At 74.2% G+C, this 55,948-nt stretch carries 53 protein-coding genes, 3 tRNA genes and 1 pseudogene (1 of these 57 running past the window's edge); 19 read left to right on the forward strand and 38 right to left on the reverse strand.

Annotation, left to right across the window (positions count from 1 at the left end):
* Positions 1–129 precede the first annotated feature (129 nt).
* The 4 genes and pseudogenes from ACFY3U_RS01425 to ACFY3U_RS01440 all read right to left on the reverse strand — a co-directional run bounded on the left by ACFY3U_RS01425 (position 130) and on the right by ACFY3U_RS01440 (position 5,780).
* Positions 130–393 carry an HNH endonuclease signature motif containing protein gene (locus ACFY3U_RS01425; RefSeq protein ID WP_387194108.1) on the reverse strand — a complete coding sequence of 88 codons (264 nt, stop codon included), beginning with the start codon at positions 391–393 and terminating at the stop codon, positions 130–132.
* A gap of 48 nt (positions 394–441) precedes the next feature.
* Positions 442–1,379: pseudogene (locus ACFY3U_RS01430) on the reverse strand (DUF222 domain-containing protein); the annotation flags it as partial.
* 559 nt (positions 1,380–1,938) lie between these two features.
* On the reverse strand, positions 1,939–4,140 hold the full coding sequence (recG, locus tag ACFY3U_RS01435; RefSeq protein ID WP_387192996.1) for an ATP-dependent DNA helicase RecG: 2,202 nt from the start codon (positions 4,138–4,140) through the stop codon (positions 1,939–1,941).
* Complete coding sequence (locus tag ACFY3U_RS01440) at positions 4,137–5,780, reverse strand: DAK2 domain-containing protein (protein ID WP_387192999.1); 1,644 nt, start codon at positions 5,778–5,780, stop codon at positions 4,137–4,139. Before ACFY3U_RS01440 ends, recG begins: the two co-directional genes overlap by 4 nt.
* A 283-nt stretch (positions 5,781–6,063) precedes the next feature.
* Here ACFY3U_RS01440 and rpmB point away from each other — a divergent pair, with 283 nt between their 5' ends.
* A complete protein-coding gene (rpmB, locus tag ACFY3U_RS01445; protein ID WP_109942784.1) occupies positions 6,064–6,255 on the forward strand; it encodes a 50S ribosomal protein L28 in 192 nt (63 codons plus the stop codon).
* Between the two features lie 152 nt (positions 6,256–6,407).
* Here the strand turns inward: rpmB and ACFY3U_RS01450 are convergent, their stop codons facing one another.
* The gene (locus ACFY3U_RS01450; protein WP_387193003.1) at positions 6,408–6,869 is read right to left on the reverse strand and encodes a GNAT family N-acetyltransferase; all 462 of its coding nucleotides are present in this window, start codon (positions 6,867–6,869) and stop codon (positions 6,408–6,410) included.
* Between the two features lie 22 nt (positions 6,870–6,891).
* Positions 6,892–7,830 (reverse strand): thiamine-phosphate kinase, encoded by a 939-nt coding sequence (locus tag ACFY3U_RS01455; RefSeq protein WP_387193005.1) that lies wholly within the window; start codon positions 7,828–7,830, stop codon positions 6,892–6,894.
* Between the two features lie 122 nt (positions 7,831–7,952).
* Between ACFY3U_RS01455 and ACFY3U_RS01460 the strand changes: the two genes are divergently transcribed.
* Together ACFY3U_RS01460 and ACFY3U_RS01465 are read left to right on the forward strand one after the other, a co-directional pair.
* Positions 7,953–8,186, forward strand: coding sequence for an Lrp/AsnC ligand binding domain-containing protein (locus tag ACFY3U_RS01460; RefSeq protein ID WP_089001579.1), 234 nt, complete (start codon positions 7,953–7,955; stop codon positions 8,184–8,186).
* Entirely contained in the window at positions 8,187–8,831 is a 645-nt protein-coding gene (locus ACFY3U_RS01465; protein WP_387193008.1) for a DUF3515 family protein, read from the forward strand.
* Here ACFY3U_RS01465 and ACFY3U_RS01470 read toward each other — a convergent pair.
* On the reverse strand, positions 8,735–9,814 hold the full coding sequence (locus tag ACFY3U_RS01470) for a helix-turn-helix transcriptional regulator (protein ID WP_387193011.1): 1,080 nt from the start codon (positions 9,812–9,814) through the stop codon (positions 8,735–8,737). The two genes, ACFY3U_RS01465 and ACFY3U_RS01470, sit on opposite strands and share 97 nt — an antisense overlap.
* Before the next feature lie 62 nt (positions 9,815–9,876).
* On the opposite strand from ACFY3U_RS01470, the gene ACFY3U_RS01475 reads away from it, so the two are divergent.
* Positions 9,877–11,346, forward strand: a complete 1,470-nt coding sequence (locus tag ACFY3U_RS01475; protein WP_387193013.1) for an MFS transporter — start codon at positions 9,877–9,879, stop codon at positions 11,344–11,346.
* A gap of 53 nt (positions 11,347–11,399) precedes the next feature.
* A complete protein-coding gene (locus tag ACFY3U_RS01480) occupies positions 11,400–11,810 on the forward strand; it encodes a VOC family protein (protein ID WP_387193016.1) in 411 nt (136 codons plus the stop codon).
* A gap of 253 nt (positions 11,811–12,063) precedes the next feature.
* On the opposite strand, the gene ACFY3U_RS01485 is transcribed toward ACFY3U_RS01480, so the two are convergent.
* From ACFY3U_RS01485 to ACFY3U_RS01500, 4 genes are all read right to left on the reverse strand, one after another.
* On the reverse strand, positions 12,064–12,339 hold the full coding sequence (locus ACFY3U_RS01485; RefSeq protein ID WP_387193019.1) for a hypothetical protein: 276 nt from the start codon (positions 12,337–12,339) through the stop codon (positions 12,064–12,066).
* Positions 12,340–12,546: 207 nt separating this feature from the next.
* Entirely contained in the window at positions 12,547–14,388 is a 1,842-nt protein-coding gene (locus tag ACFY3U_RS01490; protein WP_387193022.1) for a DUF1996 domain-containing protein, read from the reverse strand.
* Positions 14,389–14,820: 432 nt separating this feature from the next.
* Positions 14,821–15,921 (reverse strand): D-alanine--D-alanine ligase family protein, encoded by a 1,101-nt coding sequence (locus ACFY3U_RS01495; RefSeq protein ID WP_387193025.1) that lies wholly within the window; start codon positions 15,919–15,921, stop codon positions 14,821–14,823.
* Positions 15,922–16,069: 148 nt separating this feature from the next.
* Positions 16,070–16,324: a hypothetical protein gene (locus ACFY3U_RS01500; RefSeq protein ID WP_387193028.1), complete on the reverse strand. Its 255-nt coding sequence runs from the start codon at positions 16,322–16,324 to the stop codon at positions 16,070–16,072.
* 237 nt (positions 16,325–16,561) lie between these two features.
* Between ACFY3U_RS01500 and ACFY3U_RS01505 the strand changes: the two genes are divergently transcribed.
* Together ACFY3U_RS01505 and ACFY3U_RS01510 are read left to right on the forward strand one after the other, a co-directional pair.
* The gene (locus ACFY3U_RS01505) at positions 16,562–17,407 is read left to right on the forward strand and encodes a helix-turn-helix domain-containing protein (protein WP_387193031.1); all 846 of its coding nucleotides are present in this window, start codon (positions 16,562–16,564) and stop codon (positions 17,405–17,407) included.
* 5 nt (positions 17,408–17,412) lie between these two features.
* Positions 17,413–17,613 carry a DUF397 domain-containing protein gene (locus ACFY3U_RS01510; RefSeq protein ID WP_387193034.1) on the forward strand — a complete coding sequence of 67 codons (201 nt, stop codon included), beginning with the start codon at positions 17,413–17,415 and terminating at the stop codon, positions 17,611–17,613.
* Between the two features lie 143 nt (positions 17,614–17,756).
* On the opposite strand, the gene ACFY3U_RS01515 is transcribed toward ACFY3U_RS01510, so the two are convergent.
* From ACFY3U_RS01515 to ACFY3U_RS01535, 5 genes are all read right to left on the reverse strand, one after another.
* On the reverse strand, positions 17,757–18,809 hold the full coding sequence (locus ACFY3U_RS01515) for an ROK family protein (RefSeq protein ID WP_387193037.1): 1,053 nt from the start codon (positions 18,807–18,809) through the stop codon (positions 17,757–17,759).
* A gap of 138 nt (positions 18,810–18,947) precedes the next feature.
* Positions 18,948–19,739: a putative protein N(5)-glutamine methyltransferase gene (locus tag ACFY3U_RS01520; RefSeq protein ID WP_387193041.1), complete on the reverse strand. Its 792-nt coding sequence runs from the start codon at positions 19,737–19,739 to the stop codon at positions 18,948–18,950.
* A 136-nt stretch (positions 19,740–19,875) separates the two neighbouring features.
* On the reverse strand, positions 19,876–21,012 hold the full coding sequence (locus ACFY3U_RS01525) for a cystathionine gamma-lyase (protein WP_387193044.1): 1,137 nt from the start codon (positions 21,010–21,012) through the stop codon (positions 19,876–19,878).
* A complete protein-coding gene (locus ACFY3U_RS01530; RefSeq protein ID WP_387193047.1) occupies positions 21,009–22,013 on the reverse strand; it encodes an NAD(P)H-dependent glycerol-3-phosphate dehydrogenase in 1,005 nt (334 codons plus the stop codon). The genes ACFY3U_RS01525 and ACFY3U_RS01530 overlap by 4 nt, the downstream gene beginning before the upstream one ends.
* Positions 22,014–22,050: 37 nt before the next feature.
* Positions 22,051–22,776: a lysophospholipid acyltransferase family protein gene (locus tag ACFY3U_RS01535; protein WP_387193050.1), complete on the reverse strand. Its 726-nt coding sequence runs from the start codon at positions 22,774–22,776 to the stop codon at positions 22,051–22,053.
* Positions 22,777–22,899: 123 nt separating this feature from the next.
* Between ACFY3U_RS01535 and cofC the strand changes: the two genes are divergently transcribed.
* From cofC to ACFY3U_RS01555, 4 genes are all read left to right on the forward strand, one after another.
* Entirely contained in the window at positions 22,900–23,556 is a 657-nt protein-coding gene (gene cofC / locus ACFY3U_RS01540) for a 2-phospho-L-lactate guanylyltransferase (RefSeq protein ID WP_387193053.1), read from the forward strand.
* Positions 23,557–23,578: 22 nt separating this feature from the next.
* Positions 23,579–23,776: a cold-shock protein gene (locus tag ACFY3U_RS01545; protein ID WP_387193056.1), complete on the forward strand. Its 198-nt coding sequence runs from the start codon at positions 23,579–23,581 to the stop codon at positions 23,774–23,776.
* A 54-nt stretch (positions 23,777–23,830) separates the two neighbouring features.
* Positions 23,831–26,143 carry an RNA degradosome polyphosphate kinase gene (locus tag ACFY3U_RS01550; protein WP_387193059.1) on the forward strand — a complete coding sequence of 771 codons (2,313 nt, stop codon included), beginning with the start codon at positions 23,831–23,833 and terminating at the stop codon, positions 26,141–26,143.
* A 255-nt stretch (positions 26,144–26,398) separates the two neighbouring features.
* Positions 26,399–27,280 carry an NUDIX domain-containing protein gene (locus tag ACFY3U_RS01555; protein ID WP_387193062.1) on the forward strand — a complete coding sequence of 294 codons (882 nt, stop codon included), beginning with the start codon at positions 26,399–26,401 and terminating at the stop codon, positions 27,278–27,280.
* 66 nt (positions 27,281–27,346) lie between these two features.
* On the opposite strand, the gene ACFY3U_RS01560 is transcribed toward ACFY3U_RS01555, so the two are convergent.
* The 3 genes from ACFY3U_RS01560 to leuC all read right to left on the reverse strand — a co-directional run bounded on the left by ACFY3U_RS01560 (position 27,347) and on the right by leuC (position 30,196).
* Positions 27,347–27,973 carry an HU family DNA-binding protein gene (locus ACFY3U_RS01560; RefSeq protein WP_387193065.1) on the reverse strand — a complete coding sequence of 209 codons (627 nt, stop codon included), beginning with the start codon at positions 27,971–27,973 and terminating at the stop codon, positions 27,347–27,349.
* Positions 27,974–28,145: 172 nt separating this feature from the next.
* Positions 28,146–28,733, reverse strand: coding sequence for a 3-isopropylmalate dehydratase small subunit (leuD, locus tag ACFY3U_RS01565; protein WP_387193068.1), 588 nt, complete (start codon positions 28,731–28,733; stop codon positions 28,146–28,148).
* Positions 28,734–28,744: 11 nt separating this feature from the next.
* Complete coding sequence (leuC, locus tag ACFY3U_RS01570; RefSeq protein WP_387193071.1) at positions 28,745–30,196, reverse strand: 3-isopropylmalate dehydratase large subunit; 1,452 nt, start codon at positions 30,194–30,196, stop codon at positions 28,745–28,747.
* A 49-nt stretch (positions 30,197–30,245) separates the two neighbouring features.
* Here leuC and ACFY3U_RS01575 point away from each other — a divergent pair, with 49 nt between their 5' ends.
* Entirely contained in the window at positions 30,246–30,932 is a 687-nt protein-coding gene (locus ACFY3U_RS01575; protein WP_387193074.1) for an IclR family transcriptional regulator, read from the forward strand.
* A gap of 187 nt (positions 30,933–31,119) precedes the next feature.
* Here ACFY3U_RS01575 and ACFY3U_RS01580 read toward each other — a convergent pair.
* The 4 genes from ACFY3U_RS01580 to ACFY3U_RS01595 all read right to left on the reverse strand — a co-directional run bounded on the left by ACFY3U_RS01580 (position 31,120) and on the right by ACFY3U_RS01595 (position 32,618).
* Positions 31,120–31,192 (reverse strand) — tRNA-Glu (locus ACFY3U_RS01580).
* 237 nt (positions 31,193–31,429) lie between these two features.
* Positions 31,430–31,502, reverse strand: a tRNA-Glu gene (locus ACFY3U_RS01585).
* A 135-nt stretch (positions 31,503–31,637) separates the two neighbouring features.
* Positions 31,638–31,709 (reverse strand) — tRNA-Gln (locus ACFY3U_RS01590).
* 105 nt (positions 31,710–31,814) lie between these two features.
* Positions 31,815–32,618, reverse strand: coding sequence for a fumarylacetoacetate hydrolase family protein (locus tag ACFY3U_RS01595; RefSeq protein ID WP_387193077.1), 804 nt, complete (start codon positions 32,616–32,618; stop codon positions 31,815–31,817).
* A gap of 168 nt (positions 32,619–32,786) precedes the next feature.
* On the opposite strand from ACFY3U_RS01595, the gene ACFY3U_RS01600 reads away from it, so the two are divergent.
* Entirely contained in the window at positions 32,787–34,412 is a 1,626-nt protein-coding gene (locus tag ACFY3U_RS01600; protein WP_387193080.1) for a hypothetical protein, read from the forward strand.
* 33 nt (positions 34,413–34,445) lie between these two features.
* Positions 34,446–35,324: a 3-methyladenine DNA glycosylase gene (locus tag ACFY3U_RS01605; protein WP_387193083.1), complete on the forward strand. Its 879-nt coding sequence runs from the start codon at positions 34,446–34,448 to the stop codon at positions 35,322–35,324.
* Between the two features lie 106 nt (positions 35,325–35,430).
* On the opposite strand, the gene arfB is transcribed toward ACFY3U_RS01605, so the two are convergent.
* From arfB to ACFY3U_RS01640, 7 genes are all read right to left on the reverse strand, one after another.
* Positions 35,431–35,856 carry an alternative ribosome rescue aminoacyl-tRNA hydrolase ArfB gene (gene arfB / locus ACFY3U_RS01610; protein ID WP_387193087.1) on the reverse strand — a complete coding sequence of 142 codons (426 nt, stop codon included), beginning with the start codon at positions 35,854–35,856 and terminating at the stop codon, positions 35,431–35,433.
* 9 nt (positions 35,857–35,865) lie between these two features.
* Entirely contained in the window at positions 35,866–36,174 is a 309-nt protein-coding gene (locus ACFY3U_RS01615; protein ID WP_387193090.1) for a hypothetical protein, read from the reverse strand.
* Positions 36,175–36,308: 134 nt separating this feature from the next.
* The gene (locus ACFY3U_RS01620) at positions 36,309–37,172 is read right to left on the reverse strand and encodes a S1C family serine protease (protein WP_387193093.1); all 864 of its coding nucleotides are present in this window, start codon (positions 37,170–37,172) and stop codon (positions 36,309–36,311) included.
* A 36-nt stretch (positions 37,173–37,208) separates the two neighbouring features.
* The gene (locus tag ACFY3U_RS01625) at positions 37,209–38,168 is read right to left on the reverse strand and encodes a VWA domain-containing protein (RefSeq protein ID WP_387193096.1); all 960 of its coding nucleotides are present in this window, start codon (positions 38,166–38,168) and stop codon (positions 37,209–37,211) included.
* Positions 38,165–39,163 carry a DUF58 domain-containing protein gene (locus tag ACFY3U_RS01630; RefSeq protein WP_387193099.1) on the reverse strand — a complete coding sequence of 333 codons (999 nt, stop codon included), beginning with the start codon at positions 39,161–39,163 and terminating at the stop codon, positions 38,165–38,167. The genes ACFY3U_RS01625 and ACFY3U_RS01630 overlap by 4 nt, the downstream gene beginning before the upstream one ends.
* Complete coding sequence (locus ACFY3U_RS01635; protein ID WP_387193102.1) at positions 39,160–40,209, reverse strand: AAA family ATPase; 1,050 nt, start codon at positions 40,207–40,209, stop codon at positions 39,160–39,162. The genes ACFY3U_RS01630 and ACFY3U_RS01635 overlap by 4 nt, the downstream gene beginning before the upstream one ends.
* A 177-nt stretch (positions 40,210–40,386) precedes the next feature.
* A complete protein-coding gene (locus ACFY3U_RS01640) occupies positions 40,387–40,902 on the reverse strand; it encodes a hypothetical protein (protein ID WP_387193105.1) in 516 nt (171 codons plus the stop codon).
* A gap of 405 nt (positions 40,903–41,307) precedes the next feature.
* Between ACFY3U_RS01640 and ACFY3U_RS01645 the strand changes: the two genes are divergently transcribed.
* The gene (locus tag ACFY3U_RS01645; RefSeq protein ID WP_387194111.1) at positions 41,308–42,246 is read left to right on the forward strand and encodes an endonuclease/exonuclease/phosphatase family protein; all 939 of its coding nucleotides are present in this window, start codon (positions 41,308–41,310) and stop codon (positions 42,244–42,246) included.
* A gap of 157 nt (positions 42,247–42,403) precedes the next feature.
* On the opposite strand, the gene cimA is transcribed toward ACFY3U_RS01645, so the two are convergent.
* On the reverse strand, positions 42,404–43,987 hold the full coding sequence (cimA, locus tag ACFY3U_RS01650) for a citramalate synthase (RefSeq protein WP_387193109.1): 1,584 nt from the start codon (positions 43,985–43,987) through the stop codon (positions 42,404–42,406).
* 362 nt (positions 43,988–44,349) lie between these two features.
* Here cimA and ACFY3U_RS01655 point away from each other — a divergent pair, with 362 nt between their 5' ends.
* Positions 44,350–44,808, forward strand: a complete 459-nt coding sequence (locus tag ACFY3U_RS01655) for a PRC-barrel domain-containing protein (protein ID WP_387193112.1) — start codon at positions 44,350–44,352, stop codon at positions 44,806–44,808.
* A 56-nt stretch (positions 44,809–44,864) separates the two neighbouring features.
* Entirely contained in the window at positions 44,865–45,605 is a 741-nt protein-coding gene (locus tag ACFY3U_RS01660) for a tyrosine-protein phosphatase (protein WP_387193114.1), read from the forward strand.
* A gap of 151 nt (positions 45,606–45,756) precedes the next feature.
* Here ACFY3U_RS01660 and ACFY3U_RS01665 read toward each other — a convergent pair whose 3' ends face one another.
* Both ACFY3U_RS01665 and ACFY3U_RS01670 read right to left on the reverse strand, forming a co-directional pair.
* Complete coding sequence (locus tag ACFY3U_RS01665) at positions 45,757–46,854, reverse strand: branched-chain amino acid aminotransferase (RefSeq protein WP_387193117.1); 1,098 nt, start codon at positions 46,852–46,854, stop codon at positions 45,757–45,759.
* Between the two features lie 289 nt (positions 46,855–47,143).
* Positions 47,144–48,175: a 3-isopropylmalate dehydrogenase gene (locus ACFY3U_RS01670; protein WP_387193120.1), complete on the reverse strand. Its 1,032-nt coding sequence runs from the start codon at positions 48,173–48,175 to the stop codon at positions 47,144–47,146.
* 221 nt (positions 48,176–48,396) lie between these two features.
* Between ACFY3U_RS01670 and ACFY3U_RS01675 the strand changes: the two genes are divergently transcribed.
* Positions 48,397–49,272: an FAD:protein FMN transferase gene (locus ACFY3U_RS01675; RefSeq protein ID WP_387193123.1), complete on the forward strand. Its 876-nt coding sequence runs from the start codon at positions 48,397–48,399 to the stop codon at positions 49,270–49,272.
* Between the two features lie 364 nt (positions 49,273–49,636).
* Entirely contained in the window at positions 49,637–49,993 is a 357-nt protein-coding gene (locus tag ACFY3U_RS01680; protein WP_387193125.1) for a hypothetical protein, read from the forward strand.
* Between the two features lie 113 nt (positions 49,994–50,106).
* Here ACFY3U_RS01680 and serA read toward each other — a convergent pair whose 3' ends face one another.
* The 5 genes from serA to ACFY3U_RS01705 all read right to left on the reverse strand — a co-directional run.
* Entirely contained in the window at positions 50,107–51,705 is a 1,599-nt protein-coding gene (gene serA / locus ACFY3U_RS01685; protein WP_387193128.1) for a phosphoglycerate dehydrogenase, read from the reverse strand.
* A 316-nt stretch (positions 51,706–52,021) separates the two neighbouring features.
* Positions 52,022–53,035 carry a ketol-acid reductoisomerase gene (gene ilvC, locus ACFY3U_RS01690; protein WP_387193131.1) on the reverse strand — a complete coding sequence of 338 codons (1,014 nt, stop codon included), beginning with the start codon at positions 53,033–53,035 and terminating at the stop codon, positions 52,022–52,024.
* A gap of 81 nt (positions 53,036–53,116) precedes the next feature.
* The gene (ilvN, locus tag ACFY3U_RS01695) at positions 53,117–53,632 is read right to left on the reverse strand and encodes an acetolactate synthase small subunit (protein WP_387193134.1); all 516 of its coding nucleotides are present in this window, start codon (positions 53,630–53,632) and stop codon (positions 53,117–53,119) included.
* 61 nt (positions 53,633–53,693) lie between these two features.
* On the reverse strand, positions 53,694–55,610 hold the full coding sequence (locus tag ACFY3U_RS01700; protein WP_387193136.1) for an acetolactate synthase large subunit: 1,917 nt from the start codon (positions 55,608–55,610) through the stop codon (positions 53,694–53,696).
* A 235-nt stretch (positions 55,611–55,845) separates the two neighbouring features.
* Positions 55,846–55,948 carry the 3' end of a putative bifunctional diguanylate cyclase/phosphodiesterase gene (locus tag ACFY3U_RS01705; protein ID WP_387193138.1) on the reverse strand. 2,306 nt of this gene lie beyond the right edge of the window, so the window shows 103 of its 2,409 coding nt (coding positions 2,307–2,409); its start codon lies beyond the right edge, outside the window; its stop codon occupies positions 55,846–55,848.

Raw genomic sequence — 55,948 nt, forward strand, 5'->3', positions numbered from 1 at the left:
GCGGCGGCGGGCGCGGCGGCGACCCGTCCCAGGGAGGAGTTGACCGACGCGGCTTGGCCCGGGGTCGGGGTTGGTGGCGTCGGCGGCTGTGGCGGCAGGCCGGTGGCGGGCGCCCGGGTTTTCGCCCGGTCAGGGTTTTCGGTGGAGGTGGTTGCGGCGGGGGTGTTGGTGGGGGTCGAGCCAGGCGGGTGGGAGGAATTCGGGCCGCCGGTCGGTGCCGATGCGGACGGTCCAGTCGCCCTGGTGGATGAGGCGGTGGTGGTGGCCGCAGAGCAGGACCGCGTTGTTCAGTGCCGTCTCGCCGCCGTCGGCCCAGTGTCGGACGTGGTGGCCGTCGCACCAGCGGGGTGGGCGGTCGCAGCCGGGAAACGCGCAGCCTGCGTCGCGCAGCACCAGGGCGCGGCGTAGCGGCCCGGTGAACAACCGCCGGCGGCGGCCCAGGTCGAGGACCTGACCGTCACCGCCGAGGACGGCGGGAAGCACGGCCGCGTCACACGCCAACCGGCGCACGGCCGACGGGGTGAGCCGCAGGCCGGTGTCCAGAGTCCCGGCCTGGAGCTGCCCGGTGAGCACGTCGTACCGGGTGGTGACCACCAACTGCGGGCGGTCACCGCCGTTGTCCGGCAACTGCCCAGCGTGCAGGGCGAGCCGGCACACCTCACCCAGCGCGTCGGCCCGACGCTGACCGGGACTGCGATCGTCGCCGTCACCGGCCGGCGCGGTGAGCGGATCGATCGCGGCGCGTAGCAGGGCCGCGGTCTCCGCGTCGAGGCTGCCGACCAGCCGCACCTGCCCATCGGCCTGCTCGGCGAGGGTGACATGCCGCCGATCCCACGCCCGCTGCGCCGTCCGGGCCAGGGCGGCCAGCTCCGCCCGCTCGGCGAGGTCGGGTGCTACGTGGGTGAGGACCCGCTCGCCGAGCCGCCGTAACACCGCCGGCTCGAACCGCCCGCCGCGTCAAGCAGCACCTTTACGGCCTTGTCAGCGACCTCCGGACCCGCCTCGACCGGCAGCGCCCGCACCGCCGCCACGATCGCCTCACCCTGCTCCACGGTGACCGCACCCGACACCACCGCCGCCCGCACCACCGGCGGACCCGCGTCCAACGCGGCGGCCACCCGCACCAACTCCCGGGCGCCATGCCCGGACAACCGCAACCGGTCACGCAGCCAAACGGCGGTGGACGACGCCCCCTGCGCGGTCGCGACACCACGACCGTCGACCTCCCGCACCAACGCCAACTTCACCGCCAGCAACCGCTGCTCCACGGCATGCACCGCATCCAACGACGCCACCAGCTCCGCCTCGCCCAACGGCCACGCCGGCGCGTCGACCAGGCCATCGAGCACCTCGTCGAGCACAGCCACCGCAGCCCTCATACACGGAGATTAGAACAGGCGTACGACACTTTTCGCGGTCGCCTGAACGCACCCAGCAACGCCACGAAAGGCCAACCGGCGACACCGCCAACGTGGTGGCCGAGCGCAGCAGACACCGGACAGGGCAAGATCACCGGTTGGCCCACGAAGAAGCCGGGGCGCCGGCCCCTCACGCCTCCAGCAATGTGGAGGATACGGACGGCGGCCCCGATCGCCGAGCCCACCGATCAGGGCCAACCGCAACCGCACGGAGCGCGGAGCAGCCGGCGGCGGAGCTCGCCGGCGGGCGCTGCTGCCGGCCACCGGCGCCCAGCCGGTGACCTTCGCCAGGCGCAGGGTCAACGCCCCGGCCGCCTCGCTCCTCTTCGAGGCTGCCGTACTGCCGCGATCAACGAGTGGCTCTGACCAGTCAGCCGTCGCCTCGTGCGAAGCGAACCCACGACCTCGCCATTGAGACCGACCACGGCCACATCGCCAAGGACCTCGTCATCTGGCTGGCCGGCCGCGGCCAGCCCACTCGGCCCGGCTGAGCCCCGGTGCCGGCCTTCTGAACGAGGCCCTAGCCCTTCTCGAGGTACTCCGCGCGTTCCTCGTCGACCAGCGCGGCGACCGAGGCGGCCAGCGCCGGGTGGCGTACCAGGTCGGGGTCGTCCTCGACCAGGGTGATCGCCTCGGCCCGGGCGTCCCGGATCAGGTCGGTGTCGCGCAGCAGGGACAGCAGGCGCAGGTGGGAGCGCCGGCCGGACTGGGTCGCCCCGAGCACGTCGCCCTCGCGGCGCTGCTCCAGATCCAGCTCGGCCAGCCTGAAGCCGTCCGTGGTGGAGGCGACCGCGTCCAGCCGCTCCCGGGCCGACGAGCCCTCGGCCGCCTCGGTCACCAGCAGGCAGAGCCCGGGGGCCGAGCCCCGGCCGACCCGGCCGCGCAGCTGGTGCAGCTGGGAGACGCCGAACCGGTCGGCGTCCAGCACGATCATCACGGTGGCGTTGGGCACGTTGACGCCGACCTCGACCACGGTGGTGGCGACCAGCACGTCGATGTCACCGGCCGCGTACGCGCGCATCACCGCGTCCTTCTCGTCGGCGGGCAGCCGGCCGTGCAGCACCTCGATCCGCAGCCCGTGCAGCGGCCCCTCGGCGAGCAGCGGGGCCACCTCGGTCACCGCCAACGGCGGGCGCCGGCCGTTGTCGTCCTCCCGGGGCGGCTCCTCCTCGGTGGCCGGCCCCTCGCCGATCCGCGGACACACCACGTACGCCTGGTGCCCGGCGGCCACCTCCTCGCGCAGCCGGCGCCAGGCCCGGTCCAGGAAGGCCGGCTTCTCCGCCGCCGGCACCACGTGCGAGGCGATCGGCGAGCGCCCCTGCGGCAGCTGGGACAGGGTGGACGTCTCCAGGTCGCCGTAGACGGTCATGGCCACCGTGCGCGGGATCGGGGTGGCGGTCATCACCAGCACGTGCGGCGGCTGGTCGGCCTTGGCGCGCAGCGCGTCCCGCTGCTCCACGCCGAACCGGTGCTGCTCGTCCACCACCACCAGCCCCAGGTCGGCGAAGTCGACCCCCTCGTACAGCAGGGCGTGGGTGCCCAGCACGATGCCGGCGCGGCCGGCGGCCACCTCGGCCAGCGCCCGGCGCCGGGCCGCCGCGCCCAGCGAGCCGGTGACCAGCTCGACCCGGGTCGCGCCGTCGGCGGCGCCCAGCTCGCCGGCCTGCGCGAGCGGGCCGAGCAGGTCGAGCATCCCCCGGTGGTGCTGGGCGGCGAGCACCTCGGTCGGGGCCAGCAGCGCCGCCTGGCCGCCCGCGTCGACCACCTGGAGCATCGCCCGCAGCGCCACCACCGTCTTGCCGGAGCCGACCTCGCCCTGCAGCAGCCGGTGCATCGGGTGCGGGGTGGCCAGGTCGGCGGCGATCTCCACGCCGACGTCCCGCTGGCCGGTGGTCAGCTCGTACGGCAGCCGGGCGTCGAACGCGTCGAGCAGGCCGCCGGCCTTCGCCGGCCGCGGCCGCGCGGGCCAGGACGCCGCCCGGTGCTTGCGCTGCACCAGGGTGAGCTGCACCGCGAACGCCTCGTCCCACTTCAGCCGGTGGCGGGCCCGGTAGAGGGCCTCCTTGCTGGACGGGCGGTGGATCTCCCGCAGCGCGGTGCCGATGCCGACCAGGTTGCGGCCGGCCCGCACGGCGGCGGGCAGCGGGTCGTCCGGCGGGGTGAAGGTGTCCAGCACCACCCGGACGCAGCGGGCGATCACCCAGGTCGGCACGGCCGCCCCCGCCGGGTAGACCGGGATCAGCGCGCCGGCGAACTCCTCGATCTCCTCGGTGGCCGCCGCCTCGCCGTCGGTGTCGTCCCCGAGCAGCTGGTACTCCGGGCCGTTGAGCTGCCGCTTGCCGCGGAACTCGGTGACCTTGCCGGCGAACAGCCCCCACCGGCCCGGGCGCAGCTCGCGCTCGCGCCAGGCCTGGCCGAAGAAGGTCAGGGTGAGCACCCCGCCGGAGCCGTCGCCGACGGTGACCTCCAGCAGGTTGCCCCGGCGCTGGCGCATCGGCCGGACGGCGGTGCGCTGCACCTGGGCCAGCACGGTCACCTGCTCGCCGACGTCCAGCGAGCGGATGTCGGTGTGCTCGCCGCGCTCGTCGTAGCGGCGCGGGAAGTGGTAGATCAGGTCACCGGCGGTGTGCAGGTCGAGGGCGCCGGCCAGGGCCTTAGCGGTCTTCTCCCCGACCAGCTTCTTCAGCGGGGTGTCCACGGTGGCCGGCTCGGACGTGCTCACTCGACCCCCACCAGGAGCGGATAGTGCGGTTGCCCGCCCGGATAGGCCTGCACCTCGACGAACGGCCAGCGCCGGGCGAGGTGGGCCCGGACGGCGTCGGCGAGGCCGGCCGGGGCGTCCGCGCCGGTGAGCAGGGTGACCAGCTCGCCGCCGCCGCCGAGCATCCGGTCGACCACCGCGGCGCAGGTGTCGGTCAGGTCGGCGCCGATCAGGTGCACCTCCCCCTCGACCAGCGCCAGCACGTCACCCGGGCGGCAGGGGCCGGCCACGGTGAGCGCCTCCCGGCCGGCGAGGCAGACCTCGGCGTACCGGCAGGCGCCCGCGGCCTCGGCCATCGCGATCACGTCGTCCTCGAAGCGGCGCCGGGGATCGCGGACGGCGAGCGCGGCGAGCGCCTGCACTGGCGACCGGGTGGGCACCACGCTCACCTTGACCCCGGCGTGGTGCGCCTCCCGGGCGGCGGCGCTGGCCACCGCCTGGGTGTTCGGGTCGTTGGGCAGCACCACCACCCGGGCCGCGCCGGCGGCCCGGACGGCGTCGAGCAGCTCACCGATGGACGGGTTGCCCGGCACCACCGTCGCGCCCTCGCCGGCGAACAGCTCGGCGATGCCGGCGCCGGCCGCCACCACCACCACGGCGGCCCGCCCGTCGACCGTCCGGCCGGCGGCGGGCGGGTGGTCGGCCCGGTCGTGGTCGACCTGGTCGGCGAAGCGGGTCACCGAGATCCGGTACGGCCGGCCGGCGGCCACCCCGGCCTCGACCGCCGCCCCCACGTCGTTGACGTGCACGTGCACGTTCCAGGTGGTGGAGGCCGCGGGCGAGGCGCCGTCGCCCACCACCACCAGCGAGTCGCCCAGCCGCGCCAGCTCGGCCCGCATCCGGGCGACCGCATCGGCCTCGGCGTCGAGCAGGAACTGCACCTCGTACGCGTACTGTGCGGAGCCGCTCTCCCGGACGGCGGTGAGCGGCGGGCCGGCGGTGCGCGGCGCGGACGCCGGCCGGGCCGGGCTCTCCCCGGTGATCACCTCGACCAGCGCGTCGAGCAGCACGCACAGGCCCCGGCCACCGGCGTCGACGACCCCGGCGCGGGCCAGCTCGGGCAGCTGCTCCGGGGTGCGGGCCAGCGCCCGGGCGGCCGCTCCCGCGGCGGCCCGGGCCACCGTGCGCAGGTCGTCGGTGTCGGCCTGCTCGGCCGCGGCCGCGGCGGCGGCCACCACGCTGAGCAGGGTGCCCTCGACCGGGCGGGCGACCGCCGCGTAGGCGGCCGCGGTCGCGTCGCGCAGCCCGGCCGCCAGCTCCCGACCGCGCACGGCCGGCGCGGCGGCGAACGCGTCGGCCAGCCCGCGCAGGATCTGCGACAGGATCACCCCGGAGTTGCCGCGCGCGCCGAGCAGCGCGCCGCGCGCCATCAGCCGCACCGCGTGGCCGTGCGGGGTGTGCCCGTCCTCCGGCAGGGTGCCCAGATCCATCGCCAGCGCCTGCTGGGCGGAGGTGAGGGTGAGCACCAGGTTGGTGCCGGTGTCGCCGTCGGGGACCGGGTAGACGTTCAGGTCGTCGATCTCGCCCTGGTGCCGGCGCAGCGCGCTCAGCCCGCTCGCGCACCACCGGCGGACCGCGGCGGCGTCGAGGGTCTCCAGCACGGCAAGAAGCCTACTGGCGCGCACCGACACCCGCCGGGGCCGGCCGCTCTCCCCCGGCGTGTCCATCGGCCCACCGGGGACCGCCGACGGTGGCCCGACCGGGCCGATCGCCGGCCGGTACGGTGGTGGGCGTACCGGCCGCCGCGACGGTGACCGGCCGCACAGCGGGCTGGCCCGGACCGGGCCGGTTGGTCCGGCGGGCGGGTCATCGGGTAGCCTGGTCGGGTTGCCCGGGCAGCGCCTGCCGGCGACCTCATGAACGTTTCAATCCCAGGAGTATCCCGTGGCTAGCGTGTGCGACGTCTGTGGCAAGGGGCCGGGCTTCGGCCACAACGTGCCCTGGTCCAAGAAGAAGACCAACCGCCGCTGGAACCCGAACATCCAGTCGGTGCGTACCCCGGCCGGTGGCGGCAACACCAAGAAGCTGCAGGTCTGCACCTCGTGCATCAAGGCCGGCAAGGTCGCCCGCGCCTGACGCGGTAGCGCCTCCCGCTCGACAATTCGCCAGCACCGGCGGGCCGTGAACGGTCCGCCGGTGCTGTCGTGTCCGCTGGTGCCCTGTCCGCGCCGGCCACCGGTCCGGCCCGGCGGGACCCGGCACCGGCCGGGTCCGTCGCCAGCCGGCCGTCAGAGGGTACGGCCGAAGGAGAGGCAGCCCGGCTCGTCGGCGTAGAAGCCGAAGTTGGGGATCGGCTCGTAACCGGCCGAGGTGTACATGGCGATCGCCTCGGGCTGCTTGTCGCCGCACTCCAGGATCAGCCGCTTGCGCCCGTGCTCGCGGGCGGACTCCTCGACCCCGGCCAGCACCGCACGCGCCACCCCGCGCCCCCGGACGGCCGGGTCGGTGTACATCCGCTTCAGCTCGGCGGTGTCGTCGCCGTGGCTGCGCCAGCCGCCGCAGCCGACCGGCTCGCCGTCGAGGCGGGCGACCAGGAAGGCGCCCTGCGGGGGGACGAACTCGGCCGCGTCCACCGGTGTCTCGTCGCCGCTGCCGCCGTACCGCCGGCCCAGCTCCGCCAGCGCGGCGGTGATCAACCCCCGGGCCACGGGCGAGTCGAACGGTTCCACGCTGATCTCGATCTCACTCACGGGTGAAGGGTACGACCACCCCTTACCGGAAGTGGTCCCAGCCGGGCGGGCCGTCGTACGGATCACCGTCGACCGTGACCCCGGCGCCCTCGACCACCCGGCCGACCGGCCGCCACGGCGCGGGCAGGGCCACCGACGCCGGGAACGTCGCGGCCAGCGCGTGGTCGTCGCCACCACCCAGGACCCAGGTGTACGGGTCGACGCCGAGCGCCTGGGCGGCGTCGCGCATCTGCCGGGGCACCTCGAAGGCGTCCCGGCGCAGGTCCACCCGGACCCCGCTGGCCGTCGCCACGTGCCCCAGGTCGGCCACCAGCCCGTCCGAGACGTCGATCATGGCGGTGGCGCCGAGCCGGGCGGCCTGCGGCCCCGCCGGGTACGGCACCTCCGGTCGCCGGTACGCCTCGACCAGCACCCGGGGGGTGCGGAAGCCTCGGGAGAGCACGGTCAGCCCGGCCGCCGCCCAGCCGGAGCGCCCGGCCAGCGCCACCACGTCCCCGGGCCGGGCGCCGGAGCGGACCACCGGGGCCACCCCGGCCAGGTCGCCCAGGGCGGTCACCGCGATGGTCAGCGTCGGGCTGGCGGACATGTCCCCGCCGACCACGCCCGCCCCCACCAGCGCCGCCTCGGCGGCCAGCCCGTCGGCCAGCCCCTCGGCCCAGCTCGCCTCCAACTGCGGGGGCATGCAGAGCGCCACCAGCAGGGCGGTCGGGGTGGCGCCCATCGCCGCGACGTCGGCCAGGTTGGCCGCCGCGGCCCGGTGGCCGACGTCCACCGCGCTCGACCAGTCCCGCCGGAAGTGCCGCCCCTCGACCAGCACGTCGGTGGAGGCGACCACCCGCCGGTCCGGCGCGGCCACCACCGCGCCGTCGTCACCCGGCCCGAGCAGACAGGCCGATCCGTACGTCAGCCGGGCGGTCACCCGGTCGATCAGGCCGAACTCCCCGGCACCCGCGACAGTCATGTCATCCTTCCGACGCGCTCGCGCGCTGCTCTCCGCCCACCACCGATACGGATCACGCCTGGTCCGTAGGGTAGTTTCACCCTTCGGGCCGCCCCCGGGCGGCGACGGACGGAGGTCGAGTCGTGGTACAGGCGTACATCCTCATCCAGACCGAGGTGGGTCGGGCGCGTGACGTGGCCGGGCTGATCTCGGACCTTGCCGGCGTGGTACGGGTCGACGCCGTCACCGGGCCGTACGACGTGGTGGTGCTCACCGAGGCCAACACCGTCGACGAGCTCGGCAAACTCATCGTCAGCAAGGTGCAGATGGTGCCCGGGATCACCCGCACCCTCACGTGTTCGGTGGTGCGTCTGTAAGTGGACGAGAAGATTTCCTCCCCAGACTCCCCGACGGTCGCCGCACCCGCCACCGAGCCGGCCGCCGGCCGGCGGCCCGGTTGGGACCGGTCGACCCGCCGGGCGGCGCTGTTCGCCACCCTGATCGCGGTCCCGGTGACCGTGGCGGTGGCCGGCTTCACCTTCGCCAAGCTGTCGCCGGACACGCCGACCGCCGCGCCGAGCCCCTCCGCCACCTCGGCCCGCCCGCAGTCCACCGCCCCGGTCGAGATGGCCGCGCCGGCGCTTGCCGCCCGCCCCGCCGTGGTCTGCCGCGCGCTGGTCTCCCAGCTCCCGGACACCGTCCGCGACCTGAGGCAGCGGCCGGTCACCGCCGGCCCGGAGCAGAACGCCGCGTACGGCGACCCGGCGCTGACCGTCTCCTGCGGCGGCGCCCGGCCGGCGGTCGGCGCGACCGACGAGGTCTACGTCGTGAACAAGGTCTGCTGGCACCCTCGGGAGGAGGCCGACGCCACCGTGCTCACCGCGCTCGACCGGGAGGTGCCGGTCACCGTACGGGTGCCGCGCTCCTACGGCGCGGCGCTGCAGTGGGTGCCGCCGCTGTCCGACACGATCGTCGCCTCGGTCCCCTCGGGCGGTACCCCGCCGGCCGGCTGCCGCGGCTGACCCGACCGTAGGCGTTCGCCGATCTTCGCCAGGGCGGCCCGCAGCTGCGCGGGGCGCACGTCGGTCAGCCCGGTGTCGAAGGTGATGAACAGGCCGGCGATCCCGACCCACGACCAGCCGGCGATGGTCAGCCGGCAGCACCGGGGGCCGACGGGTTCGACGACGGACCCGCCGGGTGCCCAGCGGGCGACCACCGCCGCGGGCAGTTCGAGCGTGGCCGAGCCCACGCACTGCCACTGCCCGGGTGTGTCGCCGCGGTCGGGGTTCTGGACGACGAGGCGGGTGAGGTCGTCGTCGGTGAGCGGCCGGGGGGTGAACGACGCCCCGGCGGGCGTACGGGGGTGGATCCGGTCGACGCGGTAGGTGTGCCACGTCCGGTCCGGGCGGTCGCGGGCGATGAGGTACCAGCGACCGGCCCAGACGACCAGGTGGTGCGGTTCCACCTCTCGGGGCGGCCGGAAGCCGGGTTGGCCGGGCGCGGGGACGGCGCCGTCGGGGTCGCGGTAGTCGAAGCGCAGCACGCGGCTGGTGCGGATCGCGGCGCCGACGGCCCGCAGGGTGGCGACGTCGACGGGTGGGGCCGAGAACTCCCAGTAGTTGCGCAGGCTGGTGACCTCGAAGGCTTCGCTCGCGGCCCGCAGTCGGGCGGGCATGACCTGGCGCAGCGTGGTCAGGGCGCGGGTGACGGCGTCGTCGATGCCGGTCACCGTCGCCGGCGCGGTCTGCAGGGCCAGCGCGACGGCGACGGCCTGGTCGTCGTCGAGCACGAGCGGGGGTAGCCGTCCACCGCGCCCCAGCCGGTATCCGCCGCCGGGGCCCTTGACGGCGTCGACGGGGTAGCCGAGCTCGCGCAGGGTGTCCACGTCGCGCCGCAGGGTCCGGGCCGACACGTCGAGCCGGTCGGCCAGCTCGACCCCCGGCCACTCCACCCGCGCCTCCAGCAGGGACAGCAGACGCAGGATCCGTCCCGAGGTGTCAGCCACGAGATCCAGACTCGCAGAAGAGGCGGTCATCCGGTGGCCGCTACCGGTGTCACGGTGCGGTCATGACGACCATCACCCCACCTCCCGCCGCGCCCGACCAGTCGGCGCCGGTCGCGGGCCGACGCGCGTCGCTGGCGCTGCTCGTCGTGTTGTTCGCCTCGTTCATGGATCTGCTCGACGTCACGATCGTCACGGTCGCCGCCCCGGACATCGCCGCCGAGCTGCACGCCACCCCGGCGCAGCTGCAGTGGATGCTGGCCGCCTACACCCTGGCCCTGGGCTCGGGCCTGATCACCGGGGGGCGGCTCGGCGACGATCACGGCCGCCGTCGGGTCTTCCTCGCCTCCCTGGCATGCTTCGCCGTCGCGTCCGCGGCCTGCGCCCTCGCCCCGTCGGCCGGGGTGTTGATCGCGGTTCGGGTGGTGCAGGGCCTGGCGGGCGGATTCATGGTCCCGCAGGTGTTCGGGATCATCAGGTCCTCCTTCGCGCCGGCCGCGATGGCCAGGGCGTTCGGCGCGTACGGGGCCGTGCAGGGCCTGGCCGCGGTCGCCGGGCCGCTGCTCGGCGGCGCCCTCGTCGACGCGGACCTGTGGGGTCTGGGCTGGCGCACGATCTTCTGGATCAACGTCCCGGTCGCCGCCGTCGCCCTGCTGCTGGGGGCACGGGTGCTGCCGGAGTCCACCGCCGGGGCGCGGGCCCGCCCGGACCTCGTCGGTGCGGTCCTGGCCGCGGGCGCGGTCGGGCTGGTCCTGTTGCCGCTGGTGCAGGGCCGGGACTGGGGCTGGCCCTGGTGGGGGTGGGCGCTGCTGGCGACCGGGGTGGCGCTGCTCGCCGTCTTCGTCGCCTACGAGCGGCGCGTCTCGGCGCGCGGCGGGCAGCCGGTCCTGGACCCCGCGTTGCTGACCGTACGCCCGTTCACCGCCGGCCTCGCGGCGTCGGTGCTGTTCTTCGGCGGGCTGGCGCCCTTCTTCCTGGTCCTGTCGATCTATCTGCAGGCCGGGACCGGACGCTCGGCGTGGGACACCGGCCTGGTGCTCCTGCCGTACGCGATCGGGTCGATGATCACCTCAGGGGCGGGGGTGGCCCTCGCCGCCAGGGCGGGCAGGGCCCTGCTCGTGACCGGGGCCCTGACGCTGGCCGCCTCGCAGGGCCTGCTGTGGCTGCTGGTGCGGGACGACGGCACCCCCGGCTACTGGCCGCTGGCCGGAGTCATGTTCCTCGGCGGGCTCGGGCTGGGGCTGGGCGCCCCGATTCTGGTCAACGTCGTCCTCGCCGGGGTCCCCGGCCGGCACGCCGGCGCCGCCGCAGGGGTGCTGTCCACGGTCAACCAGATCGGCGGGGCGGTCGGCGTCGCCGTCCTGGGCACCGTCTTCTTCGACGCGCTCACCCCCGGCGCCTCGATCGCCGGGAACGGGCCGAGGGCCTTCGCGCACGCCCTGATCCAGGTCATGCCCTGGCAGGTCACCGGCTACGTCCTGGCTGCGCTGGCGATGCTCGCCCTGCCCAGGACCACCGCCACCGGCCAGCACTGATACACCCACCGGCGAGCCTCGCCGCTCGCCACGACCTCCTCAGGAGACCGACCATGATCGACCGTTCCGGATCCCAGATCGACCACCTCAACATCGCCGTTCCAGACCTCACCCGGGCACGCGCCTTCTACGAGCCGCTGCTGGCCAGCCTCGACATCCGTCCCCTGCTCGACATCCCCGCGAACGCGACGGACCCGGCGATGACCGGCTACGGCTGGCCCGACCGCAAGCCCTTCGTGTGGTTCGTCGACAGCGGCACCGTGGGCACCAACATGCACCTTGCGTTCACCGCCGACACCCGCGATCAGGTGCACGCCTTCTACGCCGCCGCCCAGCAGCTCGACGCTCAACTGCTCCATCCGCCGGCCCTGCACCCGGAGTATCACGAGCACTACTACGGCGCCTTCATCCTCGACCCCCACGGGATCAACCTCGAAGCGGTCTGCCACACCCCGACGACCTGAGGTCCTCGTCGTCACTCCGGCCGGCTCGGGCCGCACAGTCCCGGCGACCCTGACGAGGGCGCAGCCGCCCGGGCACGGGAGGAGGCCGGGGACCCGGCGGCGGCCACCGACGGTACGAGATCACGTCGGTGGCCACCGCCGTCGGGTGAGGCGCTGTCGGCGACGGGTCAGGGAAGCCGATGCAGACCTGTCGACAGGTGTAGGGCCGTGATCGGCGAACCGCTGGCGAGAATCGGTCCGTGCCCGCCAACCGTCACCCCTGGGCGAGTGCGGCCAGCCACTTCTTCGGGTACGACTTCTGCGTCGACAGCTTCCGTACCCACGTCGCGCGGGTCTCGGGGCGTCGACCGTGGGCGACCAGGGCGACAGCCTCCGCCACGGCGTAACGCACTGCGGTCCAGCCTGCGTGCTGCTGCCACCGGTGCGTCTTCGGGCTCGTCTCACCGCGGGAGTCCACCAGCTCTGCCGCGAACCACAGATCGGGGTGGCAGTCCCCGTCCCAGAGCGAGCCCAGTCGATCCGGTGTCACCAGGTTCCAGCGGACCGGAAGGTGGTTCTCACGTCGGCGGCCCACACGACGGACGATGGTGCCACAGTCGTGCCCTCCCGGCCGGTCGTCGGCGCCGACCGGGTTCGGCGGTGCCCCGCCGCTGTGGTTCAGCGCCGGGGCACCGCCTTGCGGGTGACCTGCGATCGGCGGTCTCGGCAGCGGGAACACTCCCCCTGCCGGGCACCTTCACCGGCAGTTCTTGCCCTTGTTGATGCAGGTGGCGATGCGTTGCATGGTCTGCTCGGAGTTGACGTTGATGAAGTCGTTGTGGTCGGAGAAGGGGTTGTGGTTCTCCTCGGGGAACGAGTCGAGGGCGTACTGGCCGTTGCTCTGCACGTCGCCCGGGATGTCGTAGGAGAGCGTGATCCGCAGCTGCGGGATGGCGACGAAGCCCTGCGGGCAGGCGCCGGTGGCCTTGTCGGCGAAGGCGACGTGGTTACGGTGGTTGGCGCTGTCGGTGTTCTTGCCGTCCCAGCAGCCGGGGAAGTCCTGAACCCGCTGGACCTTGCTGCCGCCCGGGCAGATCGGGTACTTGTCGGAGAGCCGGTCGGCGAATCCGGAGCAGGTCCAGGTGGCGCGGGCGTTGGCCGGGCCGCGGCTGGTGGGCTTGGCGTCACCGGTCAGCTCGCGCAGGAACCTGGGCATGGCGACCACCTTGCTCACCGGGTTGCCGCGGTACTCGATGAGCACGGACGCGGGACGCACGATGCCGCCGGTGTTGTTGGGCAGTTCCAGGTTGGCCCCCTGCGGATCGGGAAGCGCACTCGCGCTGCCGGTCGGCGCGGCCGACGGCTGACCGCCGCCGTTGTTCTGGCCGCCGTTGTTCTGCCCGGCGTTGTTCTGCCCGCCGTTGTTCTGCCCGCCGTTGTCCTGGCCGGCGTTGTTCTGGCCGGGGTTGTTGGGGTTGAGCGTGCAGGCGGCGAGGGTGTCGAGCCCCTGGATGCCGGCATCGGTGCGGCCGATGGCGGTGGCGATGCGGTTGAGAACGGCGGCGCGTTTGGCCTGGAGGGGGCCGAGGACGGCGTTGTCGACGCCGCCCTGCCCTTGGGCGGTGACCAGACGCTGGTTGGCCGCGGAGCTCAGCTGGTCGAGTTCGGCGAGGTTCCGGTCGACTTCCTTGAGGGCCTGCCGGGGCACACCGGGCAGCTTGTCCCGCACGGTGGGGCACTGCACCTGAGGTGTGGCGGACCTGGTTGCCGCGCCACCCTTGGTGTGGTTGGTGTGCAGGCTGGCGTGGATGCCGTCGTAGCTGATGTCGCAGTCGGTCAGCGAGACCATGCCGGCCGGGGGTTGACCGTCGGCGGCGCGGATCGTGTCGCTCATCCGGGTCAGCGTGGCGGTGCGGCGGGTCCGCAGCCACTCGAGCAGCCCGTTGTTGAGCCGGGTGTCCACTCCTCGGGTAGCGGCCATTCGGCGGTCGGCGGCGGCTTTGAGCTGGTCGAGGTCGGCCAGTTGCCGGTCGACCGCCGCCTTTGCCTGGGCGGGTACGGCGGGCAGCTTGGTGCGCACGGCCGGGCAGACGACGCTGCCCGAGGTGGCGGCGAGCGCCTGCTGGACCTGGTTGCCGGTGGCGCGTACCGAGCGATCGATCCGCACCACCGGCCAGAAGTACGACGACTTGTCGCCGTTCTTACAGGTGGTCCCGGACGCGTCGAGGTCGGCGTCGCTGGAGTTCGCGGTGATGGCGAGGTTGCCGACGAAGTCGTGCACGTGCTCGGCGCCGTTCTTGATGCCGGGCTGGGCAACCGGGTTGTCGGGGCTGAACTTGCCGTTGCCGTTGGTCCCGCAGTCCACGGTGAACCGACCGGTCGCCGCGTCCGGGCCGGCTTGCGGCTGCGCCACGTTGGGCTTCACCTGCTCGATCTGCACGAAGTCGGACAGGCTGGTGGCCGCATCCGCCGTGCCCTTGCCGCCGCTGGAGACGAACGTGACCGTCAGTGCTCCCGTCGCCGCCAGCACCGCCGCCACCAGCGCCAGCCTCGCCGGCTTCACACCGGGTGACGTCGAGCCTCTGTAACGAGTTCTCATCCGGGTTCACTCCTCGTCCGGGTTCGCGTACCGGCCACCGAGCGCGGCCGACACACTCAGGTACGGCGGCAGCGCGGCGCGAGGATCGGGGCGCACCCCGGACGTCATGAACTGGTAAGGACTTGCCGGGCGGACGGAGATAGGCCTTGCCGGGCGGCGGTAAGGGCGTGCGTGGAGCGTGAGCTGCGGTTTGTGTGCCGGCGAGGCAGCGGCATCACCAAGAGTAGTGACTCCCGAGGTGAATGCGGGGATGGGCAGTATGACTCTCAGGCATAATCATGCCTGAGAGTCATACTGCTTTCGGTCGGACGGCCACCCCTCAACACCACGTTGCGTAACGGATCGCGCCTTCAGGCGGCCACGGATCGCCCGTAACACCCGCCCGGAACACCGCACCCAGCGCGGCCTGCGGCGGGCCGCCGGTGAGCGAGGTCAGCGCGGGCCGGAGTCGCGGTGCAGGGCGGTGCGGATGAGCCGGTTGACCAGCTTCGGGTACTCCAGGCCGGCGGCCGCCCACATCCGCGGGAACATCGACGTCGGGGTGAACCCGGGCATGGTGTTGATCTCGTTGAGGTAGATCTCCAGCTCCGGGGTGACGAAGAAGTCGACCCGGGCCAGGCCGGAGCAGTCCAGTGCGTCGAAGGCGCGGGTGGCGTACTCCCGGACCTGGCGGGTGACCTCGTCGGGCAGGCCGGCCGGGATGTCGTACTCGCAGGCGTCGTCGATGTACTTCGCCTCGAAGTCGTACCAGTCGTGGCCGGAGACCACCCGCACCTCGGCGAGCACGGACGCCTCCGGCGCGCCGCCGGCCTCGCCCTCCAGCACGCCGCACTCGATCTCCCGGCCGACGATGGCGCCCTCGACCAGGACCTTGGTGTCGATCTCGCGGGCGGTGGCCACGGCGGCATCGAGCTGGGCCCAGTCGTCGACCTTGGTGATGCCGAAGGACGAACCGGCCCGGGACGGCTTGACGAAGACCGGCAGGCCGAGCCGTTCCTTGTCCCGCTCGCTGAGGGTCATTCCGTTGCGCAGCACGGCGTACGGCCCGACCGGGATGCCCTCGGCGGCGCAGAGCTTCTTGGTGAACTCCTTGTCCATCGCGGCGGCGGAGGCGAAGACGTTCGCCCCGACGTACGGGATGTCGGCCATCTCGAGCATGCCCTGGATGGTGCCGTCCTCGCCGTACGCGCCGTGCAGCACCGGGAAGACCACGTCCACGTCGGCCAGCGCCCGGGGCCCGTCGGTAGGGTCGAGCACCATCAGCCCGTTCGCGGTGGGGTCGGCGCGGAGCACCACCTCGGCGCCGGAGCCCGCGGTGATCTCCGGCAGCTTGCGCGCCTGGATCGCCAACGCGCTCGGGTCGCCGCTGGTCAGCACCCACTGACCCTGGCGGGTGATGCCGACCGGCACCACCTCGAACTCGTCCGGGTCGAGGGCGCCGAGCACGCTGCCCGCGCTGACGCAGGAGATGCCGTGCTCGGGGCTGCGGCCGCCGAAGACGATCGCCACGCGGGTCTTGCCTGGGGTGGTCACTGGGTCACCTCTCGGTACGCGACTGCGGAGCCGCCGGCGGCTCACCCGGTTGACCTTACTGTGGGTGGCGGCGGGCCGATGCCGATACCCGAGGAGTACGGGAGACAGCCTCGCAAACGGTCAACCGCACCGATACGGAGCGTGAGGCTCAGTGCGGGACCGGCGTACCCGTGCCGTGCCGGCGGCCCACCGCGATCACCTTCACCCGCTGCCGGCCGGCCCGGACCATGCCCAGCGCCATGAACGCGCCGGCGATCCGGTCGGCGGCCACCCGGCTGCTCGCCCCGACCACCTGCCGGCGTCGTTCGGGGCAGTTGCGCTCGTCGCGGACTTCCCCCTCGACGGGCCGCACGTCGGTGAGCACCACCAGGAACCGGGTCGTCGTCGCCACACGCTCGGTCATCGGGTCACCCGCCTCTCGCCGCCGCCCGCCGCCGGGACGTGGCACGTGGCGATCGGGTGGGGGGAGAGACCCCGATCGCCACGCGCCCCATCCCCTCCGGTCACCCACCGAAACCGTCGCCACGACAACCCTCGGTGAGGACGCCACCACAGAGTGACATCTGTGCATGCGTGAATGCAACTCTCACCGATGTTCTCTCATGCGGGCATTCCCTCAGACATGTGCAACCATCGAAGTATGGCTCCCAAGACCGCCCGGGCGCGTCGACTCGGCATCGCCCTGCGGGCGCACCGCGAGGCCGCCGGTCTCACCCTGGAGGCCGCCGCCGACGAGATCAGCAGCACCCGCAGCACCCTGTCCCGGTACGAGAACGCCCAGACGCTGGTCAACCCGGCCACCGTCCGCTCGCTGCTCACGCTGTACGGGGTCGGGGCCGACGAGATCGCCGCGGCGGTGCAGCTGGCCCGGGACGCCCGCAAGCCCGGCTGGTGGGTGCCCTACTCGCACCTGCTCGACAAGCGCACCATCGACTTCATCGCGCTGGAGGCGGAGGCGACCGCGATCGCCAACTTCGAACCGTCGGTGGTGCCCGGCCTGCTGCAGACCGCGGACTACATCCGCGGGGTGATGCGGGGCGGCCCGCACACGCTCACCGACGAGCAGGTGGAGCAGCGGGTCCGGCTGCGCCTCGACCGGCAGCAGCGGCTCACCGCCGACGACCCGCCGATCTACGACGCGATCATCGACGAGGGCGCGCTGCTGCGGCCGGTCGGTGACGACGCGGTGATGGACGGTCAGCTGCGCCACCTGCTCACCATGGGCGAGCTGCCGAACGTCACCGTCCAGGTGATCCCGTTGGCGGCCGGCTACCACCGCGGCACCCGCGGCTCGCTGCACCTGCTGGAGTTCGCCGACCCCGCGGACCCGCCGATCGCGTCGGTGGAGACCGTCGCCGGGCAGATGGTCATCGACCGGCCGGTCGACCTGCGCACCTGCACCAAGATCATGGAGCACCTGCGGACCGTCGCGCTCAGCCCGGCGGACAGCCGCGACCTGCTGCGTCAGCTGATGAAGGGCCGGTAGCACCGATGACACCGATGATCCCCGCCGCGCTGGCCGCGGCCGCCTGGCGCCGCAGCAGCCACAGCGGCGACGAGGGCGCCTGCGTCGAGCTGGCCGCGCTGCCGGGCGGGGTCGCGGTACGCGACTCCAAGGACCCGGCCGGGCCGGTGCTGCTGTTCCGGCCCGGCAGCTGGTCGGCCTTCGTCGCCGGCCCACCCCGCCGCTGACCCGCGCCACAACGACGCGGGCGGGGTGCCGGGGGCCGACGATGGTGCACGGGTCGGCCCGCGGGACCGGGCCGACCACGGTGGACGGGTCGGCCGGAGGACCGGGGCGGGCGGGTCGGCCGGACGCGGTCCGGGGCGACGGATCAGGCGGTGACCACCGGCCGGCTGGGCGGCGCCGACCGTAGCGTCTCCAGCGCGGCGATCGCCACGCCCCGGGCACCGGCCATGTCCCGGTCCGGCACCAGGGCGAAGGTGGCCACCGCGGCCTGCTCGGCCCGCAGCACGGTGTGCGCCCGGACGGTCGCCAGGAACCAGTCCCGGAACTCCGGGGCCGCTTCCACCACCCCACCCCCGACGAAGTACGCGTGCGGGTCGGTGAAGTTGGCCGCCACGGTGAACAGCCGGCCCAACGCGGCCGCCTGCTGGGCGAAGACCTCGCGGGCCAGCGCGTCGCCGCGTTCGGCGTACCCGCGCAGCAGCTTCGCGGCCCGCTCCGGCGCCTCGGCGGCGAGCGGGTGGTCGGGGTGCCGGCCCAGCCAGTACGGCAGCAGGTTCCGCCCGATCCCGGTGAGCGAGGCGACGCTCTCCGCGTCCCCGGCGAAGCCGCAGGCGCAGGTCGGCACCGGTTGGTCCGGGGCGAGCAGGCCGGCCATCGGGATGTGCACGTGCCCGAACTCGCCGGCCATCCCGGCCGCACCGGTGACCACCCGGCCCTGCTCCACCACCCCGCCGCCCAGCCCGGTGCCGACGATCGCCGACACCGAGGAACGGGTCATCGCGTCCGCGCCGAAGTGCACGTGGTGGGCGTAGAGCGCGGCGGCGTTGCCGTCGTTGTGGTATACCACCGGCAGGCCCAGCCGCCGTTCCAGCGCCCCCCGGACGTCGAAGCCGTGCCAGGCCGGCTGGGCGAAGTTGGTCGACCCGCGGGACGAGATCACCCCGGTGGCGCTGGCCGGCCCGGGGGTGTCCAGCCCGACCGCCCGGACCAGCTCACGCGGCACCCCGGTGTGCGCCAGCACCCCGTCGAGCGCGCGGGCCAGCGCCTCGATCGCGGCGTCCGGGCCGGCGCCGACCTCGCTGGGGATCTCCAGCAGACCGTCGACCAGGAACCGCCCGTCGACGGTGAGCACGGTGGCGTTGTCGCTCGTACCGCCGTTGTCGAGGCCGACCACCACCGGAACGTCCGCGCCGCCCATCCGCCACCTCCGCCTGAGCCTGATGCGAGGCTAGTTCCCGTTCCCGGTGCCCGCCACGCCCCGCCACCGGCAACCACCCGAACTCGGGCCGGCGGGGCCGCGCGGCGGGAACCGGGCGGCGGGAACCGGGCGGCGGGCTCAGTCCGGCCGGCGGGCGACCACCCCGGTGGCGTCCCACTGTTCGGCGTGCCGAACGGTCGGCACCAGGCCCAGCCCGGACAGCGCGCCGCAGAGCGCCTCGGCCTGCTCGTCGCTCACCTCCACCACCAGGTGGCCGCCGGGCCGCAGCCAGTCCACCGCCCCGGCGGCCACCCGGCGCAGCACGGCCAGCCCGTCGATACCGCCGTCCAGCGCCACCGGCGCCTCGTGCAGCCGGGCCTCCGCCGGCATCAACCCCACCGCCCGGGTGGGCACGTACGGGGCGTTCGCCACCACCACGTCGAGCCGGCCCCGCCAGCTGCGCGGCAACGGGTCGTACAGGTCGCCCGCCAGGACGGTGGCATCCCGACCGGCCAGGTTACGACGGGCACAGGCGACGGCGGCCGGATCGACGTCGACGGCGGCGAGCCAGCGCGGGGCCAGCCGGTCGGTCAGGGCGACGCTGATCGCGCCCGAGCCGCAGCAGAGTTCGACCAGCGCCGGTGCCGGCCCGGCGACCGACGCGGCGGCCTCCACCAGCAGCGCGGTACGGGCCCGAGGGACGAACACCCCGGGGTCGACGACGATCCGGCGACCGCAGAACTCGGCCCAGCCGAGCAGGTGCTCCAGCGGTTCACCGGCGATCCGCCGGTCGGTGAGGACGGTCAGCGCCCGGGCCGAGTCGGCGGCGGCGACGAGCAGCGCGGCCTCGTCCTCGGCGTAGACACAACCGGCGGCGCGCAGCCGGGTGACCAGGTCGGGCAGGTCGTGGTGGAACAGCTTCGGTGCCATGGCGATGCCTTTCGGGAACGCTCGTCGGCGCTCCCGCCGTCGCTACCGGGGCGACGGGGACTCGGTGGGGAGCGCCGGTCCTGGTGTCTGGTGGATCGGACTCACCTCCTCCGGTCGGGGCCCAGGCGGGCCGACATCACGATAGCGGATCGGCCTGGCCGGCGGTGTCCAGCGCGGCGGTCAGGTCGGCGACCAGATCCGCGGTGTCCTCCACCCCGCAGGAGAGCCGCACGAAGCCCGGCGGGGTGTCGTCGCCCCACTGCGCCCGCCGGTCCGCGGTGGTGTGCAGGCCGCCGAACGAGGTCGCCGCGGCGACCAGCCGGGACGCGGAGACGAACCGGGCCACCCGGTCGGCGTCGCCCAGGTCGAAGGAGAGCACGCCGGGCACCCGCCGCATCTGCGCCGACGCCACCGGGTACGCCGGGTCGTCCGGCCGCCCCGGCCAACGCAGCCCGGTCACGTCGGCGCGCCCGGCGAGCAGCTCGGCGACGGCCGCCGCGTTGGCGGACTGCCGGCCCAGCCGCAGGTCCAGGGTGGCCAGCGAGCGGTGCGCCAGCCAGGCGTCGAACGCGCCGGGCACCCCGCCGGTGGCGGTCCGCCACCCGGTCAGCGTCTCCAGCAGCTCCGCCGAGCGGGTCGCGACGTAGCCGAGCAGCAGGTCGGAGTGGCCGGTCAGGGCCTTGGTACCGGACGCGACGGCCAGGTCCGCGCCGAGGTCCAGCGGGCGCTGGCCGAGCGGGGTGGCGGTGGTGTTGTCCACCGCGACCAGGGCGCCGGCGGCGTGCGCCGCCGCGGCGAGGGCGGCCACGTCGGCCACGTCCAGCCCGGGGTTCGCCGGGGTCTCCAGCAGCACCAGCCGCACCCCGTCGAACGACGGGTACGGCCCGGCGGTCGGCACCAGGACCACCCGTACCCCGATCCGCTCCAGGGTGGCGGCGGCGAACGCCCGCAGCGGGTAGTACCCGTCGGCGGGCAGCAGCACGGTGTCCCCGGGACGCAGCACGGCCAGCAGCAGCCCGGTGATGGCCGCCTGGCCGGTGGCGAAGACCCGGCAGTCCCCGCCCTCCAATTCGCCGATGGCGGCTTCCAGCAGCCGCCGGGTGGGGTTGTCCGACCGGCCGTAGCCGTTGGCCGCGGCGGCCGGCCCCTGCCAGGGGTCGAGGTGGTACGGCGCGGCGAAGACCGGCCCCGGCAGGAACGGCTCCCCCGGCGTCGGCTCGGGCAGCCCGGCGTGCACGCACCGGGTGCCGTCGTGCCACTCGCCGCCGCTCACTCGTACGACTCCGGCTTGGCGGTCCGGCTCATCAGCGCGTCCACCGCCAGCCTCGGGTCCATCCCCTCGTGGCAGATCCGCTCGATCTGCTCGGTGATCGGCATCTCCACCCCGTGCGCCCGGGCCAGGTCCCGGATGGCCAGGCAGCTCTTCACGCCCTCGGCGGTCTGCCGGGTGGCCGTCTGCGCCTGCTCCAGCGTCTCCCCCCGGCCCAGGTGCTCGCCGAAGGTCCGGTTGCGGGCCAGCGGCGACGAGCAGGACGCCACCAGGTCGCCCATGCCGGCCAGCCCGGCGAAGGTGATCGGGTCGGCGCCCAGCGCCACGCCCAGCCGGGCGGTCTCGGCCAGGCCGCGGGTCATCAGCATCGCCCGGGTGTTGTCGCCGAAGCCCATCGCGGTGGCGATCCCGTACGCCAGGGCGATCACGTTCTTCACCGCCCCGCCCAGCTCGCAGCCGATCACGTCGTCGTTGGTGTACGGCCGGAAGTAGGGCGTCCGGATCGACGCCTGGACCAGCGCGGCGCGGCGGGAGTCGGTGCCGGCGACCACGGTCGCGGCGGGCTGCTCGGCGGCGATCTCCGGCGCCAGGTTGGGGCCGGAGACCACCACCACCCGGTCCGGGGTGACCCCGGCGGTCTCCACGATGACCTCGCTCATCCGCCGGGTGGTGCCCAGCTCGATGCCCTTCATCAGGGAGACCAGGGTGGCGTCCGGGGCGAGGTGGCCGGCCCAGCCGGCGAGGTTGCCGCGCAGCGTCTGCGACGGCACCGAGAGCACCACCAGCTCGGCGCCGGAGATCGCCTTGGCGGCGTCCCCGGTCGCGGTGACCCGCTCGGGCAGCCGCAGGTCCGGCAGGTACTCCGGATTACGACGGTCGGCCCGGATCGCGTCGGCGACCGACTCCCGCCGGGCCCAGACGGTCACGTCCCGCCCGGCGTCCGCGAGGATCTTGGCGAACGCCGTCCCCCAGGAGCCGGCGCCCAGCACTGCCACGTGACTCATGCCGTCGCCCTCTCCTGGTAGCCGCCACCATGTTCGCTCATTCGGTCACCTCGGGAGAACGGGGACGGACGGGACGTTCCCAGAGCGGCGGCGGTGTGCCGCCACGGATCTCGGCGAGCATGTCCCGCAGGGTCAGCATGATCTGGTCGGTCATCTCCTCGAGGACGGCCCGGCTCGGGGTGGCGCCCGCCCACCGGGACAGGTCGACCGGCGGACCGGCCACCACCGTCACCGGGGTGCGGGGCCGCAGGCCGAACCGGGCGTCGCGCGGGTCGAACAGCCGCTCCGGCCCCCACATCGCCAGCGGGATCACCGGGGCGCCGGTGGCCAGCGCCAGCCGGGCCGCCCCGGTCTTGCCCTTCATCGGCCACAGCTCGGGGTGGCGGGTGGTGGTGCCCTCCGGGTAGATCACCACCGCGCCGCCGGCGGCCAGGGCGGCGACCAGCTTGTCCAGCGACTTGACCGCCTCGACGGTGCCGCGCTCCACCGGGATCTGCTTGCACCGGTGCAGGATCCAGCCGATCACCGGCACCCGGAACACGCTGGCCTTGCCGAGGAACTGCGGCCAGCGGCCGGCGTCGTGGATGAAGTGCGCCGACACCAGCGGGTCGGCGTGCGACAGGTGGTTGGGCACGATGATGATGCCGCCCTCGCGGCGCAGCTGCTCCGCGCCGTGCCAGGTGCGCCGGGTCCACGCCAGCATCACGGGCTTGACCAGCACCACGGCGAAACGTTGCCAGAACCCCAGCCTGCGCCGTGTCACCCTGCCTCCTCGTCGCCGGACCCCGCGCCGCACCGCCCGGGTTGCCCGCAGCGGAAATCATGCCTGCTCGTCCCGGGTACGGCCAGTGAGGGTACCGCCGGGGACGCTGGCAGGATTGTCGGCGTGCGTCAGCCGACCTGGACCGTGGTGGTGCCGGTGAAGCGCCTCGCCGCGGCTAAGAGCCGGCTGCGCGGGGCGCTTCCCGCCGTACCCCATGAGGAGCTGGCGCTGGCGCTGGCGGCCGACACGGTCCGCGCGGTGCTGGCATGCCCGGCGGTCGCCGGGGTGCTGGTGATCACCGACGACTCCCGGGTCGCGGCGGTGGCCGCCGCCGAGGGCGCGCGGGTGGTGCCGGACGCGCCGGGCGCCGGGCTGAACGCGGCGCTGCGGCACGGCGCGCGGGTCGCCGCCGCCGACGGCCCGGTCCGGGTGGCGGGGATCACCGCGGACCTGCCCGCGCTGCGGCCGGCCGAGCTGGCCGCGGCGCTGCACGCGGCCACCGCCGGGTCCGGGCCGGTACGCCGGTTCGTGGCCGACGCCCCGGGCACCGGCACGGTGCTGCTGGCCGCGCCGCCCGGCCTGCCGCTGGACCCCCGGTTCGGCGGCGGATCGGCGGCGGCCCACACCGACAGCGGGGCGGTGCCGCTGACCGGCGACTGGCCGAGCCTGCGGCGGGATGTGGACACCGCCGCCGACCTGGCCGCCGCGGCCCGGCTCGGGCTGGGCCCGCGCACCGCGCTGCTGGCCGGAACCGATCAGCCGGCCGGCCGCCCGGCCTGACCTCCCGGTGTACGGTGCTGGCATGCAGGGCACGGTCGCCACCTTCGACGCGCACACCCGCACCGGCGTGCTGCTCCTGGACGACGGCACCGAGCTGGCCTTCCCGGCCCGGGCCTTCGACGCGTCCGGGCTGCGACTGCTGCGCCTCGGGCAGCGGCTGCGGGTGCAGACCGATCCGGACGGCGAGGTCGTCCGAGTGACGTTGCCGACCATGCAGTGATCAACCTGGGCCGAGTTCATTTTGCGTTCACCGAATTAGGGTGATTATGAGCGGGTGAGCTCCCCTCGCGAACACCCCGACAGTCAGCCCCACGCCACCGACCCGCCCGGCCACCGCAACGGCACCCGCACCCGGGGCGCGGACGGCCGGTTCCGTCCCTCCTCGGCACCCGAAGAGGTGATCGTGTCGGCGCCGGACTCTCCCGACGCCAGCGCCGCGGGCGCCTCCGCCGGCCTGGACGAGGTGATGGACGTGGAAGAACTCGCGACCGACGACCCGGACGCGGCGCCGCCGTCGGCCGTGCCGCTGCCCGAGGACCGCTTCCTCAACCGCGAGCTGTCCTGGCTCGACTTCAACGCCCGGGTGCTGGCGCTGGCCGAGGACCAGCGCACCCCGCTGCTGGAGCGGGCCAAGTTCCTCGCCATCTTCGCCAGCAACCTGGACGAGTTCTACATGGTCCGGGTGGCCGGGCTGAAGCGTCGCCTCTCCGCCGGCCTGCCGGTCCGCGGCGGCGACCGGCTGCCGCTGCGCGCCCAGCTGGAGCTCATCTCGGAGCAGACGGCCGACCTGGTCGGCCGGCACGCCGCCTGCTTCGTCGACGACGTGCTGCCGAAGCTGGCCGCCGAGGACATCAGGGTGCTGCGCTGGGCCGACCTGGACGACCCGGAGCGGGAGCGGCTGCGCACCTACTTCCGGGAGCACATCTTCCCGGTGCTCACCCCGCTCGCGGTCGACCCGGCGCACCCGTTCCCGTACATCTCCGGCCGGTCGCTGAACCTGGCCGTGGCCGTCCGCGACCCGGACGGCGGCTCGGAGCTGTTCGCCCGGGTCAAGGTGCCGAACAACGTGCCCCGGTTCGTCCGGGTGCACCGCGACCAGCCGGGGCTGCGGATGCTGCCGGTCGAGGAGCTCATCTCGGTGCACCTCGGCCAGCTCTTCTCCGGCATGCAGGTGGTCGAGTGCCACCTGTTCCGGGTCACCCGCAACGCCGAGGTGGAGGTCGACGAGGACCGCGACGAGGACCTGCTCCAGGCCCTGGAGCGGGAGCTGGCCCGACGCCGCTTCGGCCCACCGGTACGCCTCGAGGTCGCCGCCAGCATCTCCGACCACATGCTGGAGCTGCTCGTCCGCGAGCTGGACATGGACGCGCAAGACGCGCTGCGGGTGCGCGGCCTGCTGGACCTCTCCGCGCTGTGGCAGCTCTACGGCGAGGCGGATCGCCCCGACCTGAAGGACCCGCCGTTCGTGCCGGCCACCCACCCGCGGCTGGCCGAGGGTGAGGTGCCGCGCAGCGTCTTCGCCACCCTGCGCGACGGCGACGTGCTGGTGCACCACCCGTACCACTCGTTCGCGACCAGCGTGCAGCGCTTCGTCGAGCAGGCCGCCGCCGACCCGCACGTGCTGGCCATCAAGCAGACCCTCTACCGCACCTCCGGCGACTCCCCGATCGTCGACGCGCTGGTCGACGCGGCCGCCGCCGGCAAGCAGGTGGTGGTGCTGGTGGAGCTGAAGGCGCGCTTCGACGAGGTGGCCAACATCGGCTGGGCGCGCACCCTGGAGCGGGCCGGCTGCCACGTGGTCTACGGCCTGGTCGGGCTCAAGACGCACTGCAAGACCGCGCTGGTGGTGCGCCAGGAGGGCAACCAGATCCGCCGCTACTGCCACATCGGCACCGGCAACTACCACCCCAAGACCGCCCGACTGTACGAGGACTTCGGGGTGCTGACCGCCGATCCGGAGATCGGCGCCGACCTGACCGACCTGTTCAACGTGCTCACCGGCTACAGCCGGCAGACCGCGTTCCGCCGGCTGCTGGTGGCCCCGCAGGGCATCCGCCGCGGGCTGATCGAGCGGATCGACCGGGAGATCGCGCACGTCCGGCTGGGCATGCCCGGGCTGGTGCAGTTCAAGGTGAACTCGCTGGTCGACGAGGAGATCACCGACGCGCTCTACCGGGCGTCCCGGGCCGGCGTGCACGTCGACCTGCTGATCCGTGGCATGTGCACGCTGCGGCCGGGGGTGCCCGGGCTGTCGGACAACATCCGGGTCCGCTCGATCCTGGGCCGGTTCCTGGAGCACTCCCGGATCTTCCGGTTCGGCAACAACGGCGACGCCGAGTTCTGGATGGGCTCGGCCGACCTGATGCACCGCAACCTGGACCGTCGGGTGGAGGCGCTGGTGCAGGTGAGCGACCCGGTCGCCCGGGCCGAACTGGACCACGTGCTGGCCGAGGCGTTCGGGCCGGACATCGACGCGTTCGAGCTGGCCCCGGACGGCACCTGGACCCGCCGTACCGGCACGCCGGACGAGCCGCTCACCCACCTGCAGGACCTGCTGCTGCGCCGGGTCGGCGGCGCCACCGCCTGACCGCCCCGCACCGGTCGCGGGGGGCCCCCCCCCCGGGGGGCCCCCCCGCCCGGGCGGGGGGGGGGGCGGGGGGGGGGCCGGGGGGGGGGCCCCCCGGCCCCGCGGGGGGGGGGGGGGGGGGGGGGGGGGGGCCCCCCGGCGCCCCGCCCCCCCGGGGGCGCCCCCCCCCCCCGCGGGGGGCCCCGCGCCGGGCGGGCGGCCGGGGAGACGGCGGAGCCGCCGGTGCGGCGCGCCGCCCGGAAGTAGGGTGATCGGATGCGGGACGAGGGACCGGTCGGAATCCGGGCGGCCGGGGGTGTGGTCTGGCGGCGAGAGGCCTACGGGGTACGGGTCTGCCTGGTGCACCGCCCCCGCTACGGCGACTGGTCGCTGCCCAAGGGCAAGCTGGAGGTCGGCGAGCACCCGCTGCTCGCCGCCGTCCGTGAGGTGGCCGAGGAGACCGACGTGGTGGCCGTGCCGCAGGTGCGGCTGCCCACCATCCGCTACCGCAGCGAGGGACGGCCCAAGGCGGTCGACTACTGGTCGATGCGGGCGGTCGGCACCGGCGGCTTCCAGCCGGGCACCGAGGTCGACGACGTGCGCTGGCTCGACGTGGACGCGGCGGCCCGGCTGGTCAGCTACCCGCACGACGCGGAGGTGCTGGCCGCGTTCGCGGCGCTGCCCGAGGTGACCGGAGTGCTGGCCCTGGTCCGGCACGCGCACGCCGGACAGCGGGCCACCTGGTCCGGCCCGGACACCGGCCGGCCGCTGTCCGCCCGGGGGCGCACCGAGGCGGAGGCGCTGGCCCCGCTGGTCGCCCTGGTGCGCCCGGCCCGGCTGCTGTCCGCCTCGCCCCGCCGGTGCGTACAGACCCTGGACCCGGCGGCCACGCTGCTGGACCTGCCGATCGAGGTGTGTGGGGAGCTGGACGAGCCCACCGGCGGGCAGCAGCGCGACGAGCGGGCGCTGGCCGCCGCCGCCCGGCTGGCCCAGCTGGGCGCGGCCGGCGAGCCGGTCGGGGTGTGCAGCCAGGGCAAGGTGATCCCGGGCGCGCTGCAGCGGCTGACCGGGCGGGCGGACGACTTCACCACCGCCAAGGGCGGCGGGTGGCTGCTGGCGTTCGCCGCGGACCGGCTGGTCGCCGCCGACCGGTTCTGACCACGGGTACGCCGAAGGGGCGCCCGCCAGCGGTGGCGGAGCGCCCCTTCGTCGTACCGTCGGGTCTCAGCGACGGGCGGCGGCCTTCTTGGCCGGCGCCTTCTTCGCGGGGGCCTTCTTGGCGGCGGTGCTCTTGGCCGCGGTGGTCTTCTTCGCGGCGGTGCTCTTCGCGGCGCTGGTCGCCTTGGTCGTGCCGACGGTCTTCTTCGCCGGGGCGGCCTTCTTGCTGGCGGCCTTCGCCGTGGCGCTGGTGCTCTTGGCCGCGGTGGTCTTCTTCGCGGTCGTGGTCTTGGTGGCGGTGGTGGCCTTGGCGGTGGTGGCCTTGGCGCCGGTCGCCTTCGTGCCGGCGGCCTTCGTGCCGGTGGTCCGGGCGGCCGCGTTGGCCGTCTTCTTCGCCGGGGCGGCGGCCTTCGGCACCTTGCCGCTGGCCACCATCTCCTTGAACCCGGCACCCGGACGGAAGGTCGGCACCGAGGTCTTCTTGACCTTCACCGCCTCGCCGGTACGCGGGTTGCGCGCTGTTCGGGCGGCCCGGACCCGCTTTTCGAACGATCCGAATCCGGTGATCGCCACCTTGTCGCCCTTGGTTACCGCCGCCTGGACCTCGGCGAGGACCGCGTCGAGCGCCGCCGTCGCCGCCTTCCGGTCTCCCAGACGGGCGGCGAGCGCCTCGATGAGCTCGGCCTTGTTCACGACTTCCTCCCGATTGTGCAACTGACTCGACGCGAGCCATTCTGCGCGCACCGTATGCCCTGTGCTGCCTGGACACAAACATTCGATGGAAAAAAGCCCTTGTGTCGCAACGGATTCGCCCCCACCGGGTGGTCCGGAGGGGGCGAAAACCGTGCGGCGGTCGGGCGTACGGCTATGCCACGGCCGGCTTGAACGACGGTCGGCCGGCCTCGTACGCGGCGATCTCGTCGGCGTGCCGGAGGGTGAGTCCAATGTCGTCCAGGCCCTCCAGCAGCCGCCAACGGCTGTGGTCGTCCAGCGGGAACGACCAGCTGGACTCCCCGACCCGGACCTCACGGGCGGTCAGGTCGACGGTGACCTGGGTGGTCGGCTCGGCCTCGATCCGGTCCCAGATCTCCGCGACCGCCGTCAATTCCAGCTCGACCGGAAGGAGGCCTTCCTTGAGGGCGTTGCCCCGGAAGATGTCCCCGAACCGGGGGGAGATCACCGCCCGGAAGCCCCAGTCGCGCAGGGCCCACACGGCGTGCTCCCGGGAGGAGCCGGTGCCGAACTCGGGGCCGGCCACGAGAATCGACGCACCGGAATGAGCCGGATCGTTGAGCACGAATGCGGGGTCCTCCCGCCAGGCGTTGAAGAGCCCGTCCGCGAAACCCGTCCGGGTCACCCGCTTGAGGTACACGGCGGGGATGATCTGATCGGTGTCCACGTTGGAGCGGCGCAGCGGCACGGCGGTGCCGGTGTGCGTGGTGAACCTGTCCATGCTGCCCTTCCCTAGAGGTCGGCGGGGGCGGCCAGCCGGCCGACGACGGCGGTGGCAGCGGCGACCGGCGGGGAGACCAGGTGGGTACGCCCGCCCCGGCCCTGCCGGCCCTCGAAGTTGCGGTTGGAGGTCGAGGCCGAGCGCTCGCCCGGCTTCAGCGTGTCGGGGTTCATCCCGAGGCACATGGAGCAGCCGGCGAAGCGCCACTCGGCGCCCGCGTCGACGAAGACCTTGTCCAGCCCCTCCGCCTCGGCGGCCTCCCGGACGGCGGCCGAGCCGGGAACGACGAGCATCCGGACCCCGTCCGCCACGCGCTGCCCGCGCAGCACGTCGGCGGCGGCCCGCAGGTCCTCCAGCCGGCCGTTGGTGCAGGAGCCGACGAAGACCACGTCGACCGCGAGGTCCCGCAGCGGGGTGCCGGGGGTGAGCGCCATGTACTCCAGCGCCCGGCGGGCGGCGGCCTGCTCGGCGTCGGTGCCGAACTCCTCCGGGGCCGGCACGGCGGCGGCCAGCGGCGCCCCCTGGCCGGGGTTGGTGCCCCAGGTGACGAACGGGGTGACCCGGCTCGCGTCCAGGGTCACCTCGGCGTCGAAGGTGGCGCCCTCGTCGGTGGGCAGCGTCCGCCAGTACGCCACCGCGGCGTCCCAGTTGGCGCCCTGCGGCGCGTTCGGCCGCCCGCGCAGGTAGCCGAAGGTGGTCTCGTCCGGCGCGATCAGGCCGGCCTTGGCGCCCCACTCGATGGACATGTTCGCCACCGTCATCCGGCCCTCCATGGACAGCGCCCGGATCGCCTCGCCGCGGTACTCCACCACGTGGCCGCGCCCGCCGCCGGTGCCCACCTGGGTGATCAGCGCGAGCACCAGATCCTTGGCGGTCACCCCGGGGGCCAACCGGCCGGTCACGTTGACCGCCATGGTGCGCGGCCGGGCCTGCGGCAGGGTCTGGGTGGCCAGCACGTGCTCGACCTCGCTGGTGCCGATGCCGAAGGCCAGCGCACCGAACGCGCCGTGGGTCGCGGTGTGCGAGTCGCCGCAGACGATGGTCATGCCGGGCTGGGTCACCCCGAGCTGCGGGCCGATCACGTGCACGATGCCCTGGTTCTCGTCGCCGAGCGGGTGCAGCCGGACGCCGAACTCGGCGCAGTTGCGGCGCAGCGTCTCGATCTGCGTACGCGAGGTCGGGTCCGCGATGGTGAGCAGGTCACCGCGACGGGACCGGAAGGCGGGGTCGTCGTACCCGGTCGGGGTGTTGTGGTCCTCGGTCGCGAGGGTGAGCTCGGGGCGACGGATCCGGCGGCCGGCCAGCCGCAGCCCGTCGAAGGCCTGCGGACTGGTCACCTCGTGCAGCAGGTGCAGGTCGATGTAGAGCAGATCAGGCTCGCCCTCGGCGGTCCGGACCACGTGCGCGTCCCAGACCTTCTCGGCCAGGGTCCTCGGCCTGGGCTCAGGAGTGACTCCCACCATCTGGACATCCTAAATTCTGGGAGGTAAGTTTCGGCTTGTGGGACACAGTATGAGCGGTGTCGGCGTCCTCGACAAGGCGGTGGTCATCCTGGCCGCCTGCGTGGACGGCGCCAGCCTGGCCGAACTCGTCGAACGCACCAAGCTGCCCCGGGCCACCGCGCACCGGCTGGCGCAGGCGCTGGAGATCCACCGGATGCTGGTCCGGGACACCCAGGGGCGCTGGCGTCCCGGGCCCCGGCTCGGTGAACTCGCCAACGCCGCGCCGGACGTGCTGCTCACCGCCGCCGAGCCGCTGCTGGCCGCGCTGCGCGACGCCACCGGGGAGAGCGCCCAGCTCTACCTGCGCCGCGCCGACGAGCGGGTCTGCGTGGCCGCCGCCGAGCGGGCCAGCGGGCTGCGGGACACCGTGCCGATCGGCTCGGTGCTGCCGATGACGGCCGGCTCCGCGGCGCAGATCCTGCTCGCCTGGGAGCCGCCCGAGGCGGTGATGCCGCTGCTGCCCCGGGCCAAGTTCACCGGGCGCACGCTGGCCGAGGTGCGCCGGCGGGGCTGGGCGCAGAGCGTCGCGGAGCGGGAGGCGGGTGTGGCGAGCGTCTCGGCCCCGATCCGGGACCGCACCGGCCGGGTGATCGCCTCGGTCAGCATCTCCGGCCCGATCGAACGCCTCGGCCGCCGCCCCGGCGAACGCCACGCGATGGCCGTGGTCCGCGCCGGCCAACGCCTCTCCGGCCTCTGACCCCACCCGCGCCCGCGCCGCCCCAGGCCGTTGATCAAGGAGTTTGCGTCAGAAAACGGCGTGATCCTGACGCAAACTCCTTGATCGACCTGGACGGTGGGCTGGAGCGGCCGCGGGCGGCGGGCGGCAGGGGACGCGCGGGAATGGCGAACGGCCCGTCTCGGGAGAGACGGGCCGTTCGGTGATGTAGCCCCGACCGGATTCGAACCGGCGCTACCGCCTTGAGAGGGCGGCGTCCTGGGCCACTAGACGACGGGGCCAGGCACTTTCCTGCTTCACCGCCCTGCCGGGCGGTGCGGGACTAGTCTAGCGGCATCGGTTCCCGGCCCGACGGCGGGGGCGACCGCCGTGCGCCCGCGGCCTGCCGCCGCGAGCCGGACCCGCCGGGCCGCGAGACCACGAACCGGGGTGCCACGAACCGGGGTGCCACGAGCCGGCGAGCGGGCCCGGACACGAAGAAGCCCGCTCCGCCGGAGCGGAACGGGCTGTCAGCGCTGTAGCCCCGACCGGATTCGAACCGGCGCTACCGCCTTGAGAGGGCGGCGTCCTGGGCCGCTAGACGACGGGGCCAGAACACTTCATGCTCCCCCACCCGGTGCGGGCGGAGAAGCTGCACTCTATCAAGAGATCAGCTCCACCCCCGATGGAGCGGAGTGACCTCCGTTAGAATCCAGCGACCCGGGCTCTCACGAACCCGAGGTTGCGCTGGGGTACCAGGACTCGAACCTAGACTAACTGAACCAGAATCAGTCGGGCTGCCAATTACCCCATACCCCATCGGCCCCTTGCGGCGCCGGGAATGAACTTTACCCTCCCGGCACCGACGGGCCAAATCCAACCCCCCGAACCGCCCCTGAACAGCGGAAACGGGCCGAGCGGAGATCAGGCGACCGGAACCACCGGGTTGGTGAGATCACCGATCCCCTCGATCCGCACGGTGACCGTATCCCCCTCGGCGAGCGGGCTAACCCCGGCCGGCGTGCCGGTCAGCACCACGTCGCCAGGGAGCAGCGTCATCACGTGCGAGATGTACGACACCAGGCCCACCACGTCGAAGACCATGTCGCTGGTGCGGCCGAGCTGGCGTACCTCCATCTCCTGCGGGTCGCGGCCGACCTCGCAGCGGATCTCCAGGTCCGAGACGTCCAACCCGGTGGTGATCCACGGCCCGATCGGGCAGAACGAGTCGAAGCCCTTGGCCCGGGTCCACTGCCCGTCGGAGCGCTGCAGGTCCCGCGCCGTGACGTCGTTCGCGCAGGTGTACCCGAAGATCGCCTTCTCGGCGGCTGCCCGGTCGGCCCGGCGCGCACCCGGCGCGCCGATCACCACGGCCAGCTCCGCCTCGTGCTCGACCTGCTTGGAGAAGATGGGCAGCCGGATGGCGTCCCGCGGGCCGATCACCGAGGTGGACGGCTTCAGGAACAGCAGCGGCTCCTTGGGCACCTCGCTGCCGTGCTCGGCGGCGTGCTCGGCGTAGTTGCGGCCGACGCAGACGACCTTGCTGGGCAGGATCGGGGAGAGCAGGCGGATGTCGGAGAGCGCCCAGCGGGCGCCGGAGTACTGGATCTGCCCGAACGGGTGGCCCTCGATCTCGGCGATGGTCAGGCCCTGCGGCCCGGCCTCCGGCTCGCCCTCGACGACCCCGAACGACATTCCCTTGGCATGAGCAAAACGAGCGATACGCACCCGGCCAATCTAGCCCGCGTCGCGGCCCGGGGCCGCCAGCGCCGGGGACCGGCCGGTGGCGGCGTCGGCGCAGCGTACGCCACCGGGCGCCGGGACGGGCGGGGTTCGGCGCTTCGTACCCGGGCGGAGGGTCCGCGCCCATAGTTTCGGCTCCGGAGGTTCGTTCGTATGCCTGCATCGAGACGACACCACAGAGCCCTCGCCGTCCTCGTGAACGGTCTGGGCGTCCTCGCCGCCCTGCCGGCGCTGCCCACGGCGGCTCCCGCGACCCCGGCCGCGGCCGTGACGCCGGCACCGCCGGCCACCGCCGCACCCGCCCCGACACCCACGGCGGATCGGCTCGGCCCACGGGACCGGACCGGCCCACGCGGCCAGGTCGGGCCACGGGACCAGGTCGGGCCACGGGACGAGGCCGGACCGCCGGGTCGGGCCCAGCCGGCGGAGGGGGCCGGGCGCAACGGTCAGGCCCCGGCACGCGGTCGGCCGGAACAGGCCGGCCCGGTCGGGCAGCCCGCCGCGCCGGCCCGGTCGGCGGTGCCCGGGGCGGCCGCGACCGGCGCGGTGATCCCGGTGACCCCGGCCGTGCCGGCGCCGGGAATGGCGACCACCGCCAACCCGGGCGCCGGCCGCCCCGAGCCGCCGCTGAAGGTCGCCGTGGCGCCGGCCGGCACGCCGGTGCCGGGGTACCGGATCCAGGTGCGCAACACCGGGAGCACGCCGATCGACACCATGGTCCGGCAGGAGTTGCCGCCGGGCTCGTCGGTCACCGCCGTCAGCGCGGGCGGCCTGGCCACCCGGCCGGGCGGGCAGAACGGCACCGGCGAGGTCACCTGGCGGCTGACCGTGCCGGCGGGGGCCACCCGGACGCTGGACACCGCGCTGGCCGCCACCCCGCCCGGCCAGTCGGTCACCGCGCCGGCCTGCGCGTACACCGGCGACGGCGACCGGCCGTACGACTGCGGGACGGCGACCTGGCAGGCTGCCGCGGCGGTGCCGCGGACCCAGGCCACCCCCGCCCCGGCGTGGCGTCGGCCACCGGTCCTGGCCGCCGCGCTGGTCGCCCTGCTGGTGCTGATCGCCGGCGGGATCTGGTGGGCGCTGCGGGCCCGGGCCCGGCGCGGCGGCGGCACGGGCCCGACCGACCAGGGCCAGGGCCAGAGCCCGATCCAGGGCCAGAGCCAGAGCCAACCGGCCTACGCCCGGCCGCCCGTCCGGGCCGACGCGGGCACCGTCTATCCCCGGCCGGCCGCGCCCGGCGTCACCGGCCGGCGCCGCAACCCGCCGATCTGGCTGGTGGTCGTGGTGGCCGCCGCGGTGCTGGCCGGCGTGGTCTTCGCCGCGGTCTGGACGGGCACCCAGAAGGTGGCCGCGATCGACACCAACAAGCAGCCGACCGCCGGCGCCTGGGCCGGTCAGGGCGCCACCGGCGCGGTGGGCACCCCGCTGCGGGAGAAGTCCTTCGAGTTCACCGTCTACCGGGTGACCTGCGCCACCGCCAAGGCGGCGAGCCAGCAGTGCCAGGCCACCGTCGGGGTGCGCAACCTCACCCCGGAACAGCAACCCTGGCACGGCCAACTGCAACGGGCCTACCTGCCGGGCGGGAACTTCGTCGGCGTGGACGAGAGCGCCACCCGGCAGGCGAACCTCGGTCGGGACGTCTTCGCCGACCCGGTGGCGGCCGGCAACCGGGTGGTGCTGCCGCTGGTCTTCACCATGCGCGGGATGCAGAAGCCGAAGCAGTTGGAGCTGCGCAGCGGGGTGTTCTCCGCCGGGGTGCGGGTGGACGTGCCCTGAGGCGGGACGGGCGGCGGTCGTACCCTTGGGGTCGTGACCGCCGCCCTCGCCCCCGCCGCCGCGGAAGTGGCCGACTGGCGGGCCCGGCGCGCGGCGCACGAGGCCCGGGTGGACGCCTGGCTGGCACCGCATCTGGCCCGCCGCCGCGCCGGCGGAAGGCACCCGGTGGAGGACTTCCTCTTCACCTACTACTCGCACCGGCCCGCCCAGCTCCGCCGCTGGCACCCCGGCGCCGGGGTGCCGCTGCGCGACGCCGACCCGGCCGATTTCGGCCGGGACTACCGCGCCACGCCCGCCGGGCTCACCCTCGACACCCCAGCGGTACGCGCCCGGCGGGCCGAGTCGATCACCTGGATCCGCGGCCTGCTCACCGCCACCGCCGGCCGGCCGGCGCAGTTCGGCTGCTTCGGCATGCACGAGTGGGCGATGGTCTACCGGCAGACCCAGGACGAGGTACGCCACAACGCCTGGCCGCTGCGGCTCAGCCCGGAGCGGACCGCCGCCGTGGTCGAGGAGCGCGGCGTGCGGTGCAGCCACTTCGACGCGTACCGGTTCTTCACCGCGCCGGCCCGGCCGCTGAACGTGCTCATCCCCAGCCGGGAGAGCCAGCACGCGCTGGAGCAGCCGGGCTGCCTGCACGCCAACATGGACCTCTACAAGTGGTCCTACAAGCTCTCCCCGCTGGTGCCCAGCGAGCTGGTCGCCGACGCCTTCGCGCTGGCCCGGGAGATCCGCACGCTGGACATGCGGGCCAGCCCGTACGACCTGGCCGCGCTGGGCTACCCGGCGGTGGCGGTGGAGACCCCGGAGGGCCGGGCCGAGTACGCCGCCGCGCAGCGGGACTTCGCCGAGCGGGCGGCTACGCTGCGCGGCCGGCTGCTGGCGGCCCTCAGCACCGCCATGGCGGACTGACCGGGCCGGGCGGCGACACTGACCCCGCGCCGACGCGCCCTGGGTACGGGCCGACGAAGGCCCCGGTGCGCCATCCCGGCGGCGGGAGCGGCCCGCCCCGGCTCGGTCAGTCGCCGTCGGCGCGGCGGTCGCGCTTGCGCTGCGACTGGCGCTTCTTGTCGGCGAGCCGGCGTTCCTTGGCGCCGCGGGACGGCCGGGTCGGCCGGCGGGGCGGCGGCGGTGGGGCGACCGCCTCGCGCAGCAGGGCGGCCAGCCGTTCCCGGGCCGCCTCCCGGTTGGCCAGCTGGGCGCGGTGCTCGCTGGCGGCGATGGTGAGCACCCCGTCGACCAGGCGGTTGGCCAGCCGGTCCAGCGCCCGGGCCCGCAGCGCGGGGGGCAGGCTGGCCGTGCCGGCGACGTCGAAGCTGAGCTCCACCCGCGAGTCGGTGGTGTTCACGCCCTGACCGCCCGGGCCGGAGGACCGGGAGAACCGCTCCCGCAACTCCGCGGCCGGCACCAGCCACCGGTCGGTCACCCGCAGTCCGTCGTCCACGCCCCGAGGCTAACGCCCCTTCAGCCGCGCCTGGGTGGCGGTGGCGCTCGGCGTCGGCGACGGCCCCGGCTCGGCCCGCTCGTGGTCGGGGCCGACGGCCGCGTACGCCACGGCGCCGATCAGCAGCAGCGCGATCACGCCGACCTTGGTGGTGACCGCGCGGACCAGCAGCCAGGCCGTCTTCCGGGCGGTCGGGACGGCCCGCTGGGCGGCGCGGTAGTCGGTCCAGCCGCGCCGGGCCCGGGCGTACTGAGCGCCGACCGCCCAACCGACGAAGAGTCCCACCGCCACCAGGACCGCAATCACAGGAAGCTCCACCCACGCCAGTATCCATACCGAGCGTGATATTTCTATGGCCCGATTGGTCCATTGCGGGGCATCCGACCACTTCCGGGAGCGCCCGCCGGGAGCGCCCGCCGGGCGGCGCCCCGGCCGGCCGTCGGGCGGGCGGGTCAGCCGCCCTTGCCGATGATCGTGTCGGCGGTCTGCTGCACCTGGTCGATCGGGATGGCGAAGCCGATGCCGATCGAGCCGCTGCCGTCGATGGTGGCGATCGCGGTGTTCACCCCCACCACCTCGCCCCGGGCGTTCACCAGCGGGCCGCCGGAGTTGCCCGGGTTGATCGAGGCGTCGGTCTGCACCGCGCTGCGCCGGTTGGTGCCCAGCCGGACCTGGCGGTCCAGCGCGCTGACGATGCCGGCGGTCACCGTGCCGGGCAGGCCCAGCGGTGAGCCGACCGCGAGCACCGGCTCGCCCACCTGCGTGGTACGCGGCTTGGCCAACGGCAGTGCCGCCAGGCCGGCCGAGGCCGGCACCCGGAGCACCGCCAGGTCGCTGGCGGGCTCCCGGCCGACCACCTCGGCGGCGAGCCGGCGGCCGTCGGGCAGCTCCACGGTCACCGCGCCCCCGCCACCCTTGCTCAGGATGTGGTCGTTGGTGATGATGTGCTGCTGGTCGTCGATGGCGAAGCCGGAGCCGGTCGCGCCCTGCCCGGACCCGCCGCCGACCAGCACCGACACCACTCCCGGCACGGTCTTGTGCGCGGCCGTGACCAGCTCCGCCGGCACCGGGGCGGCGGAGGCCGCCGTGCCGGCCGCCCCGCCCTGGTCGGCGACCCAGGCACCGGCCGCCGCGCCGGACACGGTGGACAGTGCCACCACGGCCGCCGCGGTCAGCAGCCGGCCCCGCCAGCCGCGGCGCCGGGACGGGTCCTCCCCCGCCCCGGGTACGTCCCACCGGTGCCGCCCGTCCGGCCCCAGCTCGGGCGAGACGAACCACGGTCCCCGGGGCTCGCCCAGTCCGGTCTGTACTGCCATATCGTCCGCTCCTCACTGCTCACTCGCTCGACGGGCTCAGGGCAGGCGGGAGAACCACCGCATCGACCCGGCCGCGGCGCCCATGGCGAACACCAGCCCGAGGCCGATGAACCGGGCGGAGATGTCCTGGCGTTCGGTGCGGTACCCCACCGAGGAACCGATGTCCTCGTACACGTCGCGAAGCTCCTTCGTGGAGCCGGCCTCGTGGAACCCGCCGCCGGTCTCCTCGGCAACCGCCTTGAGGGTCTGCCCGTCCACCGGCACCTGGATCGGCCGGCCACCCCGGTCGACGTAGCCGCCGGGGGTGCCGAAGGAGATGGTGTGCACCGGCACCTTCGCGCTGACCGCGGCCGCGGTGGCCTCCATCGGGTCCATCCCGGCGGTGTTCGCACCGTCGGAGAGCATGATGATCCGGGCCGGCGGTGGAGACTTGGCCGCCTGCTCGTCCAGCCCCTTGACCGCCCCCAGCGAGGTGCTGATCGCCTCGCCGATCGCGGTGCCCTGCACCCCGGTCATCCCCTCGGACAGCCGCCCGATCCCGGCGTGCAGTGCCTCCCGGTCGGTGCCCGGCGGCACCACCACCGCCGCACTGCCGGCGAACGCCACCAGCCCCACGTTGAACTCGTCGGGCAGCATGTCGACGAAGTGCCCGGCCGCCTCCTTGGCGGCGGTCAGCCGGTCGGGTTCGACGTCGGTGGCGAGCATCGAGGTGGAGACGTCCACCGCGACCACCACGGTGGCCCGTTCCCGGGGCACCTTCACCTGCGCGGTGGGCCGGGCGAAGCCCACCACCAGCAGCGCCAGCATGGCCAGGAACAGGCCGGCCGGCACGTGCCGGCGCCAGGCGGGGCGTACCGGCGCCACCCGGTCGAGCAGCCGCAGGTTGGTGAACCGGACGGCGTACGCGCTGCGCCGGCGCTGCACCAGCAGGTAGCCGACGGCCAGGGCGAGCACCCCGAGCAGCAGCAGCAGGCGGACGGGAGACTGCCAGGTCACGCGGTTCCTCCCCGGTTGGCGGCGGGCGCCGCGGCGAGCCGGCGCTGGGCGTGCACGTGCCGGACGATGTCGGCGGTCCAGTCCCGGTCGGTGCGCAGCGGCAGGTGGGTGGCGCCGGCCCGGCGCAGCGCACGGCGAACCTGCTCGCGCTGGGCGGCGGCGGCACTGGCGTACCGCCGGCGCAGCGCCGGGTCACCGGTCCACACCTCCCGCCGCCGGCCACTCTCCGGGTCGACCAGGGTGATCAGGCCGACGTCCGGCAGCTCCAGCTCGCGCGGGTCGGTGACCTCCACGGCGAGCACCTGGTGGCGGGCGGCGAGCCGGCGCAGCGCCGGCTCCCAGGGCGGCGGCTCGGCGTGGTCGTCGGGCAGCCCGTCGAGGAAGTCGGAGACCAGCACCACCAGGCCGCGCCGGACGGCGACCCGCTGCACCTCGGCGAGGCCGTCGGCCAGCTGCGGCGGCGGCGGACCGGCGCCGTCGTACCCGCCGGCGCGAGGCGCGTGCAGCAGGGCGCGCAGCACCCCCATCAGGTGGGTACGCCCACCGCGGGCCGGAAACCGGCGCAGTCCTCCCGCCCCGAGCACCTGCGCGCCGAGGCGGTTGCCGGTGCCGGCGGTGAGGAAGCCGATCGCCGCCACCGCCGCCACCGACAGCTCCCGCTTGTCCAGCTCGGCGGTGCCGAACTCCATGCTCGGGCTGGCGTCCACCAGCAGCCAGGTGGTCAGCTCCCGGTCGGCGTCGACCACCCGTACGTGCGGCACGGTGGTCCGGGCGGTCACCGCCCAGTCCATCCGGCGCACCTCGTCCTCGCCGGGCCGGTACTCCCGACTGCCGGCGATCTCGCTGCCCGGCCCGGGCAGCAGGCCGCGGTGCTGGCCCTGCAGCATCCCGTCCAGGCGCCGGCCGACGGTGAGCTCCAGCCGACGCAGCCGCTGGTCGGGGGTGAGATCGGCCAGCCCGGGCGCGGCCGGGACCGGCCGCGCGGCTCGCCTCATGCCGCCGCCAGGTCGGGCGCGTGTTCGGGGTGCCCGGTGGCCAGCACCGGCGGGGGCACCGCCTCGACCAGCCGGCGCACCACCGTCTCGGCGGTGACCCCGTCGGCGACCGCGTCGAAGGAGAGCACCAACCGGTGGGCCAGCACGTCCACCGCCAGCTCCCGGACGTCGTCGGGCAGCACGTACTCCCGGCCGCGCAGCAGCGCCTGGGCCCGGGCGGCGGCGACCAGGCCGAGGGTGGCCCGGGGGCTGGCCCCGTACGCCAACATCGGGGCAAGCTCGGCCAGCCCGAACCGACCCGGGTCGCGGGTGGCCAGGATCAGCCGGACCACGTACTCGGCGACCGCGTGGTGCACGAAGATGTGCGCGGCGCGCTGCTGGAAGGCGCGCAGCCGGTCCGGGTCGAGCAGTCGCCGCGACCGGGGCCGGTCGGCGCTCATCCGGTAGAGGATGGCCAGCTCGTCGGCGTCGCTCGGGTAGTCGACCACGACCTTCATCAGGAACCGGTCGCGTTGCGCCTCGGGGAGCTGGTAGACCCCCTCGGACTCGATCGGGTTCTGGGTGGCCAGCACCAGGAACGGCTCCGGCACCGGCCAGCTCCGCCCGCCGATGGTGACCTGGCGCTCCGCCATCGCCTCCAGCAGCGCCGACTGCACCTTGGCCGGCGCCCGGTTGATCTCGTCGGCGAGCACCAGGTTGGCCATGATCGGCCCGAGCTCGACGTCGAAGCTCTCGGTGGAGGCGCGGTAGATGCGGGTGCCGACGATGTCCGAGGGGACCAGGTCGGGGGTGAACTGGATCCGGGAGAAGGTGCCACCGACCACGGTGGCGAGGGTCTGTGCGGCCAGCGTCTTGGCGACGCCGGGCACTCCCTCCAGCAGGCAGTGGCCGTCCGCGATCAGCGCGGTGAGCAGGCGTTCGACGAGCCGGTCCTGCCCGACGATCACGCGTTTGACCTCGAAGAGGGTCTGCTCCAGCTCGGCGCCGACCGCGTCCGGATCGACCGGGCTGGGCAGGCTGGCCAGGGTGTCCGAGATGTCCGTCACGGTGCTTGCTTCCCGAGGGGAAGGGCGGACAAACGTCGGATTATCAGCGCCGGGGAGGGCCTTTCCATCCCGCAACGGGACGAGTCACCCGTCCGGCGCGCAACAGCCCGACCGGGTTCGTTCCACGCCGGACGGCGCCGGCCCGGGAGCGGGCCGGCGCCGTACCGGTCGATGTGCTCAGTTGGAGACGTGCAGGTGGAACGGCCGGTCGGCCGGGGTGTTACCGGCGGTCCAGGTCTGGATGAAGATCGCGTTGGGGGTCAGGTTCCGGGGCGCGACCGAGACCAGGCCGGACGGCGGGACGTTGAACTGGTCGGTGGTGCCGACGGTGGCGGTGTACCCCTTGAGGTGCACGTCGTAGTTGAGCAGCACCTGGTACTGCCCGGGCCCGTACTTGGTGGTCGAGACGACGTTGGCCGAGTGCTGCAGCAGCGTCCCGTTGCTGGCCACGACGGCCCACTCGACCGTGCCGGCGGTCGGCACGAGCGAGGCCCGCAGCGCGGCCCTGGCCTGCCGGGCCGCGGCCGGCGAGACGCCGGGCTGCGAGTTGCCGCGGGGCTGCGCCGCCGGCTGGGCCACCGGGGCCGGAGCCTTGGTGGTCGGCTGGGCGGCGGCGATGCCTCCGCCGGCAAGGGTGAGCGCCAGGACGCCGAGCGTCACCGCCGCCGCCTTGTGCCTGAAGAATGTGGCCATGACTTTCCCCTTTTTGTGTGCGTGGCGATACGGCCGGACCCGCAATTCGAACGGGCCGGATGCGTGCTGGTTTTCGCGGGCCGGCCAGGCGGCGGGAGCACTCTTCCGTCCGCCTGCGGAAACATTGTTGATTCAACCCTTCTTCACCGGCCCTGATCAGGTATTACTACGCTCTGTTGCGGCGCCTCAACCACGAGGAAGGTAGCACCGGGCAAAGCGGAGCGTCAATAGTCGATCAATGCGTTTTGCAATTTTGGAAACACCGGCAAGAATTGTGAGAGGCGAACGCAGGGCCACTCGCGAATTGCGCCCGGCACCCGGTCGGCGCGCGCGGGGGCTAGCCTGTTCCGCGTGATCGAGACCGCACCGGCACCCGCCCCACAGGCCCGCCGTCGGGGCGGCACCGTGCTCTGCTGGCTCGCCGTCGCGCCGGGCGTCGGCTGGGCGGCCGTCCGCCTCACCGGGTCCGAGCGGGGGCCGCTGGTGCAGGCGGTCGCCTTCACCCCGTACGTCGCGGTCGGGAGCCTGATCGCGCTGGTGCTGACGCTCGCCCTGCGGCGCCGTGGGCCGGCGCTGGTCGCGGCCGTGGCGGCGCTGGCGCTGGTCGGCGCGGTGGTGCCCCGGGCGCTGCCGTCCGCGCAGCCGGCGACGACCGGGCCCGCCCTGCGGCTGCTCACCGCCAACCTGCTCTTCGGCGGCGCCGACGCCCGGGCCCTGGTCGAGCTGGTCCGGCGGGAGCGGGTGGACGTGCTGACCGTGCAGGAGTTCACCCCGCAGGCGCAGGCGGCGCTGGACGCGGCGGGCCTGGCCGGGCTGCTCCCCCACCGGCAGGCCGGGGCCGCGGCGGACTCCACCGGCTCCGGGCTCTACAGCCGGCACCCGTTGACCGACGGGGGCGTCCGGCGCAATCCGGGGGTGTTCCACTTCGCCCAGGCGTACGCCACGGTGACCGTGCCCGGTGCGCCGCCGGTGCGGGTGGAGTCGGCGCACCCGTGCGCGCCGTTCTCGCTGCAGATGGTCGACGACTGGTTCGCCGACCAGCACGCCCAGCCCCGGGCCACCCCGGACGGGCCGCTGCGCGTGCTGGCCGGGGACTTCAACGCCACCCTCGACCACGCCCCGCTGCGGGCCCTGCTGCGCAGCGGGTACGTCGACGCGGCCGACGCCGCGGGCGGAGGGCTGGCCGGCACCTGGGGCCCGTACGACGGCGACCTGATCCCGCCGGTCACCATCGACCACGTGCTGGTCGACCGGCGGATCGCGGTGCGCGCCGTCGCCGTACGCCCGGTGCCGGGCAGCGACCACCGCGCCGTCCTCGTCGACCTGCGCCTCCCCGCCGCCTGACCCCGCCACCCCGCGCTCCCCTGCCCCTGCCCCGCCCCGCCCCGCCCAAGATCGCACTCAATCCAGGAAACAGTGGCCATCCAGTGCGAACGAGGCCACTACTTCCATGTTCGAGCGCGATCTTGCGGCAGGCGCGGGCGCGGCAGGCGGGAAGGGGTCAGACCCGGGCGCGGTCGAGGCCGTAGGTGAGCGCGTCGACCAGCGCGTGCCAGGACGCCTCGACCACGTTGGGGTGCACCCCGACGGTGGTCCAGTCCCGGCCGGCGCCGTCGGCGGTCTCCACCAGCACCCGGGTCACCGCCCCGGTGCCGTGGCTGCCCTCCAGGATGCGCACCTTGTAGTCGGCCAGCTCGAAGTCGCGCAGCTGCGGGTAGTGCTTCGACAGCCCGACCCGCAGCGCCTCGTCCAGGGCGTTGATCGGGCCGTTGCCCTCGGCGGTGGCGATCACCCGCTCGCCGCGTACCCGGATCTTCACGGTCGCCTCGGAGACCACCGCGCCGTCCTCGCGGTGCTCGACCAGCACCCGGTACGACTCCAGCGCGAACGGCCGGGGCGGCGCGGCATCCGGCAGCTCGGAGCGGACCAGCAGCTCGAACGACGCGTCCGCGGCCTCGAACGACCAGCCGCCGGCCTCCAGCTCCTTGACCCGTCCGGTGACCCGCGACAGCGCCTCCGGATGGCCGGTCAGGTCCAGGCCCAGCTCGCGGCTCTTCAGCTCGACGCTGGCCCGGCCGGCCATCTCGGTGATCAGGATGCGCTGGTCGTTGCCGACCACCGACGGGTCCACGTGGTTGTAGAGCAACGGGTCGACCTTGATCGCGCTCGCGTGCAGCCCGGCCTTGTGGGCGAAGGCGGCGGCCCCGGCGTACGCCTGGTGGGTGTCGGGGGCGATGTTGGCGATCTCGGCGACGGCGTGCGAGACCCGGACCATCTGGTCCAGGCAACCGTCGGGTAGCACCGGCAGCCCGAGCTTGAGCTGCAGGTTTGCCACCACGGCGAAGATGTCGGCGTTGCCGGGGCGCTCGCCGTACCCGTTGGCGGTGCCCTGCACGTGCCGGACGCCGGCCTCCACCGCGGCGATGGTGTTGGCCACCGCGCACGCGGTGTCGTTCTGCGCGTGCATGCCGAACAGCTCCGGCCCGACGCCGATCCGCGCGGACAGGTCGGCGATCGCGGCGGTCACCCGGGACGGCAGCATGCCGCCGTTGGTGTCGCAGAGCACCATCCGCTCGGCGCCCGCGGCGAGCGCGGTCTGGACCACCGAGGCGGTGTACGCCGGGTCGTGCCGGTAGCCGTCGAAGAAGTGCTCCCCGTCGACGAAGACCCGCCGCCCCTGCGCGACCAGGTGCGTCACCGTGTCGTGGATCATCGCCAGGTTCTCCGCACCGGTGGTGCGCAGGGCGCGCTCGACGTGCCGGATGTCGGCCTTGGCCACCAGCGCGACCGCCGGGGTCTGGGCGTCCAGCAGGCCGCGCACCTGCGGGTCGTCGGCGGCCGAGGAGCCGGCCCGGCGGGTCGCGCCGAAGGCCACCAGCACGGCGTGCCGCAGGCTCAGCTCGGTGCGCGCCCGGCGGAAGAACTCGGTGTCCTTCGGCACCGCGCCCGGCCAGCCGCCCTCGATGAAGCCCACCCCGAACTCGTCGAGCAGCCGGGCCACCGCCAGCTTGTCGACCACGGAGTAGCTGAGCCCCTCGCGCTGGGCACCGTCGCGCAGCGTGGTGTCGTAGACCTGGAACGTCATGATGGTCCCTTCGGTGGATGCGGCGGGGAACGGCTGCGGCGGGGAGCAACAAAAAGACCCCCCGCGGATGCGGGAGGTCTGCGCGCTCGGCGGAGGGGAGGCCGGCGCGCTAGCTGCCAATAATCGAGACGGTGCTGCTCACGCTCGACACTGTGCCACCCCGGCCTCGATCTGGGAACCCCAATCCACATTCCGGGACGGTGGAGGCGGTTCCCCGGCCGTCCGGGGCGCCGGCGCGGCGGTCTCCGTGAATGGTCATTTCCGGACACCTGGTGTGGATCGCGACAGCCCGGGGTACTTCGTCGCCGCACCAGAAGCCCCTCATCTCCGAGACGACTACGTCAGTCGAGGCAGGAGTCACCATGGACAGGCTCGATCCGCACAGCACGCACGCCGGCACCGACCCGCTGATCGACGACGGTCAGGGCACGGTCGCTGGCGGCGCTCCCGCCGGCGCGTTCAACCCGTGGAGCTACCGGGACGAGGCCGGCGTCGCCGACACCGATCTGGTTGGCTACAAGGTCGAGGCCACCGACGGCTCGATCGGCAAGATCGACAGCGCCAGCCACGAGGTGGGCGGCAGCTACCTGGTCGTCGACACCGGCCCGTGGATCTTCGGCAAGAAGGTCATGCTGCCGGCCGGCACGGTCAACCAGGTCGACCACGACGACAAGAAGGTCCACGTCGACCGCACCAAGGACCAGATCAAGGCCGCCCCCGAGTACGACGAGAACAGCCACAGCGACCCGGCGTACCGGGACACCCTGGGTGGCTACTACGACGACACGTACGGCAACGTGCCGCCCGGCACCGCCCGGTAGTCGGATCGACGCGACGGCCGGTGGAGCGACGCTCCACCGGCCGTTACCGTGTCACCGTGGACTCCATCGAGGTCAACCGCCGGATCCCCTTCTCCGCCATGTTCAACTTCCGAGACGTCGGGGGCTACCCCGGCCACGACGGGCGCACCGTGCGCTGGGGCCGGCTGTACCGCTCCGACTCGCCACACCGGCTCGACGGCGCCGACCTCGACGCGTTCACCGCCCTCGGCGTCCGCACCGTCATCGACCTGCGCCGACCGTCCGAGGTGGAGCGGGACGGCCGGGTGCCGGAGCGCGACGGGCTGGCGTACCGGCACGTCCACCCCGAGCACGCCGACTGGGGCCAGCACCGCTACCACCCCGAGATGGACCTGGCCCGCTGGCTGGCCGACCGGTACGCGGACCTGGCCGAGACCGGCACCGCCGGCCTGGCCGAGGCGGTCGGGTTGATCGCGGACAGCGCCAACGCCCCCGTGCTGGTGCACTGCCTGGCCGGCAAGGACCGCACCGGCATCGTCTGCGCGCTGACCCTGTCGGTGCTCGGCGTCAGCGACCCCGACATCGCCGAGGACTACGCGCTCAGCAGCGAGGCCGGCGAGCGGTTCAGCGCCTGGGTCGCGGAGACGATGCCGGAGGCCGAGCAGCCGCCGCAGCCGTTCCTCTCCGCGCCCGCCGAGGCGATGATCCTCTTCCTCGACGGGCTGCGCGAGCGGCACGGCTCGATCGAGGACTACCTGCGGCACACCGGCGTCACCGACGCCCAGCTCGACGCCCTGCGCGCCCACCTGCTGGAGTAGCCCCGCACCCGATCGCCGGCGGCCGGTCGTCGCCCGCCCCGGCCGACGACCACCGCGGCACGGGGTCGGCCCGACGCCCCGGCCCGCCGGTCGCCCTGCTCCGGCGGGCCAGGGCATTTCGCCTCGCGGGCGGCGGGCCAGGTCGCGGGAATCAGCCGAGCTGGCTGACCCAGCCGTGCGGGTCGGGAGCCTCGCCGCGCTGGATGGCCACCAGCTGCTCGCGCAGCGCGGTGGTGGTGCGCCCCGGCTCGCCGCCGCCGATCAGGAACTCGCCGTCGGGGAACTTCACCCGGCCGATCGGAGTGATCACCGCGGCGGTGCCGCAGGCGAAGGCCTCGCGCAGCCGTCCGCTCGCGGCGTCCGCCTGCCAGTCGGCGAAGCTGACCGGCCGCTCCTGCACCCGGTGGCCGGCCTCGGCGGCCAGGGTGAGGATCGCGTCCCGGGTGATGCCGGGCAGGATGGTGCCGGTCAGCGGCGGGGTGACCAGGGTGTTGTCGTCGTAGACGAAGAAGACGTTCATGCCGCCCAGCTCGTCGACGAAGCGGCGCTCCACCGCGTCCAGGAAGACCACCTGGTCGCAGCCGGCCTCGATCGCCTCAGCCTGGGCGGCCAGCGAGGTGGCGTAGTTGCCGCCGCACTTGGCCGCGCCGGTGCCGCCGGGCGCGGCCCGGGTGTAGTCGGGCGAGACCCACACGGTGACCGGCTTGACCCCGCCGGCGAAGTACGCCCCGGCGGGAGAGGCGATCACGCAGTAGAGGTACTCGTTGGCCGGGCGGACGCCGAGGAAGACCTCGCTGGCGAACATGAACGGCCGCAGGTAGAGGCTGGCGTCGGCGCCCTGCGGGATCCAGTCCCGGTCGATCGAGACCAGCTGGCGCAGCGACTCGACGAAGGTCTCCGGCGGCAGCTCCGGCATCGCCATCCGGCGGGCGGAGTCGACGAACCGGGCCGCGTTGGCCTCCGGCCGGAACATGGTGATCGACCCGTCGGCGGTGCGGTACGCCTTCAGCCCCTCGAAGATCTCCTGCGCGTAGTGCAGCACCGCGCTGGCCGGGTCCATCGGGATCGGCGCGCGGGCCTCGACCCGGGCGTCGTACCAGCCCTTGCCCTCGGCGTACCGGATGGTGACCATGTGGTCGGTGAAGACCCGGCCGAAGCCCGGGTTGGCCAGCAGGGCGGCCCGATCGGCGGCGGATACCGCAGCGGGATTAGGACGGATCTCGAAATCGAGCTTGTCACCACCGCTCATCGCGCTGACCTCCCTGCGGGTTGGCGGCGTGCGGGACCGCACACCGACTGGTGCCAGAAAACTTACCCCGAACGGTCGTTCAGCGGATAGCGCCACCTCCGCCGCACTGGCCCGCGTCCGCCCGGTACGGCTCGGAGCGCGGCCGGCGAACCGGGCCGCGCGGCCGGGGCCGGGGCCGGGGAGCGAATCCGCGCGGCCGGGGCCGGGGAACGGATCCGCGCGGCCGGGGCCGAGGAACGGATCCGCGCGGCCGGGGCCGGGGAACGGGCCGGGCGGCCCGGTCCGCCGGTCAGCCGGCGGCGTGCCCGGCCAGCCGGTCGCCCACCTCCGCCGTACGCAACGGCATCCCGGGGGTGCGCGCGGCCAGCTCGGCGGCGACCGCGGCGGAGACCCGGGCGGCGGCGTCGGCGTGCCCGAGCTGGTCGAGCAGCAGCGCGACGGAGAGCACCGCGGCCACCGGGTCGGCGACCCCCTTGCCGGCGATGTCCGGCGCGGAGCCGTGCACCGGCTCGAACATCGACGGGTACGCCCCGGTGGGGTTGATGCAGCCGCTGGCCGCCAGGCCGATGCCGCCGGTGACCGCGGCGGCGATGTCGGTGAGGATGTCGCCGAAGAGGTTGTCGGTGACCACCACGTCGTACCGCTGGGGCTGGGTGACCAGGAACATCGCCGCGGCGTCGACGTGCTGGTACTCGGTGGTCACGTCCGGGTGCTCGGCGGCGACGGCGGCGAAGGCGCGGGACCAGAGCGACCCGGCGTGGGTCAGCACGTTGGTCTTGTGCACCAGGGTGACCTTGCGCCGCTCGCGGCGGGCGGCCCGGGCGAACGCGTCCCGGATCACCCGCTCGACGCCGTGCCGGGTGTTCAGGCTCTCCTCGGTGGCCACCTCGGCCGGGGTGTCCCGGTGCAGCGAGCCGCCGGCGCCCGCGTACAGCCCCTCGGTGCCCTCGCGGACCACGACCAGGTCCACCTCGCCCGGCTTCACGGTGGCCAGCGGGCCGGTGACGCCGGGCCAGAGCCGGGACGGGCGCAGGTTGACGTACTGGTCGAAGGCGAAGCGCAGCTTGAGCAGCAGGCCGCGCTCGAGCACCCCGGGCGGCACGCTCGGGTCGCCCACCGCGCCGAGCAGGATCGCGTCGTGGCCGGCCAGCTCGGTCAGCACCGAGTCGGGCAGCACCTCGCCGGTGCGGTGGTAGCGGGCGGCGCCCAGGTCGTACCCGGTGGCCTCGACCCCGGGGAGCACGGCGTCGAGGACCTTGCGGGCCTGCGCGACCACCTCCGGCCCGATGCCGTCACCGGCCACCACCGCGATCCGTGCCACCTGGCGCTCCTCACCTCGTCCGTTCCGTGCACGGTACGCCGCCGTCCCGGCAACCGGTACGCGCCTTCCAGAATCCGGGAACTCGAATGCTCAGCAGCCTCCCAGGTGGCATTCATGGTGCGGTCATCTCCAGTGCCTAGGGTCGATCACGACACGGGTCACGGGGGCCCGGACGGTATTCGCCGCGGCGCTGCGGCGCCGTCGGTGAAGGAGCAGGCGTGATGCGGAGCGAGCAGCGGTCCGGAGCGGTCCGGTGGGACGAGCAGCCCCGCACGCGGTGGGTGGACCAGGCGGGATTCGTCCGCCGCCGGCCGGACCTGCGACTGGGCGCCCGCAGCCACCGGATCGACGTCGACGCCGAGCCGGCCGGTGACCGGATCGCCGCCCGGCACGCGGTGCGCACCAGCACCGCCGAGTACTCGATGCTGCTCAACGCCCCGCGCGCGCTCGGCCGCCGGGCGGTCGGTGACGCGCTGCGCGACGCGGTCGCCGAGCTGCGCGCCATCGACCTGACGTACGGCCCGAGCCGCCCGGAGAGCCTGGTCTCGCGGCTGCGCCGGGGCGAGATCGCCCCCGAGTCGTACCCACCGCTGGCCGACCTGGTCGACCGCTGCGCCGCCATGCGGGCGGCCACCGACGGCTGGTTCGACGCCTGGGCGGTGCCCGGCGGCTTCGACCCGGGCGGCCTGCTGAACGGGTGGGCGGTGGAGCGGGCGGCGGCCCGGCTGCGGGCGGCCGGGATCACCGACTACGCGGTGCTGTCCGGCGCGGACCTCACCGTGCGGGGCCATGCGGCGCACGGCGGGCCCTGGCGGGTGGCGGTGCACCACCCCACCGACGGGCGGCGCTCGCCGCTGGTGCTGGAGATGACCGCGGGCGCGGTGGGCACCTCCGGCGTGACCGGCCGGCAGGGCCACGTGGTGGACCCGCACACCGGCGAGGCGGCGCGGCACCTGGTCGCGGCCACCGTTGTCGGCCCGGACCTGGCGGTCGCCGACGCGTACGCCACCGCGCTGTACGCGGCCGGGCCGACCGGGCTGGCCTGGTTCCGCGGCGACTCCGGATATCGAGCTCTGTTCGCCCATCGTCGCCGCTGAGGCGGTGCGGCGGCAGTCAGTCGGCCGGCTCGCGCGGAGGGGGTCCGCGCGGGTCGCACGGTCGACGGGCCGGCGATCGGCCCCCACGGTCTCGGCAACGACCGTGGGGGCCGGTCAGCGACGAGTGCGCGTGGCTCGCGCATTCGAGGGGTGCGGAGCCGGTCGGCGCGGCGGCGGCCTCGTCACCCGAAGACGGGCCGACACAACGACTCACCGGTGGACCGCACCGGTACGCTAGCGAATCGACGCAACTCGACGCAAGAGTCTCCACTGCGGAGTGTCGCGGCGTACCGGTTCCGCGGCCGGCGCGGCGTCCGGCGGGTCAGTGTCGCCGGAGTGAACGGCGGATGGCACGCTGTCCGCCGTGAGTTTCGATCTGAGCGTGTGGGCCCTGCCCGACCGGGCCACGCCCGAGGACGTCCGGACGGCGGTGCGCCGGTGCCGCGACGGCGGCCACGAGGACCGGCACCCGGACCCGCGGGTGGTCCGCTTCTACCGGGCGGTCACCGCCGCGTACCCGGACCGGGCGACCGGCGCGGACAGCCCGTGGGAGGTCACGCCGCTGCACGCCGCCGCCGACCACGTGGAGCTCAACCTCGTGCCGACCTGCGCGGACCAGGTCCTGCTCGACATCGAACGGCTGGCCGCCGAGTGCGGTCTGATGCTCTACGACGCCCAGGACGGCTCCGTCTACCCGCCCCCGTACCCCGTCCCCCGCTGACCCACCCCCACCCCACCCCGCGATCTCGACCGGCGGGAGGGCGCGCGGGGGTGGGGCGCGCGGGATGCGAGGGGCCCGGCCGTGACGGCCGGGCCCCTCGACGCGTCAGGGTGTCACTCGTCGCGGAGGTCCGCGGCGCTGGCCGAGGTCGCGCCGATCGACTCGGCCGCCGAGGTGAGCAGGTCGGCGCCGAGCGCCTGGTCGACGGTGAGCGTCATCAGCGTCTCGCCACCGGCCTCGCGGCGGGCCACCTGCATCGCGGCGATGTTGACGCCGGCCTCGCCGAGCAGCGTGCCGACGGTGCCGACCACGCCCGGCCGGTCGACGTAGCGCAGGAAGAGCAGGATGCCCTCCGCGCCGATCTCCACGTCGAAGCCGTCCACCTCGGTCAGCTTGATGACGTCCCGGGCGCCGGTGTGGGTGACCGTGCCGGAGACGCTGACCGTACGCCCGTCCGGCAGCGCGCCGCGGACGGTGACCAGGTTGGGGTGCTCGACCGTCTCCGGCTGGGTCACCAGGGTCACCTCGACGCCCCGCTCGGCGGCCAGGTGCGGCGCGTTGACGTAGGTGACCTGGTCCTCCACCACGGAGCTGAACAGCCCCTTGGTGGCGGCGAGCTTGAGCACCGACACGTCGTGGTTGACGATCTCGCCGCGCACCTCGACGGTGACGCTGGCGGCGACCCCGCCGGCCACCGCGGTGAAGGCCCGACCGAGCTTCTCGGCCAGCGGCAGCAGCGGTCGGACGTCCTCGGCGACCACGCCGCCGGCCTGCACGTTCACCGCGTCCGGCACGAATTCGCCCTGCAGCGCCAGCTTGACGCTCTTGGCCACGGCCAGGCCGGCCTTGTCCTGCGCCTCGTGGGTGGAGGCGCCCAGGTGCGGGGTGGCCACCACGTTGTCGAAGGCGAACAGCGGCGACGAGGTGCACGGCTCCTTGGCGTACACGTCGACGCCGGCGCCGGCGACCCGGCCCTCGGCGATCGCGTCGGCCAGCGCCTGCTCGTCGACCAGGCCACCGCGGGCGGCGTTCACGATCCGCACCCCCGGCTTGACGATCGCCAGCTCCTTCTCACCGATCAGGCCCACGGTCTCCGGGGTCTTCGGCAGGTGGATGGAGATGAAGTCGGCCTCCCGCAGCAGCTCCTCCAGCCCGACCAGGCGGACGCCGAGCTGCGCGGCGCGGGCCGGCTGGATGTACGGGTCGTACGCGATCAGGCGGGTGCCGAACGCGGCGATCCGCTGGGCGAAGAGCACCCCGATCCGGCCGAGGCCGACCACGCCGACGGTCTTGCCCTGCAGCTCGACGCCGGTGTACTTGGACCGCTTCCACTCCCCCGCCTTGAGCGCGGCGCTGGCGCTGGCGGTGTTGCGGGCCACCGCGAGCAGCAGCGCGACGGCCTGCTCGGCGGCGGAGACGATGTTGGAGGTGGGGGCGTTGACGACCATGACGCCCCGCGCGGTGGCGGCCGGCACCTCGACGTTGTCCAGGCCGACGCCGGCGCGGGCGACCACCTTCAGCCGCGGCGCGGCGGCGACCGCCTCGGCGTCGATCTGGGTGGCGCTGCGGACGATCACCGCGTCGGCCTCGGCGAGCGCGGAGAGCAGGGCCGGGCGGTCGGTGCCGTCGACGTGGCGTACGTCGAAGTCGTGCGCGAGCACCTCGATGGCGGCGGGAGCGAGTTCTTCGGCGATCAGTACGACAGGATTCATCGGTCCTCGTAGATGTCGTCAGGGCGGTCGGCGGCTGCGGGGGGACGCCGCGCTGCGCCCTGCGGTGAGCCGTGCCATGGCCGTCGGTGCCGGCTACGCACCTATCTGGGATCGTAGGGCGCGGGCCGGTCGGCGTGTTCGGGACGGCGGGGTGAGTGCCCTCACAAACCCGACATGTCCCGGAGCTGAACGGAAGCGGAACGCCGCGAGCCGGCGACGGGGGCCGCGAGCGCGGCCCCCGTCGGCGAACCGGGGTACGGGCACCCGACGGTGACCCGGCGCCGGGGAGAGCGCCGGGTCACCGTCGGGCCCGCGGTCAGGCGGTCTCGGTGATCGGCCGGTCCACCCAGCTCATCATGGCGCGCAGCTTCTGCCCGGTCTCCTCGATCGGGTGCGCCGCGCCCTCGGCCCGCCACTTGGCGAAGTTCGGCCGGCCGGCCTCGTCCTCGGCCACCCACTCGCGGGCGAACTCGCCGGACTGGATCTCGCCGAGGATCTTGCGCATCTCCTCCTTGACCCGGGAGTCGATCACCCGCGGGCCGCGCGACAGGTCGCCGTACTCGGCGGTGTCCGAGACGCTGTACCGCATCCGGGCGATGCCGCCCTCGTACATCAGGTCGACGATCAGCTTCAGCTCGTGCAGGCACTCGAAGTAGGCCACCTCGGGCGCGTACCCGGCCTCGGTGAGCACCTCGAAACCGGTCTGCACCAGCGCCGCCGCGCCGCCGCAGAGCACCGCCTGCTCTCCGAACAGGTCGGTCTCGGTCTCCTCGGTGAAGGTGGTGCGGATCGCGCCGGCCCGGGTGCCGCCGATCGCCTTGCAGTACGACAGGGCCAGCGCGAACGCGCCACCGGAGGCGTCCTGCTCCACCGCGACCAGGCACGGCACGCCCTTGCCGTCGACGTACTGCCGGCGGACCAGGTGGCCGGGGCCCTTCGGGGCGACCATCGCGACGTCCACGTCGGCCGGCGGGGTGATCAGGTCGTACCGGATGTTGAAGCCGTGGCCGAAGAAGAGCGCCTTGCCCGGGGCGAGGTTGGGCTCGATCGCCTCGGTGTAGAGCGTCCGCTGCGCGGTATCCGGCGCCAGGATCATGATCACGTCCGCCGCGGCCGCCGCCTCGGCCGGGGAGAGCACCCGCAGGCCCTGCTCCTCCGCCTTGGGCCGGCTCTTCGAGCCGACCGGCAGGCCGATCACCACGTCCACGCCGGAGTCCCGCAGCGACAGCGCGTGCGCGTGCCCCTGGCTGCCGTACCCGATCACCGCGACCGTGCGCCCCTGGATCAGGCCCAGGTCGGCGTCGTCGTCGTAGAACACCTCAACGCTCATCGAATTCCCTTTCGTACGGCGGCCCGTGGTGGCCCGTCGTGGACTTGTGTGTAGGTCAGGCGCCGACGCCGGCGCACCGGGTCAGGCGGCCCGCAGCGACGGACCGGCGGTGATCGAGCGCGAGCCCCGGCCGATCGCCACCGTGCCGGACTGGACCATCTCCTTGATGCCGAACGGCTCGAGGTCGCGCAGCAGCGCGTCGAGCTTGTCCTTGGTGCCGGTGGCCTCGATCGTCAACGTGTCCGGGGCGACGTCGACCACCCGGGCCCGGAACAGGTTCACCGTCTCCAGCACCTGCGCCCGGGCCGCGCGGTCCGCGCGCACCTTCACCAGCAGCAGCTCGCGGGCGACCGAAACCTGCGGGTCCAGCTCCACGATCTTGAGTACGTTCACCAGCTTGTTGAGCTGCTTGGTGACCTGCTCCAGCGGGGAGGACTCGGCGTTGACCACGATGGTGATCCGGGAGACGTCCGGGTTCTCGGTCTCGCCGACGGCGAGACTGTCGATGTTGAACCCGCGCCGGGAGAACAGCCCCGACACCCGGGCGAGCACACCCGGCTTGTTCTCCACCAGTACGGAGAGCGTGTGAAGCGTCATCGTGTCTCCTTCGTCATGCCCTCATGGCCCTCGCTGCGCTCGGTGCATTCGGTCGTGACCATCAGATTTCGTCCTCGTCGAAGGCCGGGCGGACGCCACGGGCGAACATGATCTCGTCGTTGCTGGTGCCGGCGGCCACCATCGGCCAGACCATCGCGTCCTTGCCGACCACGAAGTCGATCACCACCGGCGCGTCGGTGATCGCCATCGCCGCCTCGATGGTCCGGTCCACGTCGTCGGCGTTCTCGCAGCGCAGGCCGATGCAGCCGAGCGCCTCGGCGAGCTTCACGAAATCCGGGATGCGGTGCTTGTGGGTGCCCAGCTCGGTGTTGGAGTAGCGCTCGCCGTAGAAGAGCGTCTGCCACTGGCGGACCATGCCGAGGTTGCCGTTGTTGATCACGGCGATCTTGACCGGGATGCCCTCCAGCGCGCAGGTCGCCAGCTCCTGGTTGGTCATCTGGAAGCAGCCGTCGCCGTCCACCGCCCAGACGACCGTGTCCGGCCGGCCGACCTTGGCGCCCATCGCCGCCGGGACGGCGTACCCCATGGTGCCGAGGCCGCCGGAGTTGAGCCAGGTGCCCGGCTTCTCGTACGAGATGAACTGGCTGGCCCACATCTGGTGCTGGCCGACGCCCGCCACGTAGACCGCGTCCGGGCCGGCGATCTCGCCCAACCGCTTGATCACGTACTGCGGGGAGAGCGTGCCGTCGGACGGCTCGTCGTAGCCCAGCGGGTAGCGCTCGCGCAGGTCGTCCAGCTGGGTCCACCAGTCGGCCAGGTCGGACTTGTGGCCGGCCCGCCGCTCGGCGGTGACCGCGGTGATCAGCTCGTCGATGACGTGCTTGGCGTCGCCGACGATCGGCACGTCCGCGTGCCGGTTCTTGCCGATCTCGGCCGGGTCGATGTCGGCGTGCACCACCGTGGCGTCCGGGGCGAACGAGTCGAGCTGGCCGGTGACCCGGTCGTCGAAGCGGGCGCCGAGCGCCACGATCAGGTCGGACTTCTGCAGGCCGTAGACGGCGGCGACGGTGCCGTGCATGCCGGGCATGCCCAGGTGCTGGCGGTGCGAGTCGGGGAACGCGCCCAGCGCCATCAGCGTGGTCACCACCGGGATGCCGGTCAGCTCGGCCAGCGTGCGCAGCCCCTCGGTGGCGCCGGCCTTGAGCACGCCGCCGCCGACGTAGAGCACCGGCCGGCGGGCCATGCTCATCAGCCGGGCCGCCTCCCGGATCTGCTTGCCGTGCGGGTGCAGGGTCGGCCGGTAGCCGGGCAGGTCGAGGGTGGGTGGCCAGGCGAAGGTGGTCTGGGCCTGCAGCACGTCCTTGGGGATGTCCACCAGCACCGGGCCGGGCCGGCCGGTGGCGGCCAGGTGGAACGCCTCGGCCAGTACCTGCGGGATCTCCTCGGCGGTCTGCACCAGGAAGTTGTGCTTGGTGATCGGCAGCGTGATGCCCTGGATGTCCGCCTCCTGGAAGGCGTCCGTGCCGATCGACGGCCGCGCCACCTGACCGGTGATCGCCACGATCGGCACCGAGTCCATGTACGCGTCGGCGATCGGCGTGACCAGGTTCGTCGCGCCCGGCCCCGAGGTGGCGATGCAGACGCCGACCCGGCCGGTCGCCTGGGCGTACCCGGTGGCGGCGTGCCCGGCGCCCTGCTCGTGGCGGACCAGGATGTGCCGCACGGTCGAGTCGTAGAGCGGGTCGTACGCGGGCAGGATCGCTCCGCCCGGGATGCCGAACACCACGTCGACGCCGAGCGCCTCGAGCGAGCGCACCAGCGAGCCGGCGCCGGAGACCTGGGCCGGCGCGGGCTGCCGTACGGCCGGGGTGGTGACCTCGGCGGCGGTCCGGCCGGCGCCCGGCGGGACGGCCCCGGCCCGCGGCGCGGGGGCGTGGTCGGCGTCGGCGGCCGGCTCGGTGACTGCCCGGGAGCGGCGGGCGGAGTGGGCGAGGGTCTCTGGCGTGGGTCTCGTCATGGCGGTTCAGGCCTTCGGCTGAGTGGGCGGGAGCTGCGACACGAGCAACGCGGGTGGGGCCCGCGCCGGACGGGGTCCGACGGCAACAAAAACGGCCCACGTGCAGATGCACGGGGCCAGCGCACTCTCGAGGTGGAGAGTGCGCTCAGGTAAGTACTCGCAGCGACCGGATCGACGACATGTGGACCAGCCTGACGCATCTCATGCGATGAGTCAACTCATCCCACATGTTGGTTCACGAACGGGGGAATCCGTCCCCGTGCGGTGGGCCGGCGAGCGGCCCGGCCTGCGCGGATCCCTCCTCGGCGGCGCGCGGCGCGGGCAGCGGGCGCAGCGAC

The organism is Micromonospora sp. NPDC000089 (assembly GCF_042899365.1).
Lineage (GTDB): Bacteria > Actinomycetota > Actinomycetes > Mycobacteriales > Micromonosporaceae > Micromonospora.

Bases quoted from the DNA above. Each gene is read 5' to 3' on its own strand.
- ACFY3U_RS01530 (WP_387193047.1), bottom strand. From the start codon at position 22,013: ATGAGTCACGTGGCAGTGCTGGGCGCCGGCTCCTGGGGGACGGCGTTC.
- ACFY3U_RS01520 (WP_387193041.1), bottom strand. From the start codon at position 19,739: ATGGCACCGAAGCTGTTCCACCACGACCTGCCCGACCTGGTCACCCGG.
- ACFY3U_RS01480 (WP_387193016.1), top strand. From the start codon at position 11,400: ATGATCGACCGTTCCGGATCCCAGATCGACCACCTCAACATCGCCGTT.
- ACFY3U_RS01490 (WP_387193022.1), bottom strand. From the start codon at position 14,388: ATGAGAACTCGTTACAGAGGCTCGACGTCACCCGGTGTGAAGCCGGCG.
- ACFY3U_RS01655 (WP_387193112.1), top strand. From the start codon at position 44,350: ATGGACAGGCTCGATCCGCACAGCACGCACGCCGGCACCGACCCGCTG.
- ACFY3U_RS01555 (WP_387193062.1), top strand. From the start codon at position 26,399: ATGCGGGACGAGGGACCGGTCGGAATCCGGGCGGCCGGGGGTGTGGTC.
- ACFY3U_RS01475 (WP_387193013.1), top strand. From the start codon at position 9,877: ATGACGACCATCACCCCACCTCCCGCCGCGCCCGACCAGTCGGCGCCG.
- ACFY3U_RS01620 (WP_387193093.1), bottom strand. From the start codon at position 37,172: ATGGCAGTACAGACCGGACTGGGCGAGCCCCGGGGACCGTGGTTCGTC.
- leuC (WP_387193071.1), bottom strand. From the start codon at position 30,196: ATGGTGGGAGTCACTCCTGAGCCCAGGCCGAGGACCCTGGCCGAGAAG.
- ACFY3U_RS01515 (WP_387193037.1), bottom strand. From the start codon at position 18,809: ATGGGCGGCGCGGACGTTCCGGTGGTGGTCGGCCTCGACAACGGCGGT.
- ACFY3U_RS01675 (WP_387193123.1), top strand. From the start codon at position 48,397: ATGCGGAGCGAGCAGCGGTCCGGAGCGGTCCGGTGGGACGAGCAGCCC.
- ACFY3U_RS01500 (WP_387193028.1), bottom strand. From the start codon at position 16,324: ATGACCGAGCGTGTGGCGACGACGACCCGGTTCCTGGTGGTGCTCACC.
- ACFY3U_RS01630 (WP_387193099.1), bottom strand. From the start codon at position 39,163: ATGAGGCGAGCCGCGCGGCCGGTCCCGGCCGCGCCCGGGCTGGCCGAT.
- ACFY3U_RS01600 (WP_387193080.1), top strand. From the start codon at position 32,787: ATGCCTGCATCGAGACGACACCACAGAGCCCTCGCCGTCCTCGTGAAC.
- ilvC (WP_387193131.1), bottom strand. From the start codon at position 53,035: ATGAGCGTTGAGGTGTTCTACGACGACGACGCCGACCTGGGCCTGATC.
- cimA (WP_387193109.1), bottom strand. From the start codon at position 43,987: ATGACGTTCCAGGTCTACGACACCACGCTGCGCGACGGTGCCCAGCGC.
- ACFY3U_RS01640 (WP_387193105.1), bottom strand. From the start codon at position 40,902: ATGGCCACATTCTTCAGGCACAAGGCGGCGGCGGTGACGCTCGGCGTC.
- ACFY3U_RS01510 (WP_387193034.1), top strand. From the start codon at position 17,413: ATGACACCGATGATCCCCGCCGCGCTGGCCGCGGCCGCCTGGCGCCGC.
- serA (WP_387193128.1), bottom strand. From the start codon at position 51,705: ATGAATCCTGTCGTACTGATCGCCGAAGAACTCGCTCCCGCCGCCATC.
- ACFY3U_RS01665 (WP_387193117.1), bottom strand. From the start codon at position 46,854: ATGAGCGGTGGTGACAAGCTCGATTTCGAGATCCGTCCTAATCCCGCT.
- leuD (WP_387193068.1), bottom strand. From the start codon at position 28,733: ATGGACAGGTTCACCACGCACACCGGCACCGCCGTGCCGCTGCGCCGC.
- ACFY3U_RS01700 (WP_387193136.1), bottom strand. From the start codon at position 55,610: ATGACGAGACCCACGCCAGAGACCCTCGCCCACTCCGCCCGCCGCTCC.
- ilvN (WP_387193134.1), bottom strand. From the start codon at position 53,632: ATGACGCTTCACACGCTCTCCGTACTGGTGGAGAACAAGCCGGGTGTG.
- ACFY3U_RS01545 (WP_387193056.1), top strand. From the start codon at position 23,579: ATGCAGGGCACGGTCGCCACCTTCGACGCGCACACCCGCACCGGCGTG.
- ACFY3U_RS01575 (WP_387193074.1), top strand. From the start codon at position 30,246: ATGAGCGGTGTCGGCGTCCTCGACAAGGCGGTGGTCATCCTGGCCGCC.
- ACFY3U_RS01505 (WP_387193031.1), top strand. From the start codon at position 16,562: ATGGCTCCCAAGACCGCCCGGGCGCGTCGACTCGGCATCGCCCTGCGG.
- ACFY3U_RS01455 (WP_387193005.1), bottom strand. From the start codon at position 7,830: ATGACTGTCGCGGGTGCCGGGGAGTTCGGCCTGATCGACCGGGTGACC.